The sequence below is a fragment of the Clostridium boliviensis genome, assembly GCF_033342255.1.
GTDB lineage: Bacteria > Bacillota > Clostridia > Lachnospirales > Lachnospiraceae > Lacrimispora > Lacrimispora boliviensis.
Genome location: NZ_JAWONS010000280.1, coordinates 173015 through 230685 on the forward strand (window position 1 = coordinate 173015; position 57671 = coordinate 230685).

Consider the following 57671-nt stretch of genomic DNA (forward strand, 5'->3'; position numbering starts at 1 on the left):
TCTATCACCGAAAGCTCCCGGTCAAATTCTTCTGCTATCCCGCATAAGCGGTCTTTTGTTTCCTCTGACAACCCCATGGATAAAACCCAGATATCCAGTGTTTCAATCTTTTTATTATGATCCAGAAGAGAATAAAGAGAAACTGCCAGGTGTCTGGCATACTTATCGTTGGATGCATAAACTACATTCATCATAACCTCCCCGGCCTGCCGATTTTTCCGTTGTATTGTACTATAGCTGACTGGAAAGAGCAAGCTGAGCTTTAGCCATTCTCATAGCAGACTCGATGACCTTGTCCATATCATAATATTTATATTCTCCCAGTCTTCCTCCAAAGATCACATGATCTTCCTTTTGGGCCAGTGCTGCATAGGTCTGATACAATTCCTGATTCTTTTCATCATTCACCGGATAATAAGGTTCCATACCCTCACTCCAGTCACTTGGATATTCTCTGGTTATAACTGTCTTCTCCTGCGTGCCAAATTCAAAATGCTTATGTTCAATAATTCTTGTAAAAGGCGTCTCGCGGTCTGTGTAATTGACAACTGCAACTCCCTGATAATTGTCTGTAGGAAGTGTCTCTGTTTCAAATTTCAGGCTGCGGTATTCCAGTTTTCCAAACCTGTATCCGTAAAAGGCATCAATCATACCTGTATAGATAACCGTTTCCCCAAGACTGTCATATTTCTCTTTGTCGTTCAGATAATCAACAGAAAGCTCCACATCACAGCCCTCAAAAAGCTTGTCTGTAATCACGTTATAACCGCCGATTGGAATGCCCTGATATAAATCATTGAAATAATTATTATCATAGGTAAAACGGACCGGAAGCCGCTTGATAATAAAAGCCGGAAGATCCTTACAATCTCTTCCCCACTGCTTTTCCGTATACCCCTTCACCAGTTTCTCATAGATATCTGTTCCCACAAGACTGATTGCCTGCTCTTCTAAGTTTTTGGGCTCGCCTGTAATCACCTGTCTCTGCTGACTGATCTTCTCTTTCGCCTGTTCCGGAGTGGACACTCCCCACATCTTGCTGAAGGTATTCATATTAAAGGGGAGATTGTACATCTGCCCTAAGTAATTGGCAACCGGACTATTGGTATAGCGGTTAAATTCGGCCAGTTCGTTTACAAACTGCCATACCTTGCGGTTACTCGTATGGAAAATATGGGCACCATACCGGTGTACATGGATTCCTTCTGTCTCTTCACAATACAGATTGCCCCCCAGATGATCCCTTTTTTCAAGAACCAGGCACTTCTTACCCTGCTTTCCGGCCAGATAGGCAAATACGCCGGAGTAAAGGCCGCCTCCGACAAGCACATAATCATATTTCTTCATTTTTACTCTCCCGTCGTTTATAAACTGCATTTATTATACTAAAGTCTGCCAGAAAAGTAAACGCCAGGTCCGCTTTGAAAAGAGAATAAAAAGACAAAAAGGGATCCTGCCTCAAAGACAGGATCCCTTTCATTATATGATCTTAGTAAAACAAACGGTTTACCGCACTGAAGATACCCCGGATAGACGCTCTGGTGATATTGGAACTGATTCCCACACCATAAGTTGCTTTACCGGTCTTTACATCAAGCAGATGGATATAGGAAGCAGCCTGTGCTCCTGATCCGGAGGTAAGAGCGTGCTCGTAGTAATCCAGCACCCGGATCTCGATACCAAGCTCCTTCTCCAGACCCTTCTGGACCGCATCGATCGGACCGTTGCCGACTCCCTCGAATACTTTTTCCACACCATGGTCTGTGTAACGGACTTTGGCAAGAGTTGAGAACTCCACATCTTCCTCTGCCTCTGTAATCTGGCTCTTTCTGAAATGGATCGGTTCCTTTCTCTCGGTATAACAGCTTTTAAACTCTTCCAGAATCTGCTCAGGTGCAACTTCACCCTGCTTCTCAGAGATAGCCTGAATGACATCAGCAAACTCCTTGTGCATTCCCTTTGGAAGCTTAAAGCCATAGAACGTATCCATAACAAATGCTACGCCGCCTTTTCCAGACTGGCTGTTGATCCGGACAATTGGCTCATACTGCCTGCCGATATCGGAAGGATCAATCGGAAGATATGGCACCTCCCAGTACGGATTCTTCCTCTCATGCATCATCTGCATGCCTTTGTTGATGGCATCCTGATGAGAGCCTGAGAATGCAGTGAAAACAAGTTTTCCAGCATATGGATGTCTTGGTTCCACCTCCATCTTGGTACAGCGTTCGTAAACATCTACGATCTCACGGATATTCTCAAGATGAAGTTCCGGATTAATGCCCTGGGAAAACATATTATAGGCTACAGTTAAAATATCCACGTTGCCTGTACGTTCCCCGTTCCCCAGCAGAGTTCCTTCCACACGGTCGGCTCCGGCAAGAAGTGCCAGCTCCGTAGCCGCAATTCCGGTTCCCCTGTCATTGTGAGGGTGAACGCTTAAAATGATGCTGTCACGGTTTTTTAACCGGGAATTCATCCACTCTATCTGGTCTGCATATACGTTGGGAGTAGTCATCTCCACAGTTGAGGGAAGGTTAAAGATAATCTTTTTCTCCGGAGTGGCTTCCCAGGTATCCTGCACTGCCGTACAGATATCAAGGGCAAATTCCAGTTCTGTTCCGGTAAAGCTTTCAGGAGAATACTCAAGCATAACCTCTCCCTTAAAATCCTGCATATACTGCTTCACCCAACGGGTTCCCTGCACTGCAATCTCCTTAATCTCATCCATCTCTTTGCGGAAGACTACATCACGCTGTAATGTAGATGTGGAATTGTAAATATGAACGATTGATTTTTTAACTCCCTCTAATGCTTCAAAGGTTCTCTTAATCAGATGCTCCCTGCACTGAACCAGGACCTGAATCACCACATCGTCCGGAATCAGCTTCCGTTCCACAAGCTGCCTTAAGAAATCAAACTCAATCTGGGAAGCAGCAGGAAAACCCACTTCAATCTCCTTAAAACCAAGCTTAGTCAGAAGGTTAAACATCTCAATCTTCTCTTCCACCACCATAGGCTCAATCAGAGCCTGGTTTCCATCTCTCAAATCCACACTGCACCAGATCGGCGCTTTCATAATCTCCCTGCAAGGCCATTGTCTTTCCGGATAGCTTACTACCGGTACCCGCTTATATCTTTCATAATTCAACATGTCTGATCTCCTCTATATTCCCTTATTGTCTGCTTTTACCTGAGTTACAAAAAATCATTCAGGGCTTTGGAGTCGATAAATCACGCTGTATTTTTTGACAATGAACAACGTAGGCTTTAAAGGTCTAACCCCATCTATCATCATTCCTTTGCGTTAAAATCACATGCCGTGCTGTGTCAAACCACCACGGTAAAGTGTTATGCTATTATAGCATGAGAAAAAATGACTTACAAGAAAAACTTTTTAAAACTAAAAACTTTACCTGCTCATCTGCAAAAGTTTGGTCTTTAATTCCCCTTCCATACGGGCAAGTTCTGCTTCTGCTTCTCTTCGCTTCTCTCTGCCCTCAACCTGAATGCGAACCACTTCATCAAGGGTTGTAATCAGGGATTCATTGGTCTTTTTCAGGGTTTCCATATCCACAATTCCGCGTTCTGATTCCTTCGCGGTCTCAATGGTTGCCGTCTTTAACACTTCTGCATTCTTTCGCAGCAGCTCATTGGTCATATCTGTAACTTCTCTCTGCGCCTTTGCCGCCTGCTCCGAATGATTGATTCCAATGGCAAGCACCATCTGGCTTTTCCAGAGTGGTATGGTGTTGACCAGAGTGGACTGGATCTTCTCCGACATTAATGTATCGTTATTCTGAACCAGTCTGATCTGAGGTGCCATCTGAATGGAAATCATACGGGTCAGCTCTAAATCGTGAATCTTCTTTTCAAAACGACCGCACATTGCAGACAGATCATTTGCTGCCTGGGCATCTTCCGGAAGACCGCTTCTTGACGCGAGGTCCATTAAAAGAGGGAGTTCCTCCTGCCGGACCTTGGTTAGCTTTCTCTTTCCTGCCAGAATATACATGGTCAGTTCTTTAAAGTAAGTGGTATTTAACTCATACATTTTATCTAACAGAGCAACGTCCTTTAAAAGCTGAATCTGATGATTCTGAAGAAGCTTGCAGATCTGGTTAACATTGGTCTGTGCAGAGGCGTACTTCGCCTTTATGCTGTCAAGGCGGCTGGCACTCTTTTTAAAGAAACCGAAAAAGCCCTTTTCCTGTTCCTCATTCTCAAAGCTTTTCAGTTCAGTGACCACATTGGAAAGCATCTGTCCCACTTCTCCCAAATCCTTTGACTTTACATTATCAAGAGCCGTCTCTGAAAAATCAGCAATCTTTTTCTGTGCTCCTGCGCCGTACTGGAGAACCATATTGGAATCTTTTAAATTGATTTTTTCAGCAAAATCAGAAACGAGCCGCTCTTCTTCCGGGGTAAGCTCCGGATCCGGCACCGCCTGTGTAACCGTAGCTTCACGCTCTGAAAGTTCTGCACCCTCTTTCACACCCTCCGTCTGTTCAAATGGAGTAAGTGTAAGCTGGGGCGCTTCTTTTATCATATCTTCCATATCGTTGCTCATTCTTTCATTCCTCCTGTAAAATCGCTTTCCGCCCAGCCATCCTTTTTGAGCATGGTCTGCAGCACCGACGCATCTGTGGTGATGTCCATAACAGTATCCTGGTATAGATCATCCAGGAGCCGTTCAAACGCCTGATTAATGGTGTCAAGAGTACCTTCTATTTCTTTCTTTGCATTCAGGATATTATTGCCCTCGATTCCTGTGCTGTCAAAATCCCGGTAAGCATTCACCAGCTTTGCGGTGGTAGGAAGGTAATAATCCATGAACCGTTCTATCTCTCCCATCTGCTCCGGGTGCTTTAAAACCGTATCGAAAATTCTCTGTATCACGTCCTCCAGCATGGATATTTTCCGGGATATAACTTCGCCTGGAATGGCATCGTTGGCTTCTTTTAATACTCGTAAATAATTTCTGCCCTGGGCCATTATCTCCTGTAAAGCCTGATTCTCCTGCACAGCCTCCTCAGTGATCTGATTGAGTCTGGCTTCTTTTTCCCGTTCCTTTAATGCCTTCTGGCATTCCAGGTACTGGTTATAGGTAGCCTCACTTAATATCAGGCAGGTTTTCTGTTCATCTAAATAAGCATGGGGGAAAATCCCCAGCTTCATCATCTTCTCCACATCCTTCAGCACGTATTCACGGGATTTTCCAACACTGGCGGCTAATTCCTCCAGATTAGAATACATCCGCTTTTCTGAGTGCTTCGCATAGATTCTTGCCCTTTTTAATCTTCCGGTTATGGACAGTCCGGAAAAAAGAATGAAACCAGAAGCAGTTCCTATTGCAAGAAGGGATACAAGAGCAACGGCTGCCGCCCATGCAACAGGTTTTAAAATCAGCGAAATAAACAGAGCAGCAAGAAGCGCAATAAAATTAAAACCCAGAAAAAGGCTTCCAAAAACAGTTAAAAGTATCCCGGATACCCGTCCCTGCTGGTTAATCTTAATCTCCTGTCTGCCTGTCCCTGTCTTTACGGTGCTGCTGGTCTGAAACGCTCTGTAACCAGGTCCGTCATCCGTACGCCTTTTTTCTTCACCGGTTTCACCCGGATCAGTCCGCTTAAGCGTCTGGGTCCAGCCTTTCGATCCTTTTACCAGCTGATTTCTGGCTTCCTCAAGCGCTGAGTTTACAGAATCCGATATCATTCGGTTCAGCTGGTTAAAATCCCTGGAATCGATGGCGCTTTGTACTGTGCTGCGGATCTGTTCCCCTAAGTTCGATTTGTCTTTCTTATCCATATTTCCGATCTCCCAAAATAAGTTTGCAGATAAGTACATTCATAGCATAATTATCGGTACTTTATCAGGAAATAACATGACCCCTTGATTTCATAACATCAATTACCTGTTCCACGTACTGCTCGCAGGTTTCCAAATCGGCGGCTTCTACCATTACACGGACTACCGGCTCCGTACCTGACTGACGAAGAAGAATCCTTCCGCTGTCTCCAAGGCTTTGTGACACTTTTTCCACTTCAGCCTTTACCGCTTCATCATCCTGGGCTGCTGTCTTGTCGTGTACCCGGACATTCTTTAGAACCTGCGGATAGATCTCGAGCTCAGAGACCAGCTTACAAAGACTTTCTTTTTTCTCCAGAATCACTTCCATCACTTTTAATGATGTTAAAATTCCATCTCCGGTAGTTGCATGCTTACTGAATATGATATGACCGGATTGTTCACCGCCCAGGCAGTTTCCATTGGTAACCATATTCTCATATACATATTTATCGCCCACAGCGGTTTTCTCGTATTCAATACCTTCCCTGTCCAGAGCTTTATATAATCCGAAATTGGACATTACGGTTGTAACCACTTTGTTGTTTTTTAGGATGCCCTGTTCTTTCATGTATTTGCCACAGATATATAAAATGCCGTCTCCATCAACCACATTCCCGTTCTCATCCACTGCGAGACAGCGGTCTGCATCCCCATCATAGGCGAATCCTACGTCAGCGCCCACTTCTTTAACAAACTTCACCAGCTGTCCAATATGAGTGGAACCACAGCCTGTGTTAATATTTAATCCATTAGGCTCATTGCTGATTACATGGGTCTCTGCACCAAGCGCATCAAAGACATTCTTCGCAATTGCAGAGGCACTTCCATTGGCACAGTCTAACGCCACCTTTTTATTTTTAAAGGATCTGGTTGCCGTAGAAATGAGATATCCGATATAGCGGTTTCTGCCTGCTGCAAAATCCACGGTTCTGCCGATCTGGTCCTGGATGGCAAAAGGCAGTTCTTCCATCTCACCATCTAAATATTTCTCGATTTCCGTAATAACTGACTCTTCTAGCTTCTCTCCCTTTTCATTGATCACCTTGATCCCGTTATCGTAGTAAGGATTATGGCTTGCAGAGATCATAATTCCGCAGGAAAAACCTTCTGTACGGACAACATAGGATACGCTGGGAGTTGTGGTTACATGCAGAAGATACGCATCTGCTCCTGATGCTGTAAGACCTGCAACAAGAGAATATTCAAACATATAACTGCTGCGCCTTGTATCTTTTCCGATTACGATCCGGCATACCTCATCCGGTTTTTTCCGGCGATAGTACCAGCCTAAAAACCGGCCTGCCTTAAACGCATCTTCAACTGTCAGTGTTACATTTGCTTCTCCTCTAAAACCGTCTGTTCCAAAATATTTTCCCATTTTATTATTCTCCTTTTATACAACTGGGTGATACAAAGTGATATGTACTATATCATAAACATGCTTTTTTTTCAATTTAAGGGGCCAAAACTGCGTAAAGAATGGTTCTGGCATCATCAAACTCATAGCTGCAGGTGACAAACGACCACAGGGTATCCACTGGTTTTTGCGGCTCCTGATAGAACTGACCGTTTTTTGTCATTTCATTAACATAGGACTGAAAGCTGTCATCTGAATCAAATTTAGTTTTTCTGCGGATCCCTCCCGCATCAGTATAGAGCACTGTGACGGGCTGCAGATGAAACTCCTGCTGTGGTGTATAGATCACAATATTCTGATGGGTCTGGTAAAAAGATTCATCCTTGTATTTTATGATGTCCTTAAACATGGAACCGTTTTTCATATGGTGCCCATAAATTATGTTATGCCTGCCGGAAAAATCAGGTTCGCTGTCACAATCCAGAAAAATGGTTCCTGACGGATTCTTTTTTCCCTCAAAATCTGTATCTAAGTAAGTATCATTGTTATCAGTCCTGACGATGGGGTAATCGATGCTTGTCCCTGCAATGCGGATCCAGCCCACAACATCCGGATTGATCTTCTTAAGTTCATCAAAATCAATGGGGGAAACGTAAGGTTTTTCTTTTCCCTCTGTAACTGTTTCGGCAGTAGTGCTCTCCTGCGTTTTCTCTGCAAGCTCTGCCAGACTTTCATAAAGATGCTCAGAATCCTGCCTCTCCCGGAAATCCGAATAAAGTGCACCGGCTCCCGCTGCCAGAAGCAGGAATGCAAGCACAAGAATTCCTGCTGACAGTTTGTTTCTGTTCATAACTATCTCCTGCTTTCTTTTTTGTATTCTTATGCTTCAGTATAGCTTATTTTAATAAAAATCTCAATCTTTTATAAGCTGCGCTAGACTTTTATCATTTTTTTCTATATACTAAGGAAAGAAAATGTTACTTTGGAGATAACTTATGAAAAAACAAGAGACGATCATTTATGTGAACATGCTAGGCGGATTCTCCGTTGCCGTAGGAGACAAAATAATAGTTGATCAGAATAATCAGGCAAAAAAACCATGGAGTCTTTTGGAATATTTAATCACCTTTCGGGGAAGGGATATTCCAGTCGAGGAATTGATCGATCTATTCTGGAAAGATGAAGCAAGCAATAATCCCGCAGGAGCTCTAAAGACACTGATGTTCCGTGTCCGTAAACTTCTTGAGCCTCTTGGGTATCCAACTCAGGAACTGGTATTTCAAAACAGAAAAGCTTACGGCTGGACAAGGGATCTTGTTACCGTGTGTGACACGGACAAGTTTGAAGAACTTTGTCTTCAGGCTGAAAGCAAAGAATTTCCGGAAGAGACACGCCTGAAACTGTCGATGGAGGCTTTTCATCTTTATAAGGGGAATTTTCTTCCCAAATCCGAATGGGAATCCTGGGTAATTCCGATTAATACGTATTATCATACTCTTTATCAGAAATTAGTTAAAAAAATTCTTACCATGTTAGACAACCGGAAAGATTATCCCACCATGATTGATGTCTGCCAGCAGACAATTTCTATCGATCCTTACGGAGAAGATGCTCATTACTATCTGATTTATGCCCTGTACCAAAGCGGCAATCAGATGATGTCCCTGGAACATTACAAACGGGTAAATGACATGTTCTACAACGAATTTGCCATCACTCCTTCCATCCGTTTTAAAGAGCTGTATAAGATGATCAGCGACAAAAAGCATGGAATAACCATGGATTTAAGCACCATCCGTGAGATACTTCTGGAGGGCGGAACCAATAAGGGAGCGTTCTGCTGTGAGCCTTCTGTATTCCGGGATATCTACCAGCTGGAATCCAGAGCAATCGAACGAACCGGAGATTCCATCTTTTTATGCCTGCTTACCATCAGCAACTTAAAGGGGGAATTATTAAAGCCTGCAGTCCAGACCAGAGCCATGGATGAACTGGGCAGTTCCATCCGCAACTCCCTGCGAAGAGGAGACGTCTACAGCCGGTACAGCGTAAGCCAGTATTTAATGCTGCTGCCTACTGCGACCTATGAAAACGGGCAGATGGTTTTAAAAAGAATTATTCATAACTTTAAAAAAGAATATTCCAGAAAAGATCTGTCCATAACTTACTCTTTACAAAACGTTTTGCCATTCAATTAATAGTACACAGGAGGAACTTTATGTTAAAGGAAGACTTTATTACACTAACTCTTCAGAAGGAAAAAAACATCGCTCTAATCGCTCATGACAACGAAAAACACTCATTAATCGAATGGTGTTTAGAGCACCAGAATATATTAAAAAATCATGTTTTGTGTGGTACAGGAACAACAGCACGCATGATAACAGATCAAACAGGGCTTCCAGTTAAAGGCTATAACAGCGGTCCATTGGGCGGTGATCAGCAGATTGGGGCAAAAATTGTAGAGGGCCGTATTGATTTGGTTATTTTCTTCTCCGACCCACTAACTGCACAACCTCATGACCCTGACGTAAAAGCTTTACTGCGAATTGCTCAAGTATACGACATACCAATTGCCAATACCCGGGCTACAGCGGATTTTATTATTACATCTCCATTAATGGAAAGCCCCTACGAGCATCAGGTTATCAATTTTAACAAGAATGTTACAGACAGAGCAAGTACATTATAGTTTCTTAGACCTTGTAATATAAGAGGGGTGTTGCAATGCAACACCCCTCTTATATTACTTATTCAGTTATTATTCTCCATAATTTCCATAATATTTCCCATAATATTTTCCATAATAATTTCCATAATAAGAATCATTGTGCATATCTATTTTATTTAATACTACACCAAGTATGCGGCATTCTGCCTTTTCCATCTGCGCTTTTACCCTTTGCAGCATTTTATAGCTTATCACACCACTTTCAACTACCAGTATTGCTCCATCTACAAATTTTGCTATAATAGCAGCATCAATTACACTTCCCAGCGGTGGGGCATCAATGATAATATAGTCATAATTTTCTCTTTGAGATTCAATAAGTGCTTGGAACAATGCACCGCCAAGCAGCTCAGTTGGATTAGGAGATACAGGACCTGATAAAACAATATCCATATTTTTAATATCCGTCTGAGTAATCACATCTGCCATGCTTCTTTGTCCTGTCATATAATGGGTCAGACCAAATGAAACACCGTCAACCTTATAGCGGCCGGCAATCACTGATTTCCTTATATCTGCATCAATAAATAAAACTTTCTTGTCCGCCGCTGCAAAAGAACAGGCAAGTTGGAAAGAGACTGACGTTTTCCCCTCATTGGGTGTGGAACTGGTGAGAGTTATAACTTTGATATCTTTTCCAGAAAAAAGGATATTAGTCCGCAAAGTCTTAAATGCTTCATTTGCTTTAAAATCTAATTTATCTTTTCTACGGAACGCTATTTTTCCCATGATGCATTTCCTCCTGCCGACCGTTTCTTACGTCTCCTTTTTTCTTCGGTTGCATTACCCTCAAACAAAGGAATGGCTGCTAAAGTATTCAATCCAAGGTATTTTTCTACATCCTCTGGTGTCTTTACCGTATCATTTAAAACATACAATGCAATTATTATAGCGCAAGAAAGGAAAACTCCTGCTAATCCACCTAAAATTGTATTTTTAGTAACACTTGGTCTTGTTTTTCTGGTAGGGACATATCCTTCCTCTACTACATTCGGTGGAGCAGAATCCATAATTTTAGCCATTCTGGCTGAAGATACCTTAGCAACATCATCTGCAATGCTTTTAGCCATATATGGGTCTGAATCTTCCACAGAAATAGTCAGGATCCTGGTATCAACCGGATTCTCAACCTTAATCTTTTTAACAAGTTCCTCATGTGATAAATTCAAATCAAGATCAGCGATTACCTGAGTTGTTACTGGTCTGCTGGTAACTAAAACTTTATAATCCTTAGTCAACTGCGTCCCTAACTGTAAATCGGCAAGAGATGCCAAGGTTGTTGTCTTATTAACTATATATAACATCGTAGAAGAAGTATAGATCGGTTTTAATACAACTGAGGTAAACAGACCAACAGATATCGCTCCCAAAAGTCCAGTTAACATTATAATCCATATCTTCCTTTTCAGCACATAGAAAAGCTCTTTTAAGTCTATTTCAATTTCATCATCCTGATTGGTTCCCATTATTTTCTCCTCAGTCAAATTACTATATCATTTAATAAGTCCAGCCCATTTTGGCAAAGTATTCGTTCCGCCAATGGAGTGGCACAATGTCGCTGGACCCAGTCTGCACCTCTGTCCATCTCCGGTCTCCTTTTTATCATACCATGACTGTCTGTTCCAAGGAAATGTACCAGGCCTTCTTTACAGATTTTTTTAATAAATCTGGTTCTTTGATCAAATATGTTGCCGTGAAGACTGGAGGCATTCACCTGACAGTATGCTCCCATATCCTGAATGCTTCGTATTCTTGAAATCTGTTTGTAAAGACACTGATATCTTTCAATATGGGCTAAAACAGGTAAACATCCAACTGCTGTTAATCTTCTTACAGCATAGCTTAAGTCTTCAAAAGCAACAGACGGAAGAAATTCAATTAATACATAACTGCTTTCTGCCATTGTCCAGACAGTACCATTCATAAGGCATTCTGCAATGCTTTCCGAATACATAATTTCACAACCTAAATGTAGTTCCAAAAATTCCCCATAGGCAGTCTTGGCTACATGTTGTTTCAAATCAGAGAAAACGTTTTTTATATTTTCCACTTCCTGCAAAGTAATATCAGCGGTCACATGAGGGGTACATATTACATGTTTTACATTCTGATCATATTCTTCTTTCAGTGCCGATAAACTTTCTTTCATGCTCTCTGAACCATCATCAACCCCTGGAATCAAATGACAATGTATATCAACATAACTTAATGTATTCATATTATTTGCCTTCTTTCCATGCCCTGCCTGCAGCAATTTCCACCAGTCCAAGGAGAATTCCCACGCCGCTGACAATCATACCCGTTTTCCATATCAGATCAATATACTGTAGAAAAAATGAATTCATATAAGGCGGAGACAACGCATTCCACTTCCTTGACATCAGTAGATATCCTGCTGTAATTCCAAGCATACTTAAACCACTTCCAACAGCCATACCTTTCCCCGCCAGAATGATTCCATGATATTTGTAATGATGTAGTAATAAGAGCAATATATGAATTAATGCAATCAAAACAAATGAAAGTCCTAAAACAGCCAGTGAAAGACTGGAGTAAACAGCTTTTAACTGTATCCACCAACGTCCAAAAGGCCAGTTTAATAAGGCAGTATATTTTTCATCTAAGCGATTCATTAATAAATCAAGCCCTTTTTGAGCCTGATTCGTCATTTTTATAGAATGTTCATCAAAATAAACCTTCATATCGCGTTTCAAGGGTTCTATTAAAATTGATGTATTCGCTTTATAATTGCCTTGTTCTAAATCATTTTCAACCTGTTGTCTGGCAGCTATCACCACTTTTTCATAAGTGATTGAATGATCCATTACCTCAGATGGAATATTTAGTAGCGCAAATGAAACGGAGGTATCTCTTTTCAGTTCATCATAAATAAAAGAGTAATACCCTGTGTTTGGTAAATTACTTAATATCTGGTTTTTCTGAAAAGCTCCAGACAAAATCCCTATTCCTGTGCAAACAAGAAATGTTAAGTCTATTAGAGCCAACGTTAATACACCTTTTACACTGCCCCGTAACTTTCGATTCTGATGTTTTGTCAGCAGTTGTTTATATAATACAATTCCTAATGAAACAAAGATCAGACAAACCGCTACAAATAAACACCCCCATATGATTCGATATGGAATCTGAATGGTACTCATGAGAGTATTTGTGTCTTTATATAAGTATTCATAATTTTGCTGAGGTGCTTTATCTACAAGTTCAAGGATGGAGATTGCCGGAGAAGTCTCTGCTACTGTTTCTTTCTTAATATCCGTACTTTCCTGGGGTAATGGCTTCTCTTCCTCTTTTTTATTAGGCTGAGTTTCCTTTACTTCTTCTTTTTTCTCCGTTATCTTGTCCTTTGGATCCCCCGCTTCCACACTCTGGTGTTTGGTTTCCGATTTGATTTCCGATTCAGAAACTCTTCCCACCTCTACCAGATATCCGCTCTCTATCCCAGTCTTCACATTCGCATAAATCTCAGCAATTGCTGCCTGAGCCTGTTCGGCTGTCAAATCAACATCATCCTGAGATAAATAGCTTCTCAGAGAATTTATGTATTCTGGCTTCACTGCATATATTATACCATCTTTTTCAAACTGTCCGCTTGCAGTACTTAAAACTGACTGCTCATTTCCATTAACAGAACCCGCATATGCAGTCTGACTTATGCCAAGACATATTATTAATACCAGACTTAATACCGCCCATTGTCTGATTATCCTTTTCATGTCGCTCTCCATACTTAAAATAGGGCGGTTCCAATGGGAGCCACCCTAAATAATTTCTGTTACGAATTATTGAAATGTATAATTTAATGTACCATCGCTTGTTACAATCTCAACAGACTTAGAATAATCTTTTTTTACCATTTTGATTAAATCTTCTACTGACTTATCTTCAAAGCCTAACCTTACAATGGCAGCATTTAAATCAATGTTATCTACAGTGTCGCGGTTATAAGTCTTACCTGCAACTGTTACCTCTTGTACATCTTCATTTGAATTAAACAATTTTTTAATTGCATTTTCTGCTTCAGATACTAAGCCAGAATCTTTAACAGCAACCTTAGCAGATTCAGCAGTAGTATTAAATTTGATACTATTACCAGTAACTGCAACGGTTACGGTTTCACTAACGCTGTCTTTTACTCCAGATATAATCTCATCTACTTTGTTCTTTACTTCGTCTTTTACTGTAGGCTCGTTACTTCCAGAAAAGCTGGAATAACCGCCTCCTCCTTTAACTACATTCGTCTGATTGCCATTACCAGCCCATGTTTGAGAAGGTACTACTTGTGGCTGACCATTGGTCGTTCCATATTCAGTAAAATTATAATCTGCTTTACCGATTTTTTTAGTACCTATAAATAAGGAACCATCATCATTCATAAAGTAAACCTTATCATCAACTTTAATCAGACCGGTCTGCATTACGCCATTATATCCGAAGAAATACCATTTACCATCAGTTTCTTTAAACCAACCTTTTTGTGCATTTCCATTCATATCAAAGTGATATTTCTTACCAGCTTCCTCAAACCAGGTTGAAGCCTTCCAACTGCCATCATCATTCTGATATCTCCATTCAGCACCTGATTCTACCCATGCTGCATAAGATGACATTGTGCTTCCAATTGTAAGAGCCACAGCAAGTGCAGCAACCATCAGCCTTTTCTTCTTCATAACTTACTCCTTTCAAAATCCCTTGAAAATTTTTATTAAAAATCAATTATGTAATCTATACTAGCGCATTTTGTATGAAAATGCAAGCTTAATACGCTTAAAACATGATAAAAAGGTGTGTTTTTAGCACGATTACTATTTTTATTAATAATATTAAATACGTGCATTTTTTTGTAATGGACGAATTATGAAATCTAATAGCAAAAACACCACATATCCGATCGATGTCCCAATTACATTCATTACAACATCATCTGTCTGCATATACCCTCTTTTTGATAGAAACTGCGAATATTCCAAACATACAGAAAACATAAAGCCTAAAGGAATACAGCAAAAAAAATTCCTTGATGGCTTAAAAAAAGCAGGTAAAAGAAGTCCAAATGGTATCATCATAATAATATTTTCTACCACATAAGCTCGAGATTGAGCACTGTTTCTCCAAGTCTCCAAAAAGATTAAATTCACATCATTTCTTGAACCGGCAGGTCGTGAAAAATATGATATCATTAAAACAATATAAATATAAGAAATAAAAGTTCCAACAGCCACAATCTGATAAGTGGACATAAAAGTCCACTTTTTAAGATAATAGAATAAACTTTTTAATATCATTAACAATACAATCACCATGAATCCTAACAAAGCCGCCTTAGGTACATAAAGAAACGTCTCTGTAAGATCTTTTAATACTAATCTAATAATGGAATTATATATCATTTTTTGTCCTATCTATGCATTTTACTTAAGCTAATATGTTAATAAAATATCAGCAATTCTTTTACTGGCATTACCGTCCCCATATGGATTACTTGCTTTACTCATTTTTGCATATGCTTCTTTATTATTTAATAAGTTTACGATAGAATCATAGATATCTTCTTCTTCGGTTCCGACCAGTAACAAAGTTCCGCTTTCAATCCCCTCTGACCGTTCTGTAGAATTCCGCATAACAAGTACTGGTTTACCTAAACTTGGAGCTTCCTCCTGTATCCCTCCGCTGTCCGTTAAGATCAATACAGCTCTGGCCATAAAGTTATGAAAGTCTACTACGTCTAATGGTTCAATTAATCTAATTCTGTCCTCATCCATAAATATAGAATTAGCAATCTCTCTTACTAAAGGATTTAAATGTATTGGATATATTACTTTTATATCCGAATAATCATCTATAATTCGTTTAATAGCACGAAACATCTGCCGCATCGGTTCACCCAGATTCTCTCTTCTATGTGCTGTCAATATGATCAGCCTGCTGCCTGACGCCCATTTTAACAACTCATGATCATAATCATTCTTAACCGTGGTTTTCAGTGCATCAATACTTGTATTCCCTGTGACGAATATACAGGAAGGATTTTTACCTTCTTCTATTAAATTCTGCTTTGCTGTCTCCGTTGGAGCAAAGTGATATTTGGCAACTATTCCAACTGCCTGTCTGTTAAATTCCTCTGGATATGGGGAATAAATGTCATGCGTTCTAAGGCCCGCTTCAATATGTCCCACGGGTATCTGTAAATAAAAGCATGCCAGAGCTGAAGCAAATGCCGTTGTTGTATCTCCATGGACCAGCACCACATCTGGTTTCTCTTTTTCCAAAACAGGGCTCAACTTATCTAATATTTTTGTAGTGATTTGAAAAAGTGTCTGTCTCTCCTTCATAATAGAAAGGTCATAATCAGGAACAATCTGAAATGTCTCCAGAACCTGGGTCAGCATAGATTTATGTTGTCCTGTAACACAAACAATAACCCTGATCTGCTTTCTCTTTTTCAGTTCATTCACAAGGGGACACATTTTAATCGCTTCAGGTCTTGTGCCAAATACGAGCATAATGTTTTTCACTATTTAACTCTCCAATTCTATTACATTTATTTTGTATATTCATAAGCAAGCATCGCTAATACCTGATCAAATGAGTTTATACCAGTTCCATCTTCCATACCAAAAGCTCCGAAGTATGGGTAAGATGTATCAATTATTCTCATTTTTTCCATTCTTCTCAAAGCCATTCCCTGTAATTGTTGATCCCCTGCTTCCTTAGCAATCAGTGCTATCAGTGCATAAACAGCAGTAGAATCATAATTATAGCCTTCCACAACTTCTCCTTTTACATTATAACGTGCTTTCACACCTCCTCTTTTCATCTGCTCCTCCAGCCAGTCCAGGGAATCATCAGGCAACAGATCTGCTTTTGCTAAATGAAGAAGGGTCAGCATAGCTTCTGCAGAATTCAGATTATCTGTGGAGTACGAATTTGTTTTATAATTATACCAACTGTAATACAATGGAAATTTACTGCTTATCTTTCCGCCTAACACCAGCTTTTTTGTGTACTCATATGGTTTTGTAAATCTGTCGTCCTGATTTGATAATTCTCTCATTGTCTGCAGATCTCCATAACAAAGCGTAAAACGGGTGGCATATTGTTTCAGATGAGAGTCATAGAAATCCACATACTGTCCACCTTTTTTTCCGTATTTAGCTAAACTCTCAGTAAAACTATTAATTTGCTTGTCATAACCTCCCCATTGACGATGTGCGGAAATGAGTGCATTCAAAATCCGGAGATCATCAAGAAGAGCATTCACACCAGACGGTTTATCTCCCTTTACTTTCCATGCAATTAAACCATTTGTCCACATGTTTTCCGTTATATATGAAAGTGTCCTATTAAACAGCTGTTGGTCATTACATAAAACAGCGTATTCCATCACTATTCCCTGTGTTTCACTTAACACTTCGCTGGTTTGTTTTCCAGCGCCCTTAGGATCGTACTTCGCATGTACTCCTCCATTACTATCCATGAGACAGCCAGTTACAAAATCTCCTGTTACTTTTCCGTTCCCTTCTGTCATGCATCTTAAATAACCCTCAAAAACGGAATCTTTTGTTATAGGTTTTGTACTCCAGGCTCTGATAATACCTTTTTCATCCAGAAACAATGTTGTTGGTATGCTATGAAGTCCCAATTTCTTATAAGCCGACAGCCCGTAATCATAATACGTACTAATATTAATTTTATTATTGATTAGATACTGCTTAGCTTTCTCACTCGTTTCTTTATTTCCATCTAACCGGTTTATAAGAATATAGTTTATGTTTCCATAATTTTTCATAATATCCCTGAAGCCATTAAAATGGGACAACTCTTCCTGGCAATCCGGACACCAACTTCCCCAAAATGTTATTACTGTTTGTTTTCCTTCAAAACTCCGTATGGATTCCTTTTTCCCAGCTTCATCAGTAATCGTTATATCTGGTATTTTCTCATTCAGATTGCAAAACTCCGGAAGCATTGATGTAATATCATCAAGTGACGTTTCCTTTGAATCCAGCTCACTTTTTCTGCTTTCTTCTATGCCCTCCTTTTCTCTATTTTTCAGTTCCTCATCAACATTGAAATAATGAGATAATAGAAGCAGCCCTCCTGCAATTAAGAATAGCAGTATACAAAAGATGATTATCAAAAACTTTTCCATTCTATTTTGCGGAGGAACCCTATTCATACATTATCCTCCTTTTCTCTTTGGTCCAAATCCGCTGCAATCCGCTTTACATGTTCTATATCATGCTTAATTATAGTGAACCCTTCCAGCATATTATCCTGTCTCTTTTCAATTTCTCTGATTTTATCTAATATTTCTTCCAAACCACCATCACTATTTTTGTGTTGTATTTTATCCTTCGGTTTTTTTACTATTTTACCAGTTTCTGCAATCTCCTCTAATTCCAAAATCAGCGATAACAGACTTTCATCAGCCATCTTATTTTCAGACTCCTTTTTATCAGCGACTTTATCTAAATTATTTGATTTCTGTTCCTCCTGATCAATTATTCCAACATTTTGCTCAACATCAGGAGGTTCTATGGCTTTATTTCCTGTTGCTGCTGGCGCTGGTTCTGGTGTTGCTGGTGCTGGCATTGCTGGCGCTACATATACAATATCATTACTGTTCTCTTCGTTATTAGACTTTGCATAGATTTCAGATACTGTAACTGTCACATTCCCATTTGTAATGGCTGACTTCATATCAAATGAGTTAGTCATATTTTTATACCGCTCTTCAATTGCTTTATGCTCTTCCATCTCAAATTTTTTTAATACTGCCTCCTGACGAATCATCTGTTTTTCTTTTCTTTGCCGTTCCACATCAGATGATTCTACAAAAATTATGGCATTATCAAATATAAATGCTACTCCCACTGATCCCAAAATGATCAGTACTGGTATTGCATGAAAATGATATCGATTCTGACTTTCCACCATAAGATGCATTGCTGCAGTTCCAAGATATATTAAAATTAAAACATAAACACCATTCGCCTGTTTTTTTAACAGATAAATCAGAGTCAGAAAAGAGAAAAGAATAAAAACCAAATAAACGATTTGATTTTCACTTTTTACCTTGTAAAGAAAATCGGCCCGTGTCTGAGTCAGTTCATTTTGTTCTTTTAAAAATGCCAGGTTCCAATCACTGCCATAATTGTCATTCCCCCACAGCAGCTCATATTTCTTAATAAACAGATTAAAAAGCATGTTTGGATTGGAAACTAATCGCTGGAATGCCTCATCCCGGCATGCTGTCTGAGCTTCTATGGGAGAACCAGTACGTTCCAGATTGTCATAAAGGAACTTGGAATCTTCCTCATTCCATCCTCCACTTGCATCGTTATTTAAACCCACCAGTAAATTATAGCCAAAAGACTGGCTGAAAGAAGGCACAGACTTGTTAATAAGAAGCTCTATATCTGTTGTAATAATACCGGAAACTACCATATATGAAGCTAATATCAGCAATCCTCTAAGCCATCCTTTTGCCAGGAACCTTACCCATATGGATATACTGTTTATTGGAATACCTGGTAGACTCATCTTTTGTGGAATTAAAAACAGAAGAATAGCAATCAGCAGAATCAGAGCCATCGGACGTATCGCTGCCGTAATTGCTATCAAACAGCCAAGAAGAATATGAAGAAGAATTCCACTGATACCATTTTTTGTAGTGCTGTCATAATCCATTACCAAATGAAGAAATAATAGAACAGACAAAAACAAAAAAAAGCTAAAAGAATACTCAGCTGCCAGCATATTTATATATAAGATTTGTGATGGCCAGAATGCAGAACCCGTCAAGGCAACAATCCCAGCAATCTTCCCTCCTAGTTTTCTTGCAATCCGATAAACAAAAAATACCGTCCCTAAAGAAAAGAAAACATTTGCCATCTGACCGTTCCAGACACTTGTTCCAAATAAAACAAATATATTCTTAAGTATATAGCAGTACCCCGCTATATGGGGAAACATGGCTATATAGTTACAGTAACCTTCTCCTTTTTCCTGAAGGATTCCCTTTTTCATCATCACCGCAATCTCATAATAAGTTTTATAATCAGAAGCTGGTTTCATAGGTAATTCTATTATGACAGCTACACGCATAATAAATGCAAAGATCAGAATCAGTAAGACATAAACAGTCTCCAGACCAAAGATTAATTTACTCTTTTTAGACAATTTTTCTTTTATTCCCAGCCTTGCAGAAAGCAATGCAAGAAAATGAACTCCTACCCAGGCAAGGAAGAAGATAAGAATGAGCATTCCTTTCATTGCATAAGGATACTCCTGATTACCCTGCATTTCAGAAACTCCGGTAATCAGAATATAGGCAATACCCACAACCGATAATGCAATACAAAAACTATAAAACCAGTTTTTCTCTAATTTCAATCCTTTCTTCATTCCTTTCCAGAAGTATCTCTATTTATTCTTCATTCTTCTTTCTGTACATACGTATCCGCAGCAATATTATAATTACGGCAATCAGCATTAAAAACATTGCCGTTGTAGCAACAGCTGTAAAAATCAGAGATTTTTTATTACGAATCATCTTCTCTGCAAGAGTCGGACCACCCTTTGTTTCCTCCGTTCGGATAAACTGGAGTGTAGTAACCGTCTTATCCGGATCTATAATTGCGCAATCCTTTGTTAATTCCTCTCGTTTGCTGGAATCTCTCAAACAATTCTGTAGATTTGTCAGTATATTTTCACTGTTTCCAGTCAGTACCAGCAAGCCCCGGTTTAGAGAATAAGGAGATTTCAAAAGCTGGATAATACCAATTTTTCCAGCATAATCCCTGGATAAAATTAATTGCTCATTACTCTCAAATGATGTACCATCTGGTGAAAATTTAAAAGCCAGAGAATCATTGATCCTGGATATGAATGCATTGCTCTGGAGTGTTCCAGCCGCAATGATATTATAATCCGCATCCTCCTCATTAAAATCTGAGGCTCTTCGCACAATAATTGATCCGTATGGCTTTGCTTCATTTCCATACATGGCTATTGCCTGTCCCAAAAGATTCAGTTCATTGGTATTCGGCGTATCGCTGAGTACCAGCATAACATCATTAAACGCTCCGTTCCGGTTAAAAGGGGAGACCTTAGAATCAAAAGACAGCGTTATATCAGTTGTATTGGGTAAAAATATCGTGGAATCCTTTGATATATAGGCCCATGGCATATCACTCTGTCTGGGGCTGCAAATCAAATCAGGTATTTCTAAATCAAATGATACTTTCAGATTGGTGGCCGATGTTCCTATAACGTCACTTGGCATTTCAAATGTCAATTCATCTCCAGATGCGTTCTCCTTATTCAGCCGTTTACTGGCAACCGGAACCTCACCCCAGTATATTGTAATAAGTGAACGATTAAAATCTAAATTTTCACTATAACGGAATTTTAAAACAATTTTTCCTCCTTCCGCTAGTTTAAATCCTTTTGAAACAGGAAGATAAATATTCTTCTCCTGGTGAAATGGGCCTACATACAACATTCCATTACCAGATATATCTTCAAGTGTATAACTTAAAGCCGCCATGTCGCTTTGCTTTACTGCATCAGCAGCCAACTGTGCACTGCCTTTTTCAACTTCTGCAACACTCCCCACTTCCTGTATGCGGCGGCTTTGATCCATAAGCATAAAAGCTCCTTCTGACAGACTGACATCTTCCAGAGAGGTAATGATTAAAAGCGGATTCCCATTCATATCATCAGAAAAAGTTACAATGGTATTTCCTGATGTATCAGGAGCATTTGTTATCTTATTTTTATATTCAGAAGGTAAACTGTTATAATCCGCAATCAGTATCGTTCTGGACGGATTAAAATTCCGTAAATCTGAAAGTCGGCATACCTGGATATCATTTTTTTCTTTGGTATCAGAGCTTAAATCAGCCATTATATTCATGGCTGCAGCCACTTCCCCTGGAGCCATATCGTCAGAGACGGCTATTACCAATCCTTTTCCAGTTGTATTGTAAGTTGACATGAACGGATAAGGATAGTATGAAATCCTATGCTCCGGGTCCTTGCTTTCATATCCACATCTGACATATGAGGCATCAGAAATACTTAACCAATTGGCATCCGAGTAATCATCTACACAACCCTGCTCATCATATAGTCTGGCATAAGCCGATATTGCAAAGGTATTAAAACCAGCATGCACCTGCTCCAATGGTATCTTTACATATAGAATCTGCGAATTTCCATCTTTATATTCCAACTTGTAAGACTGAATTGGAACATCATTAATTGAGAAAGTAACAGAAGAAGATGAACTTTCTATCAGCTGACTAACATCATATTGTATACAGGCATAAACATACTTTGTATCCCAGTAATCCTGTGCATAAAAATAAAGTTCTGTAGAAGAATAGATTCCTTTCAGCGTCTTTCTGTAAAAGAAAGTATCCTGGGTATGACTTACTGGTTGGTATTCCGGCTCACTCTGATCAGGAACCGATGCTGATTCCGGGTCTACAACAGGTAGAAAATCAACACCTTCAGCTGCTGCCTCCTGACTGATGTTTTGGTCAGCCTGATTCTCTGCAGTTGTCTCCTGCGTATCCGGTATTTCAGTTGATTCACCTGTCACAGGGGCAACGGTATTTGAACCATATGCACCTAAAGGAAATATTGTTATAATCAACAGCATTACCATACAGCCAACAGATATCTTTACACTCAAAGATATTTTTTTGTTATGCTTCTTCGTCAATGTTGCCATAATCGCTCCTTACTTCCATTACTGTCTTGTATTCTTCCTTCTTTTATCCAATATTTCCTCAAAACGTTCCGTCTTATCCCAAACGACTTCTTTATGATATATTGCATCCTGGATTCCCTGTATAAGACCGTTAAATACTACCAGCACCCACATCTTTGCATAGGTAAACAGCATGAAAAAGGTAAGCAGTATATTACTGAAATTGAATTCATTTCTTTCAACAGACAGTGTAATCGATACGTTTAATATAAACAGCAATATTGCCATCTCCCATAGTAAAGATGAAAATCCGCCTAAAGTTACATAACCCAATCCCAAAATACCAATTATAAATATCATATCCGAAAATATCAAAGAAGTAAACATAGTTAGATAAACCAGCGCGTAATAAATAACATCAAGTCTCATCCTTCCCGCTTTTGGATCAAACGCATATTTAAAGTTGTTCTTCAGAACATACAGGTTTCCCTTTACCCAACGGGTTCTCTGCTTAAACCATTGTTTCAGCTTCTGAGGTTCCTGCTCCCATGTAACAGCAAGTGGCATGAATTTAATATAGTATCCCATGCGGTAAAGCCGGAAGCTGATTTCTGTATCCTCAGCAAGGGCATTCACATCCCAGCCACCCATACGGTCAATCAACTCCCGTCGGATCACATAGTTGGTTCCAGGTATGGTGCAAAGTTTAAAGAAAAAATATCTTCCAGCCTGGGTCATACACTGATAAGCCAGAGTCTCAATATTTACAAATCTCGTGAGCAGGGATGCGTATTTATTTCTTGTTCTGAACTTTCCTATGACTGCACCCAGTTTTTCATCCGACATTAGATTTTCAACCAGTATCTTCAGAGCCTGCTTCTCCGGAGTATTATCCGCGTCATAAATCGCTATTACGGAACCCGAAGCCACGGAAAGTGCAATATTCAACGCATTGGATTTGCCCTTTCCTCCTACTATATTATCCGTATTTATAACAATAATCCTTGCCTGTGGATTATCTACCTGAATATTTTTCAGAACCTGGGCAGAATCATCTGAGGAATTATCATTAATGACTATGATTTCGTACTTATCCCCAGGATAATCAAACTTTAATAATGCCTCCATGGTTTTGCGTATTACAATACTCTCATTATGGGCAGGAACTATTACCGTAACCATGGGATATTCATTAATCGATTTGTGCCCGTCTGTACGATACGTACGCATAATATAAACAAATCCGCCCATAGAGAGTACGATATTCATAAACAGCAATCCCCATATAGCAAAGATTGAATATAATGCCAAAACATCTAAAAATGTCATAGCCCCTCCCTGTTCCAAAATTCAGTTCTTTAATCAGTATATTTTTCGTCTGGCTGCGATCCACTTTCAGGTGATAAGAAATATCTTTTTCTATTCGTATATCTGGCCCAAAGGATCAAAAATAAAAAAATAACAGAAGTGATTGTTACTATCAAAATCAATTTGCGGTTTTGAGAAGTTAAGTCCTTAGAAAACCGCTGAAGAATATTACGATGATAATCATATTGCTTAGTATAAACGGATGGCGTAAAATCTAAATCTATTTTTTTATCATTTAGAATCAGATTTCCACTCTTATAATTCAGCAGTTCCTTATCCATCCATAAAGTGTGATCCATATCCCAGAGACTTTTTAATGGCACAAATGAATTTCTGCATGTCTGAATTTTTTTACTGATTTTACTATAATCCTCTTTCATAGAAATAGATACAGCCGTAGAATAAATGGTCGAATTGCTAACCCCTGTATCATCTAGAGAAATGGAATTTCCCACCCATTGGTGGCCATCCTGATAGACCTCATTGCGATTCATCTCATCCGGTTTTAAATAGGGATCCATCTCATCCGAAGTAAAGACAGTCCTGAAATGACTCATGATTTCAATTGTATCTTTATCAAACATCCAGTTGTGGGGCACTTGTAATGCCAGTGGATAGACTCCCTGCTTGTTATATATGACCATTGCCCTGGCTAGATAGTCCAAAACCACCTCCGTCTTAAAGTCAACCATCTGGTTAATCGGAGCATGTATGATAACTGCTCCGCCATTGGCTTGAGCATAGCGCAGGATCTCACAAAAGTGGGTCATAGAAGGGTAATCGCCATTTGTATACATGGGCATTACTGAGATAACGAAAGGAGTTTTTTTACTAATCAGCAAGTTCACCACCTTAAGCAGCTTTTCCTGATCTTCATAAGGATAGACTCTATCAATTAAAATGTATTGGGCAAATACATGAGGAATCCCTTTATACGGCCACTTCCACTGGGCAACCTCTCTGTTAAAAGCAGCCTTAATCATATTATCATTTATATTAGCAATTGGTATATGAGTTATAGCGCCAGCAGTTGCACAAAAGTATCCCTTTTTATCATCTACATTTAACTCTCCGCTTTTATACTGAAACTGTTTCAGGAATATGAAATAATCTTCTTTCACTAAACTCGTTCTGCTGTCCAGCCCGTTGAATGAATATTGAACCTGACCAATGGAGCTGTTAATTAACTGATATCTCCCCGACCTTCCCGTATAATCCAGATAATCTTTCAGATAACGACTACCTACAAATAAAATATGGGGAGAAATCAGCTTACTGTTTTCATATTCCTCCAGTTTTTTTGAGAACTCCATTGGATATGTGTTTAAATCATAACAAATAATATGTGAAAACCGATCCAGATACTCCATACTCCAGGAAGCTGGACCATAGCTTACTTCGAAACTTTGATACGTCAACTGCTCAACCAGGTCATTTACAGCTGCAACAGCTTGCTTATCGGCGTTATCGCTAAAGATGATTAGAATATCTCCCTTTGGAAATTCCTGTGCCAAAACTGTATTCGGAATTCCAAAAGAAACAAAAAGAAGCAAGAGCAGTGCAGTAAAATAAGTAAGAAACGATTTAAACGTCATATTGCAATTCATTTTCCACCTTCTGTTTAAATAATATCATATTATTCTCAAACTTGTCTTTCTTATATTCTAAACATGCAATCCTCACTTCAACTTTAATGGCCGCATCCGCTATTCCTGCAAATGCATCCCGCTGTGATACCTGGCTCTTTATTCTTCTCATTGCTATATCGCTTCCAGATTTGTCACAAGTCAAAATAACTGCCAATGAACCCTTATTATCAATAGAGTACGTTTTATCTTCAACACGAACCGTATCCACCACCAGTTGGGCCAGCCTCTGTATAATCATCTCATAATTATGCCGTGATAAAATACTTCTAAGTTCTGATTCATATTTGAGTACAACTATCATAAGAGAAAGAGGTACCTTATTTCTCTCCGCATATGATACCTGAACATTAAGATCATTATATAAGCTTCTTAAATTATACAGTTTTGTCAGCGGATTAACCACAACTAATTCCTCTACCTGTTTCTTCAATATATCATTTTCAATCTCCAACCGGTGATTTCCATAGACAAACAAGTACATAGAAGCAGCAGAAACTAATGGTAATAAAATCCATATATAACAATATACTGAAATCTCTGTATCGTAAGAGAGGAACAAATACAGCCGGTAGGCGGTATAAAGCGTGACCTGTATTCCTGCCATTGTGATACCCAGTCCAAACAGCTTAAAACCTGAAAGCAGTATCACAAAAAATGTCCCTGATAACATAACCACCGCTTCGAATATCATAGATTTGTCCGTATAGCTCACTGTCATGGAACCGGCAAATAAACAGACCAGTAAAATCACCAAACCAACATCCTGTATTATATAGCCAAACGAATTTTTATTCATATTCAATCTGTTCCCTTTCATTAAACAATCCTAAGCTTATGAAGCAATTCTGCAAAAACGCAGTATGTCATGATGTCGATAGAAAGACCAACCAGAAAAAGCCGCTGTACCATCTCTGCATCCCCGCTATTGACAATTACCTCCATTGACTGTAATAGCAAAAGACCCAAAATCACTAACAGGATATCAAGAAAAATGGTATTTCTTCTATCCTCCATGGGACGCATGGAATACCCTTTAAAAAACAATAGAATAATGGCAACGGTTAATAAAAGTAAATATCCCACCGTTTTTGGTGCTGATAACTCTTTAAAACTGCTCCAGCCCGACCAAAACAAACTTTTTGCTCTCTTAGGAAAGCCTGCATTTTTCTCATAATTACTGCAGTCGTTCCTACGCATGTCCATCCCTACTTTAATTGAAACATCCAGCATACTCAACAAGCTCCCCGGATGCTGTAAATAATAGACACCAATGTCTGAAATGGTATATTGGTCTATAAAGCCATTATAAAGCGAACTGTCTTCCGCTTTGACAAACGGCAGATAATCATAAGCAGAAGCATCAGCCAGCAGCTCATAAGATGGATCGATACCAAATTCCGCTAATGAATCAGCCGGGTCAGAAGAGCTGAACAGCACCCCTCTGGTCATTGCATGTAATTTACTGGTTTTGCTAAAATCAGTGGGATACTCCAATATACAAAAAAACGAAAAGAAACTAATAGCCAATGCAGCAAGGAGGCAGCTGCCTCCCCAAATCCAACTTCTACGCACTGAAATCAGGCGGATCATATAAAAAGTCAATAAAAATCCAATAACTGCGCATTGACGTCTGGAGCTTATCAGAACACTTCCAGATAAAAACAGCAAAAACAATGAGAATAAATCTTTGTGTTCAGAACGTTTATTTTGAAATGACATAGCTGCGCCAATGCAATAAAGCAATGAGATAAACCAAACTGCCTCGGGATAAAAAGAATTGAAATAAGTCACATATCCTACATCCGAAAAAATAATCAATCCTGCTCCTGCTATAAACGCACCTTCTGAAAAATTCTTTACACGCTGACAAACTTGCTGAATAACCAAATATAATGCAGGAAGATATAAGATAAAATAAAGAAAGCCTAAAAAACGAATATCAAATATTCTATCATTAGTAATAACATCATCAAGGAATTTTGCCGCCTTTATAATCACCAACTGACTATTCCATATATTCCCCGGTCCTTCTGTCCCAGTTGCAACTTCGGTATATGTTTTATTGAAATAATTAGCATATATATCACCTGGCTCTTTTGATATATAATAGATCCCGGCGGTCCGCATAAGCTCATCCGTTGTTCCATCATTCGCCACCCCCAGATAGTTTGGAAGAAACAAAATAGCCGAAACAGCCAATGCAGCAATTCCAGTAGCTGCAAGTGCCAGAAGATCAGGAGAGTATTTCCCTTCCATGCGGGAATCGATCTTTTTTATATTTCTTTTCAAGCGTTCCAGAATCTTTATGAAAAAGGTAATGTATCTAACAGTACTTTTCTCCTCACTGTTCTTCATGATCTATCTCCGTCAAATCGTTTATTTCAACAACATACCGGGGCCGTCCTTTTACCTCCACATAGATCTTACCAATATATATTCCTATCAGACCTACCGATAAAAGCTGTACTCCTCCAATGAACCAAATAGATAATATAGTAGAAGTCCATCCTGCTACCACTTTACCCGAAATATAGGAATATAATGCATAGATTGCTGCGCAAAGACTACATAGTACAATAATTAATCCTAAGACTGTTATCATACGTATGGGCTGTATACTAAAAGAAGTGATTCCATCAAAAGCCATAGCAAACATCTTGCCCAGTGGGTATTTGGACTTTCCGGCAACTCGTGATTTTCTATCGTATTTTACGATAGCAGACCGAAAGCCAATGGAAGGAATAATTCCTCTTAAAAAAAGGTTCCGTTCCGGATACAGAGCAAATTGTTCCAATACTTTTTTTGATAGGAGCCGGTAATCGGCATGATTATAGACAATATCGATATTCATTAATTTCATCAGCTTATAGAAGCCAATTGCTGTAGACCGTTTAAACAGCGTATCCGTATCACGTCTGTTACGGACCCCATATACAATTTCACACCCCTCCCGGTATCGGTCCACCATCTCTTCCATTACTGAAACGTCGTCCTGTAAATCTGCATCAATGGATATTACCATATCCGCATATTCCATGGCTGCAAGAAGACCGGCTGTGAGCGCATTCTGATGCCCTACATTCCTTGCAAGCTTTAAGCCGAAAACAAAGGGATATTGCTTTCGAAAACCTTCAATCATATTCCAGGTGCTGTCCTTACTTCCGTCATCCACATAAAGAATAAAGCTGGCCTTATGGATTTTCCCCGATTCAACCAGCTTGTTTATGATTTGAGTCAGTTCTGCATTGGTATATCCCAATGCCTGCTCTTCATTGTAGCATGGTACAACAATACTTAGTTTGTTCATACGCTGTGCTCCTTTAAATCATATTGATTTATGCCTCTGATTGCACAGGGTCAGTCTCCGTATTAGATCGCCACTATCTATCAAGTAAAGAGTCTGATAAGTATCCCGGAAAATGCCCATAATACCAACAATACTGCGCGTCATATCAATTCTGCCAGTAATAATATAAATCTTGGCGACTCCAAAAATTTCACTTAACATCATCGTTCCAAACCCATACTCAATCGGCATCAACCTCCAATGCCTTTTTTGTTTCTACATTAAACTTATGTCAAATCCTTTCTGTCAGAATTATGCAATATCTTACCTGCCCCCCCCGGATTATTTTCATCTTATATAGGATTGTTTTAACAAGATTTTTAATATATCGCTTTGGATAACATGTAAGAACAACCTGCCTAAATTTTTTTCCTTCATTGATTGCATTTAAAAATTTCTCACGTTGCTTAGATTTAACTGATGGATGATGGAGCTGATGATTCCACGTTATAGCCCGTTCTAAATCAACATCTAAAAGCTGAAGATCAGTTTGTTCTAAAAGGTATTTACCATTATCAGTTTGACAAAATACTAACGAAACGCCCTTACTTTGAATGTCTTCCGGTAATTCACTTCCCCAAGAATCGCCTAACGTAATGTCTCCAATACGTTCCTGCTTCGCATATTTGCATTCATAGCAATTTTCAGTATAGGAAGTTGAATTTAAAAATATCATAAGATAATTATCAATAACAGTTGGAACCGTAAACCGTTTTTGGTCACTCTCTAAATAGAACTTAGTTTTTACACGGAATCTTATATCTTGAGTACTATATAGATCTAGCTTATAATCATTTAAAAATCGTTCCAGAATCTTTGGCGATGGAGTACCATGACAAATCAAATCTATTGTATAAAGATTTTCTTTATTCCCCACAAAGTTTTTTACAGCAGCTACCTGACAAGGCAATCCTACAAACAATACTTTTTCGCCTTTCTTTAACTTTTCTAATATTTTCTTATAAACGCCTTTGGGGTTACTTTTTACATACTTTGAACCAGTAAACTTTGCTACATCTTTTTCAGTATATGCAAAAGAGAAGAGAAAATCCCCCTCTTTCAAAGAACAGCTACAAACTGTTCCCCCATTTTTTATAAAAGCTAATTCAATTGCAGTCGCTAACCCTCCACTTGAAGATTTTTCTCTGATTACCTGATTATTGGCCCAGCCTTCCTTCCAAACAATAGGTTTCATTTGAACAGGTGGATTATTTTCCTGACATACTTTTTGGCAAGCTCCACAATTTATGCAATTATTTTCATCTATAACGGCATTATATGCTACTATTGAATCTACTAACTGTATGGCTTTTTTTGAACAAATATCAATACATGCCATACAGCCAGCACATTGATTTTCTTTACAAACAGTTTTCATAACCCCATTACTTCCTTCTTTTTACATTAACTAACTTTCTTAGCATCAGTACCCAAGGCTTTCCAAAAAAACAGACTGCAATTCCGAAAAGCAAAATCTGTATTGTAAATCCTATTTGGCTATTTAAATAGATAGCAAATGAGGAAATAAACAAAATAACACTCCCTAAAATAAACTCGACATTCACTATCCTATATTTCATATATTTTCTTGTATGTATTAATCTAAATAAAAACACTAAGAAATAACTCATACCTGTGGTGATAGCCGCACCATACACATTAATTAAGGGAATGAAAATAAAATTTAAAGCTATATTAAAAACCGCACCAAACATTCCAGAAAATAAATACCCAAAGCTATCTTTGTGTACTGTATAACTGGTTGCCATAAATGATCCCAATGTCAAATAAACATATCCAATTATGAGAAACGGCGTATATTTCCATGCAGGAAAAAACTCTTCTGAAACATATATACTCAAAAAAGGCTTAACAAATGTTAATATACCAATTCCAATTAACATTACTATTCCAATTAATAATTTAAAAACACGATTATTATATTCAGTTTCATCACAAGCACCGTCTTCTCTTATTGCAGAATAGCTCCATGCTTGATTAAAAATAGATGTTAACGTTGAAACAAGCGCGGGTAATTTATATGAAACAGCATAGATGCCATTAGCTGCAATTCCTACCATACTTGTTACCATAATTCGATCAGATGCATTCATAATCCACCACATAAACGAATTTGGTATTAATACTATTGAATATTTTGACATACTAATTAAAAGCTTCTTATTAATTCTTTTGGGTTTTAAACTTTTATATCCTTTTCCTACTATAAAAGCATAAGCTGCAGTCATTAAACTTCCAATAATAAATGCAAGCAAATATCCCTCTATTTCCATTCTGAGAACAAGTAGGAAAACAATATTAAACACAGTTATAAGAAACGTGTGAAGCACATTACCTATCGAGTAATAAAGCAACAGTTCTTTTCCTCTTAAATCACATAAGTAGAGCTGACTTGCTGCTAATGAAATTACATAGAAATATATCAATATCGCATACGGTGCAGTTTGGTCAAAAAGCGAACAAATCGGTATAATCAAAAATCCAAACAAACATGCAAATATAAAAATGTATGTACCTATGTGTGTAATTTGCCTTTGATCCGCATCTTTATCTAACGCAAAGCGCATAACTGATTCACAAATGTTTATAGTAAGAATAGGAGCAACAACCGTACTTACCGTTGCCACTAAATCAATCATACCATACTGAGACGTACTTAGTGTGTTGGTATATAAAGGAATCAAAAAAAATGTAATCAATTTTGATCCTAAGTTTCCCAAAGTAAATATTAGCGTATTCTTAATTAAATATTTATTTCTGTTACTTTTCATTCATTATCACTTCCGCTTCCACACATTCTATTGCAGACTATTTTCCAAATATTTAAATGTATCTTTCCTTGCATTATTAAGTACACTATCAATTGCATTTCTTTCAAGTTCAATACCTAATACTGTTTCAAGTTCACTAATATCAGTAAGGATATGATCTTCGATTCCCAACCTTTTAGTTAAATCTTCCAATTTGTTTCTATTACTATCTCTGATAATAACACACATTTTTTTACCAAATTTAGCACCAAATAATGTTCCATGAAATGTGTCTGTTATTATACATTCCGCATTTTCAAATGCCCTTAGCAATTCAAATGGTGTAAGAGTTTTTTTCCTCTTTATCCATTTCTGACTTCCAAAAGGTGCAATCGGCACTAAGCCATGGTTTTTACAATAGTTGTTAATTGCATTAATTGTTTTTTCATCAGCTATTCTGTCTTTATAAGAATAAACAATACAATAACTTTTAGGTAATTTGCCGCTTAAATTAATATTCCGAATCTTTGTCGAAAAATCTTCAACTGCAACGGGATCTAAGTTATAAACGCATTCTCTTCCAGTCAATGCTTGTACAAATTTTGCAGTATTCTCGTCTCGTACAGATATAGAATCCAAATTAGTCATTGCTGCAACAATTGCTTTTTTTAGTTCTTCTGAAAGAGCTTTTTCCTTTGTGGAACCGCAGCATGCCGCGTAAGTAATTACTTTCTTTGCATTTTTTACATTTCCAAATAACTGTGAAGAGAACATCCATTTGGACCTCTGTAAACAATTAAAAACCTCGTCACTTCCTATAACGCATACATCATAATTTCTTTCATCTTTTTTCTCAATGATTCCTAATTCATTTACTCGAAATTCACCGAAAATCTTCTTTGCTTTTTTATTTGAGAATTTATTTTTGACCCTTTGTACTTGATACAATAGCCTATTTCTATTATTATTCTCATTAATAGAAGATAATTTATTACACTGTATGTTTAGCAGCTCATCTTCCCCCTTTTTAATATCAATAAATTCGACTTGATGTCCAAGTTCTTCAATTATTTTTTTTAGTGAGTACGCTTGTAAAAGAGAGCCATAGTTATTTACTCCCTGCATAGACAATATACATATCCTCACAATATTTTCCTCCGTATTTTCCGCTCAGCCAGTTTAATTATATATTGATTGTTTTTCGCGTTATAATTTATTCGTGCTACAATTCCACCTAATCAAACACAATCCTAATAAAAAAAACCAGTTTAGTGCTATCTCGAAAATGGCTGCTATTATCATTCCATAAACAACCAAAGATAAATAAAAAGTCTTATTTCCTTTCCAACCTTGTTTATAACAATAATATACTGTAAATATTAGCGCAATAACACCTAAAAAGCCGAAACTTATAAACATATCAAGCAAACCATTTTGTGCGTTAGCATATACGCCTGTAAGATCCTTCATAATTGTGTTACTATATCCGTGTCCAACCCAAAAGCTATCCAAAATGACGTTCACTAAATACTTGCTATAAATTTCTAATCGTCCCATGACTGTGTAGGACTTTCCAAAATAATCAAACACTATTCTATGAACAAAATTAATTTTTAAAACTTCCTTAATCCACATTACAATTAATGCGGATAAAATCAATGCTATAATGACATATTTACCATTAATCAACTGTTGCTTCATTTTATCTGGCAACAAATACACTGCAAATAATACCACCAAGGTAACTACCGCCGTTGAACAACCAATATACAGTGAAAAGAGTATCGAAAAAATAAATATCACACTCAAAATTACACCGTTTATCTTTTTTCTCATTTCGTGTGATGCACCATACAAAGCAATCAAAAGAATAAATAAATATGCAGATATAAACTTATTTCCAAAAAGATAAGCAGCATCATTACTATTATTCTCAACACCTACTAATGCGACCGAAACCACCGTTAATATGCAGTATATAGAATTCATTCTGTACATACACTTTATTAATTTATCGGAATTGCCTTTGTAATTACAAAGACCAGCAAAAGTATACAAGTCATAAAAAGTAAGCGCATATAAAATTGAGTCAAAAACATCTCTTATATTATAGTTTCCATTAATACTTGCCGCAACTGCTGACAGCAACACGCAGAAACCGAAGATCAATGTACAGTTAAGCAATCTTTTTTGCTCAGAGTTAAACATTATAAACAACAACGTTCCAACTAAGATTGCTATCTTCAATACCTGTCTCAGTGTAGTAGGCAAAAAATATGGTTTAAACACTGCAAAAAACAATGCATATGAAATTATGCTATAAATACTTATTTTATATCTACTCATTTCGTCTCCCTATTTTATATTACTTGCAAAGCAATAAAGTCTCAAACTGAAAGCGAATAAAATAGATTTCATCTTGTCTTTAAAATAGCAAGTCTTTTTTAGTGGATAAGACCGGTTAATTAACCCTACATATTTTTTTTGATATAGTTTCCCCTCACTCATTGCCTTCATATAAAGCATGGCGATATGATTGTTCATTAGTTTATATAATTCACGATCATCTATCTGAACTAATAAACAATCAAGTTCTTTACAGCTGTTAATTAGATCAATTCCGTTTTGTGACTTATCTCCTTTTCTGGTAATAGAATTTTTTCGTCTTACATAATGATAATAAGCATAATCTGATGTATAGACTTTATTAGCCTTCATAACGACCCGAGGTGTCCAAAGTTCATCCTCATGAAATATACCAACTTTAAAAAACAAATTATTTGCAATTAAAAATTCTCTTTTGTAAACGCCAAAGCAAGCAGCTGCGTATAAATTTCTCTGAGCTAATTCCCATTTTGTAAACTCAGTACCACTGTATAGATGATTTTTCATACTTTTATATCCGTATTTTTTTTTTGCTGTACCTTCATTTTCCTCATAAAAGCCAAAATAAATTACCTCCGGACCGTTTTGAGCACAGATAATACTCTGAATTGTCCCCAGTGCCCCCCGCTCAACATAATCATCGGAATCCAGAAATAAAATATATTCTCCTTTTGCTTCTTTCAATCCTATATTCCTTGTCTCCGACAACCCCGAGTTTTTCTTCTTTTCAATAATCCTAACGTTGTTCATATTTTCATATTGTTTTGCAATCGACAACGAATAATCTGTTGAACAATCATCAATCAACATTAATTCATAATTACTAATATCCTGCTCTAATACGCTCTCTATGCACTTCTTCAAATAATCTTCAACATTATATATTGGAACTATAATAGACAGTAACATTTCTATCCTCCATTCACCCAATAACATCCCATTGTAATGCTAAAACACCTGCTTCTTCAAATAATATTTCTGAATCATATTTGCAGTCGCATCTATATCAAATCCAGCTTCTACTACATACTTCTGCATATTTCTGTGTCCTGCTAGATTTTGAGCAGCCTTTATTGCCTCATCTGCCCATTTCTCTGTACCATCGCTCAGCTGTAGCCTTTTATATAAAGGTGTAATCTCCGTTTCCGGTGGCAATCCTTCTGAACACACAACAGGAACCCCTGCGGCCTGAGCTTCGACCGCAACAATTCCCAACCCTTCAAACAATGAAGGGAACACAAAAATATCCATTGCCTGGTAAATTTGGTTCATGTTTTTTCTATTTTTTAAAAAAAATACATATTCTGTCAACCCTGAGTTTTCCACTTTTTTCTTAATTTCCTGCTCAAGAGGTCCTGTTCCAATAAGGAGCAAAACGGCGCTCTCTTTTTTCTTCCTGATTTCTACAAAGACATCAAGTAAAAATGCATGGTTCTTCTCTGGATGAAGCCGTCCAACATGCCCTACAACAAACTTGTTTTCAACACCAAGCTCACTCCTGACAATCCTACGTGTATTCTCATCTGCAATAAATTTTTCCGAATCAATAGCGTTATTGAGCACGCTAAATTTTCTATCTTTAAATAGATATTTTCCAGCTTCTTCAGAGCAAGCAAAAAAATCTGTTGCATGTTTAAGATACACTTTTTGCATAAAAAGCTTCAAATAATATTTCTTATCATGTACAATTCCATTACTGTGAGAATGTATAATTCTTACCGTAACACCATTTTTTTTCGCAGCTCTCAAACAAAAATAGCCTATCGTATAGGCATGGCAATGTATAATTCCATACTCATTATGTTCTTTAAAAAAACGGTTTAGTTCTCTCCTGAACTTAACCAAATTAAAATCTTCACGAAATGACAACTTATATAGTCTGCCACCAAGCTGTTCAATTTCATCGTCGTAAAACTGTTTTTCTTTATAAACAACAAGAAAATCAAACTGCACTTTTGATCGATCAATTTTCTTGTATATATTCATCAGCAGTGCTTGTGTGCCGCCTGCTTCCATCCTTTGTAAAATATGTAAAACTCGAATTGGCTCAGCCATCTGCTCTTTCTCCTACCCTAAATATCGTTTTAACTTTGTCACAATTTTTTTTGGAACCATGCTCTTTATGCGTTCTTTTGCATTTAAACCCACCTGGATTTTTTCAATAAAGTGCACCTCATCAATCTCTTTATAGATTTTGTCTCGAATACTTCGTCTTGCTGTAGGTTGTATTAAGTTATGTTGCTTAACTAACACATCAGCCACTGCAACCGATATAATATCCGAGTCTAGTTTCATCCAATCAATCAGCTCATATCCCTTATCAGAATTTACAATCACTGATGATACTCCTAACGGAGATGAAAAATCCGGTTTGCACCTATCAATTCCCCAAAAATCTCCTACTGTCAAGTCTCCTGGTCTATTCATATTTGCATATCTGCACCGATAACAGCTTTCACGATAACAGTCTCCATCCATAAAGTATTTTCCATACTTGTCAAGTACTAATGTCTTTGTTCTTGTCTTAGTCTTTGTCTTTGTCTTTAACATGTATTGTGTTCCCCATCCACGCTTATCCTTTGCTCGAAAGTTGAAGGACTCTATGCGCTCTCCTAATTGTCTTTCTTGATATTCAAAATATTTTTTTAAGAATTTAGGAGATGGAACACCATGACAAATCAAATCAATGGTATAAAGATTTTTGTGATTTTTCCCAAGGAAAGCGTAAAGTCCTGCTATTTGACATGGTGTACCTGTAAAGAGAACTATCTTCCCCTCTTGTAATCTTTCCTTTGCTTTTGAAAATGCATCTTTCATATCGGACTGTACATACTTTGAGGATTGAAGCTTCTTTCGTCCTTCTTCATTCGTTATCTCAATGTGCTGTACTGCCAAATCCTCATTATATGCAGCACCATATACAACACCACCACGGCTCAACACTGCCCCAACTGCTGCATCGGATGCTCCACCAGAAGATGAACAAAAAATTCTATCCGTATCTAATTCTTTAAGAGCATAGGCTGCCAAAGGATCACGCACATCAGACCATGTTTGACTGACCGGACACTTTTTTAGGCAGATACCGCATTGGACGCACATACTGTCATTGACAACGGGATACAAAAATCCTTCTGCATTTTCTTCAATTGTAATACAATTCGGGGGGCAGGATTGCTCGCAGCTTCGACAACCAACACAATCCTGCCCAATCATAGTAATTGTAGACATTATTCATTTCCTCTTGGTATTTGTAATTCTAAATACTCTTGTGTTCTCTTCCGTTCTGCTTCAAGAATAAAATCGATCTTCGCATAATCGATTGGCCTATTCTGAATATTTGACAACTCTCTTATATCATAAATCAAACGACAGGAAAGATTTAATCGCATTAACAAATCTGTTAATTTTTCTTCATTACCATAGGATATCCCCACACTTTTGCGCACAAGAGTTGTAAACTGCCGTTTGGCAATAATAGAAAAAATTGTTCCGTGGAAAGTATCGGTGATGACTTCTTCTGCATTTATAAAATATGCCAGCACCTCAAATGGGGAGCAATCAATAAACCGGTCGGAACATTTCTGTACACCGCCGATTGCATATATTTTTAATTTTTTCTCTTTCGCATATTTCGAAATTAAATTTGCCTCTTCTGCTGAGATGCGTAGAGAATAGGCGTACAGAATAAGATATTTTTCCTTCGACGGGATTATCGGAATCAATTTACACTTTCCAATATAGTCGTATGCCAGAACTGGATCTAAATGATACTTAGGAGATTGTCCTATAAGTTGTCGAACCACTTTTGCTGAATTTTCATCTCTTACAGAAAGTGCCTCGAAATCTCTAAGCAAATTACCAATCTCATCCGTTTTTTTATACTGCTGGAGTTTCGCTTTTGTTGTATTACCAAAAGAAGCAGCGTATGAGATTACCTTCTTTGCGCGATTATCTTTTCCAAACAACTCTAACGAATAACCCACTTTAGGATTATGCTGGACACAGTTAAATACTTCATCACTCCCAACAATAAGAACATCCAGCTCTGGTGTGTAATTTGGAGTTGTAGTTAAATTCAAAATTGCGTGATATTTCTTTGCAAACTGTTTCTTATATAGAATAAACTGAATTTTTTGATTGAATGGTGCTTCGTAATTTATTGCTTCAAATGCCTTATATATTTTCCTTTTAAATCCAGTTCTTTGTTTGTTTTTTACTTCTACCAACGGAGCGCCAACCCGGTAATCTACGAATTGAACTTCATGTCCTAAATCCTCAAGCATTGCCTTTAAACCAAATGCTTGAAGAAAAGAGCCATAATTGACTATACGTTGCATTGAAAGAATACCTACTTTGGCCATTATGTTTTCTCCCTATTCCTTTTTAAAACATTTCTTTTACCATTTCTGCAAGTTGTATATTAAACTTATCATTATTGCTCTTTATTCCTGAAGGCATATCTGCAACAATTTTATCATAGTCTAAAATAATATTTTGTAGATCGTCTATCTCAATTATCGGAATAATCGTTCCCATGCTTTCTGCCACAGCTTTCGAAAAAGTCACCTGATGATCATTTACATGCTCGTCAAAAACTTTCTGTCTTGGCACTACTATTGGTGTCTTTCCGATCTGCAAAGGCATGATAAAGCTTGCTGGACCACCATGCGTAATAACAATCCTAGCATTAGCCACATTTTTAACCATGTCGTTATATGGGAGTAATTTACTCCACTTGCAGTACTTCGGCTCGTATGTACTGAAACCTGTCTGCATAATTACCTCTTCGGTAATCACACCAGCCCTTTTTAAATTATCTACATACATGATCAGTCGATTAAACGGCTGTTCATGTGTACCTACCGTAACAAATATCATCTCATTACTCCCATTCTCTTATCAATGTTCAGAATATGCTTCCCAGGTTTACGGCCTTCGGATACACCTTTTTCTCTTCTTCCCACTGGACGATAAACTTATCTACGATCGGATAAACCATCTTTCCAGACAACGTCGGTTTATCAATACGGTCAAAGACTTCAATGTAAATCAACTTTGCTCCGAGCAGCTTTCCAAGATAAAAAAAAGGAACCGAAACTGCAGCGCCAGAAGAAATAATCAAATCCGGTTTTTCCTTTCGAAGCACTTTCCATGCAACAAATGTGTTTCGAATTAAATTCTTAATATTACGGTTCGTTGGAAAATAGCAAGGGTACATTTTTTCACCCTCAAGCAGACTTCGGGCATCCTCTTTTTCGAAGGTCACCCAAAATCTATCTTTTTCTTTCCAAAATGGTTTTAACATATAGAGATGAGTAAGATGCCCACCGCTTGAACCAACTAAACATACCTTCACTTTTATCCCTCTTTCTAACTTTAATTTTCCAAGGTGACTTTGATATCCATATTCACACAGGTCTATCCGATACTTTCAGTGGCTATCTCTTTTTCGAAATCCGCATTCTCATAGCACCGTAAAATGTCTTCTGTGTCTATCAACTCTTCCATCGCTATATTTCCACAACCATATTTCTATACCCGTTTTCTTCACTAAACCAGTTGGGATAAACGCCTAAACTTCTTGCCTTTTTTTCGATAATAAAGTATTTGGGATAAAGCACCTTCTAAAAGCTTCGTCTTTTCTCTACCTCATTCATTCTTGCCTAAATCCTATAAAATCTTTGATTTTTACGCAGTTTTTTTAACCTGTTGACTTTATCACTATATTCAACCCTCTATCCAAATTGCAAAAAAGGATTGTCAACTTTTCTAGACAACTTTTTGTAATCATTCTATACTTCACTGAAGCCAGAGTGAATAATGAATCCTGTGGTTATTGGACCAGTTTACATAATCAATTAGTTCGATTAAGATAATGTAAGCTGAATGGAAGAAGTTCGTAAGCTCCGTCAGGAAAAGTTTGAACTTGAAAAGGAAAACGGCCTCTAAAAAACAGCGGCATTCTTTGCGGAGGAACTCGATTAGAGGCATATCAATTAATTGACGAATTAAGGATATCTATGGACTGAGATGGCTTCTGGGCCATATGAATATTCTTCCGAACGCTATTATAACTATCTAAAGACAGCTAAAGAAGAATACCGTCAGGAGAAAAAGAAAACATGTGATAAGATTCGTGAAATCTATCATAATTATAAACATAGGCAATCGTTTTATAAAGGCCTTCCTCGAAAGGGAACACATTTCTTACTCGAAGACTACTATTCATAAATATATGAATGGGGAAATGCACCTTTATTACATTCCTCGTTGTCGAAAGCCGAACTATAAAAAAGGAACTCCCAATAAGCTTTTCCCTAATCTTCTGAATCAGAATTCCGTCGTCAATGAGCCAATCGCGTCTGGTGCACAGACTTTACATATCTTTATCTTACAAATGGAAATTTCCGCTATAACTGCACAATCCTCGACCTTTATAACAGAAATGTTGTTGCGAGTTAAAATGGTAAATTCGTAACCATCGACCTTGCAATGAGAACGATTGATAAGGCTATCCATGCTCAGCACCGCGATGCTTCACAAATGATCCTTCACTCAGATCAGAGTGTCCAATTCACATCCATTGATTTCACAAGTTTCTGTGAGATGCGGGGAATTACGCAAAGTATGAGTCGTGCCGGAAAAATGAAATCATCAATACCCCAATTTTAATATCATAAAAGTCATTTCAAACAAGAGCCAAAAACCTATTATAATTATACATTTATAATAGGTGGTGTCAACATATTATAATAAAAATTAAGCCAATCATTCAGTGTTACAAATTTTCAAGAATTAATATCATATATTTATTAAATATAACTTCAATTTCATTGTAATAATTAAAAAGATTCAAAATTAAAATAAATACAACATATTTCCCTCACATTTTTTACAAATACAATTGACATTCCCCTCAATTAAAGTATAATATTATTACGTTTAAAATATATTTTATCGACATGTTTTAAACGTAAATTAAGTTTTTTTTAATAAGTTTTATTTAGGGGAGGTATTGAGATGTACAAGAAAATAAATAAAGGCTGGATAAAACATCTGGATTTCATTATTATCGATGCATTTTGTCTCCAGATAGCCTTCATAATATCATACATTTTTCGACAAAAAGTGAATGGACCATATATGGACCCCTTATATAGAAACATGATGTTATTCCTTCTTATGATACAATTTACTGTAACCTTTTTTCTTGAAAGTTTTAAGAACGTATTAAAACGAGGAATATACCAGGAATTTGTTGAATCAATAAAACATTGCCTGCTGGTAATCCTGGTAACATCATTCTTCTTCTTTCTTACTCAGACTGGGGAGCAATACTCCCGTATAATCTTACTTCTAACAGGATTACTATATTTTGTTCTTACATACTTCTCGAGACTTCTTTGGAAAAGACACCTTAAGTTATTAGGAATAAGCGGAAAAGGAAAGCGTTCCCTTCTAGTTGTAACATATTTTGAAATCGCGTCAGCCGTATTGGAAAATGTTATTTCCAATAATTATGGAGACTATCAGGTCTCTGGAATAGTAGTTATAGATAAAGATATGACTGGTCAGATGATAGATGGAATTCCCGTTGTTTCCAGTGAGTCTAAACTACTAGATTATGTATGCAGAGAATGGGTAGATCAGGTATTTATCAATCTCCCGCCCGGTGTTTTTCTACCCAAAAATGTTATGACTGGGTTCAATGAAATGGGTATTGCTGTTCATCAAAAATTAATTGACATAGCCATAACCAATACTCAAAAATGCAGAATAGAACGTTTAGGCGGATATGCAGTTCTTACCTCCAGTATCAATATGGCAAGTTCAAGACAACTGTTCTTAAAACGGGTAATGGATATCTCAGGCGGTTTGTTGGGCTGCATTATTACAATCTTTTTATTTTTAATTTTTGCACCCATGATATTTATCAAATCTCCTGGTCCGGTATTATTTTCTCAATACAGGGTCGGAAAGAATGGAAAGAAATTTAAGATCTATAAGTTCCGAAGCATGTACATGGACGCAGAGAAGCGAAAAGCAGAATTGCTTTGCCAGAACCGAATGAAAGACGGTATGATGTTTAAACTGGATAACGACCCTCGCATCATCGGAGGTGAACATGGCTTAGGTGGATTTATGAGGAAGTTTTCTATTGATGAATGGCCTCAGATGTGGAACGTTCTGAAGGGTGAAATGAGCCTTGTAGGGACAAGACCCCCCACATTAGACGAATGGGAAAAATACGAGTTACATCATAGAGCAAGATTATCAATCAAGCCTGGTTTAACTGGATTATGGCAAATCAGCGGACGCAGCAGTATAACCGATTTCGAAGAGGTCGTTAAATTAGACAAACAGTATATAACTGAATGGTGCTTTAAAAAAGATGTTGAAATCCTGCTTAAGACAATCGGTGTTGTCGTATATAGAGTTGGCGCTTTATAATTTTTAAAGTTTTATTCAATCAGATACGCTGGAATGACGGTAATATAACCGCTGTTATTCCAGCTTTTTTGTATGTTTATATTTCTAAAAATGATGAATGTATCATTTTGGTTACATTTTACACCTCTTTTCAATATACTTTCTCAGCAGGTGTTACCATTTTTTATGTTATATATAATAATTCTATGTTATAATATGGAATATTTTGGAAAGTATGGTGACAACAATGGCTAAGTACAACAGAATCGAAGTTGGTCAGCGAATCCGCAATCGCCGCATAAACATCGGGTTAACTCAGGAAGAGTTAGCCGAAAAAATAGGTCGTGCTTATAAATATTGCCAGGACATCGAACGCGGAACTTGCGGGATGTCCATTGATACGATGTTAAGTATTGCTTCAAGTCTTAATATATCTCTGGATTATTTGATTTATGGTAACGATGAGACAAAAAAAGAAACGGATACACTGCTGGAACAGCAGAAAGCCGTTATTGATATTCTGGGTCAATGCAGCAATAAAAAGAGACGTTATGCACTCGATCTATTGAAATTATTTATAAAGTTCAATGATAACAGGTAATACATGACTAAGATACCTCTTTATAGCTCTCCACCGACTTGGATTCTGGTACATAATGGCTCTTACATTCTAACCATTCACTCCCCTGCTCCAAATACTTGATCGCATAATGCCTTATATTCTTTATATGCAGTAAAGCTATCAAGCTCACTTAATCTTGCTGCAATAGTTGTATAATACCATGCATGCTGTAATTTATCTTTTTCATTAAAGCGCTGCCAGATTTCATCGCCCATAAGAAGATAATCCCTTGCTGTTGTCCGGAGATTACTGAGTTTGTCCGCCAAAACAAGAATCTTTACCTCTTTTGAAGCATGCTCCAAGTGCTTTAATGTAGCTCTTTTACGCTCTTTCCAACTTTTAGTTTTGTCTTCTGTTTCTTCCATGACCAGGTGTGCTACCCGGTACCCAAATTCTTCTTCCAACTGGTTTTCCGTCACACCAGCATCCTCTATTACATCATGAAGCAAAGCTGCACAGATCAATTCCTCATCATCAGTCATTAATGAAACAATAACAGCAGTTTCCAACGGATGTACGATATAGGGGATTTGACTTCCTTTACGATAAGTCCCCTCATGGCACTTAGTTGCAAATGAAACAGCTTTCTCCACCATATCTAATCTCCTCTCTTCTATCCTTAGATATATTAACACATAATGAGTTGATTTAATAGGCAGTATATCAAAAAAAGAGACAGGAGTGTCTCTTATTTTTATTAAGCGTTTCATCCAGGCTATAATTCAATACTTTTTAGATATAATTGCTGCAGGATAAAATCATTAATACGATTATTAATTTCCGACTTATTATTCAGACCAGCACAGATATCATAAAACGTATGTATGCTAACTTCAAAAATAACCTCTGTGTTCTCCTTCTTCTGCTCAAATCGAAATACTCCATCATCATATAACACGGTATAATCTTTATTCGTTTCCAACCTTCTTAAGCAATTTACAATGCTTTTCCTTCTTTGTAAACCAGAAAATAAATACCAGCTTTTGCTCATATTAACGTTTCACCTCCATACTTATATTATATGCCAAGTTTTTTTGAAAGATTGCATATATCGACCATCAAATTTCGATATTTTTTTCATGAATACCAATACTACTAAATTCCCCTTAAACACGACGTTTCGTAAGAATAAATTAAATTATTACGATTTATCAGATAAACTTGTAAGATCCCCCATTTTCTGCTATGCTATGTAACGGAATAATTATCAGGAGGAATTTGAATTCATATGAATCAGTATAACAATCAAACCAGACCGGAACGCCGCAGGACAAGCTCCGGATACCGGCGTAACAATGGAAAAAGCGGGTTTCTTTCGGTCCTTCTGTTTTATGTGCTTCCTTTCATCGTATTTAACGGACTCATTTTTTTACTGGTCACCTCCCGCCCCAAAGCAGAGGTCACTATTGATGAAAGCAGCGATTATATTACAACAACTATGGAATTAAAGGTTAAATCCCTTCTTCCCATAAAAACTATGGAAGTATCCTTAGACAGTACTCCCATAGAATTAATCAAAGCAGGCGGAAAAACGTACACAGCGAAGTTAACCAACAATGGTATGCTGGAAGTGAAACTGATTGGGCTTAACAAGATGAAAACGGTCATGTATGAACAGGTCAATATCCTGGACGATACCCCTCCTGCTATCAAAGATAAAGTTGTGGAGAACAGTATTCTTTCCTTCCGGCTGGAGGACACCCAGTCTGGTGTGGATTATTCTTCTATCTCTGCATCAGATGAGGATAAAACAGATATTCTTCCTCTTTCGATTGACCGCAGTACCGGACTTGTGACTTTTGAGATTGAAAAAGAAAACATTACCATAACTGCTAAGGATAAGATCGGCAATGAACTTCATGTTACCTTTACACCTGAGGGAGAAAGTTTCGAAGAGGCGGAAATGGAAAGTGAAGAATCGCAGGAAACTGCAGAATCAGAAGAAATAAAAGAATCAGAAAAAACAAAAGAAACAAAAGAATCAGTTAAAAATACAGATACCACAAAATCAACAACAAAAGTAAATACATCAAAAACAAATACAACAAAGAAAAAATAAGTTATATTAGAACGGCTAAAGCCGGATCCGTGTTATTCCTGGACATACACGGATCCGGCTTTTTATTTTCTTCCATATAACAATGCCAATTCTCTGCATCGATCCATAAGATCAGAAGTTATCTCCCCCTGCTTCAAACGCCACTTCCAGTTGTTTCCCAGCGTAGACGGCTCATTAATTCTACCGTTTCTGCCTGTTCCCAGATAGTCCTGAACCGGAATAACGGCTAGATCTGCCACACTCGCCAGAGCAAGCCGGATAAAGTCCCAGTGGATCTCTTCCGCAGGAGTGTTCCAGTTATTTAAATACCTCCGGCTGAAATCCCGGTCTGCTTCAGAGATATCCTCATACCAGCTTCTTAAGGTCTGGTTATCGTGGGTACCAGTATATACCACGCAGTTATTCGTATAATTGTGGGGCAGATAAATACTCTCTCCATTGGCATCAAAGGCAAACTCTAAAACCTTCATACCGGGAAAACCGGTTTCTGAAAGCAGATTCAGCACCGACGGTGTCAGAAAACCAAGATCTTCTGCAATGATATCAAGGTCTTTAAACCGCTCCCTGAAACTTTTAAACAAATCAATACCAGGACCCTTCTCCCATGTACCGACCATGGCATCTTCTCTGCCTGCAGGCACACGGTAATATTCGTCAAATCCCCTGAAATGATCTATCCGGACCGTATCATATAACCGGAAGCTGTATTCCAGACGTTTCAGCCACCACTCATACCCTGTCTCCTTATGATAATCCCAGCGGTATAGGGGATTTCCCCACAGCTGTCCGGTGGCTGAGAATGCATCAGGAGGGCAGCCGGCCACTGCCTCCGGATATCCGCTTTCATCGAACTGAAAAAGTTCCGGATGGCTCCAGGCATCGGCGCTGTCAAATGCCACATAAATGGGCAGATCTCCGATAATCCGGATCCCCTGTCCGGCTGCATAGGACTTTAATTTTTCCCACTGTTCCCAGAACTTTATCTGCAGGAAGATATAAAAGCCAGTTTCATCAGCAAGCGCAGCCTTATAATGTTCTACAGCAGTGTCTTTTTTCAGGCGGATATCCTCATCCCATTCGATCCAGCTCTTACCTTGAAAATGATCCTTTAATGCCATATAAAAACAATACCATACTGTTTCCTCATTAAGGTCTGCCTGAACATCTTTTACAGAATCCCCCTTCGCTTTCCAGGCACCATAGGCCTGTTTTAATAAAGGGTAACGGCATTCATACAATTTTTCATAATTAACCGAAGAAGCATCGTCTCCGAAATCTGCTAAGTCACACTGCTCCCTGGTAAGCAGTTCTTCCCTGACCAGTTCTTCCAGATCAATAAAATAGGGATTTCCTGCAAAAGAGGAAAAGGACTGGTAAGGGGAATCCCCATAACCTGTGGGCCCAAGCGGCAGAATCTGCCAGTAATGCTGTCCTGCTTTTTTTAGCAAATCAATCCATTCATAAGCCTCTTTAGAAAACGCTCCGATCCCGTACTTAGACGGCAGGCTCGAAACCGGAAGCAACATCCCGCATTTGCGCATAACCCAGTCTCCTTTATCCATAAAATCTACTGTTATTTCCACAATTGTATGAATTAACAATAGCATAAAGCCACAGGATTGACAACCATTGCCTTTCCAGGATTATTTTGTAAACAAATCCTAGGAATTTTGACCCGGAATGTTAAGAGAAAAGAAATACTAATTTTTCCATTTTCCTGTAGAATAAAGAGGTGACAACAAATGCAGCAACTACTGCAATAATAGGAGGATTCAATTATGAGAAAAATAAATAAACCACTGGCTGCCGCTGCTGCCGCTGCCGCAGTTCTCGGCTTAACCGCCTGCACCCAGACCACCGGTGCTTCTGCCCCTGCTCCTCAGGCGGTTGTAAACACACAGAATCAATCGAACATAGAGGTACAAAGTGAGGAGGAAGTAAAAGTTGTTCCGGACAAAGCAGAAGTCAGCTTTGCAGTTCTTTCCCAGGCTGCAGATCCTAAATCAGTTCAGGATTTAAACAGCACTGATGTTGATAAAGTAATCAGCTTTTTAAAAAGCACCGGCATTGATGAAAAATCCATCCAGACCTCTAATTTGGGTCTTCAGCCCATTTATGACTGGGATGACGGACAAAAGATAACCGGATATGAGATGCGTACTGGTATCATTGTGTCAGATATTCCCATGGATCAGGTAGGCACTCTTATTTCTTCTTCCATTGATGCAGGGATCAACAATATTAACCAGATATCTTACATGTCCAGTAAATATGATGAATCCTATCAGGAGGCATTAAAAAAGGCTGTTGAGACCTCAAAAGTGAAAGCGGAGGCGATAGCCGCTGCAAGCGGAAGATCTCTTGGTGAAGTTACCAATGTGCAGGAGATCAGTTCTTACAATGAGAACCGTTATACCACTTATGATGCAGACTCTTCCAGAGGTTCCCTTGAGGCAGGCGCAAAACAAATTGCTATTGAGCCTGGTCAGATCAGCGTAACAGCACAGGTTACCGTAACTTACAGTCTCAAATAAATAAAGGCTGCTGTAGAATGCCACTGAAACATATCAGGAAGCATTTTACAGCAGCTTTCTTTTTATTTCCCACCGTCTTTAATATGAACATCCAGCTGGCTGTATGGGATTTCGATGCCCGCTTCTTCAAACTCCAGCTTAATTCTTTCTAAAATTTCCCACCTGGCTGTCCAGTAATCCTCCACGGCTGTCCAGCCTCTTCCTCCCAGAGTTACCGAACTGTCAGCCAAATCACTGACAAAGATATCAACCGGCTCATCCTTTTTCACCTGTGGCTGGCTGTCAAAGATGGACTGCAAAAGCATCTTTGCCTTCTTTAAATCGGCATCATAACTGATCCCAACCAGAATATCCAGCCTGCGCTTGTCCATGGCTGTTACATTGGTAAGCGGGGAATTGGCAAGTGTTCCATTGGGAATTACCACCTGCTTATTATCCGGAGTGGTAAGAACCGTATAGACCAGACCGATGGTATGGACCGTACCTTCACCTGACTGTGAAACAATATAGTCTCCCACACGGAAGGGGTTCATGAGAAGTATCAGTACTCCGCCTGCAAAATTAGCCAGGCTTCCCTGAACAGCCAGACCAATGGCAATACTGGCCGAACCGAGAAGTGCCACGATGGATGCGGAATTTACTCCAATCTGACCTGCAATTATAAATGCCAGAAGGCAGTACATTACTGCATTGGTAACAGAAAGCAGAAATTTTCTTACGCTGACCTCCATATCCACCCGCCTGAAGGAACGGTTCAGCATACTATAAAACAGCTTAATTATTCTGGAACCAATGAAAAAAATCATAAGTGCCAGTAAGAGTTTAATGCCAAATGCAAGGATGGATGGCATCCACCCCCTCATTGTCTCCATTAATACATTGGGTTTTAACTGTTCTAAATTATCCTGTACCTCCTGCAGAGCTGCCAGCGATTCCTGAGGTACAGAGGCTGTACTAGTATTTAAGTAAAATATCATACCGGATTCTCCTGTTTTATATTCTTAACTTTTTTTATTTTCACTCGTTTTGTAGTTTTTACTTTTACGGGCGTACAGGAAAAAACTGCTGTACTGAGGGGAGCTACCGTGATTTCGATGGAATTTTCCCGTTCGTCTGCTTCTTTCTTTTTGGATATCTTTACCCTCTTATTCTGGTATCCTTCTCCTCCAAACGCTATATCGCTGCTGTTAATCAACTCCTTGTATTTTCCCTCAAAGGGGACACCTACCGAATATTTCTCATGAAGTACTGTATCAAAATTACAGATGAAAAGAAGTGTTTCTCTCTTCTTCTTAGTCTTTCTTAAAAATACAAGAATGCTGTCTGAGGAGTTGGAGCATTCAATCCATTCAAATCCATCGGGGTCGTAATCAGACACATAGAGAGCCGGCTGGTTTAAGTAAAGATGATTCAGAGCTTTCACATAATCCCGCAGCTGACTGTGTATTGACTCATCCAAAAGTTCCCAGTCCAGGCTTCTGTTCTCATCCCATTCCCGAAGCTGACCGAACTCCTGTCCCATAAACAACAGCTTTTTCCCCGGATGACCTGCCATAAAACCATACGCAGCCCTTAGATTCGCAGCCTTCTTCTCTATCGTATCTCCCGGCATCTTATTAATCATAGATCCTTTTAAATGAACCACCTCATCATGAGAGAATACAAGAATAAAGTCTTCACTGTAAGCATACAGAAGGCTGAAGGTCAGTTCCCCATAATGGTGCTTTCTGAAATAAGGATCGCACTGCATATAGCCGGTAAAATCATTCATCCAGCCCATATTCCATTTAAAATCAAAACCAAGCCCGCCTTCTTTTACGCTTTCTGTAACTCTGGGCCAGGCGGTAGACTCCTCCGCAATGAGTACTGCACCATCTTTCCTGCTCTTAAAAACGGAATTTAAATGTTTTAAAAATTCCACTGCTTCCAGACTCTCATTCCCTCCATATAGATTGGGAATCCATTCCCCCGGATCTTTCCCGTAATCCAGATACAGCATGGAAGCCACCGCATCCATGCGGATGCCGTCTGCATGGTATTTCTCCACCCAGTACAGAGCATTGGCGATTAGGAAATTGGTCACCTGAGGACGACCATAATTGTATATCAGCGTGCCCCAGTGGGGATGAGCTCCCTGTCTTGGGTCCTTGTGTTCATAAACACAGGTGCCGTCAAAGCAGGCCAAACCAAAGCTGTCTCTTGGAAAATGAGCCGGAACCCAGTCTAAAATAACACCAATACCTTCCTGGTGTAAAAGATCTACAAAAAACTTAAAATCATCAGGAGTTCCAAAGCGGCTGGTAGGTGCATAGTAGCCAGTTACCTGATATCCCCAGGAAGCATCCAGAGGGTGCTCCATCACCGGAAGCAGTTCTACATGGGTATAGCCCATTTCTTTTACATAAGGAACCAGTTTCTTTCCAATCTCCCGGTAATTGAGGAATTCCGAGCCATTCATAAGTGTCCCTTCCTCATCATAATCCGGCTCTTTGCGAAGCCATGATCCCAAATGAACCTCATAGATGGAAAATGGTTCCCTGTCAAGATGAACAGAGGCTCTTTTTTTCATCCACGCGTCATCGCTCCATCTATACTGATTGATATCCCATATGACGGAAGCATTGCCCGGCCGCAGCTCACTAAACCCACCATAAGGGTCACTTTTCAGCTGAACTGCTCCGCCCCTTGCCTTTATCTCATATTTATAAATCATTCCTGGATGTAAACCTGGTATAAATAATTCAAAAATTCCGGAATCCCCCAGCCTTCTCATCGGGTGCCGCCTGCCATCCCACAGGTTAAAATCACCCACAACACTGACTCTCATGGCACAAGGTGCCCAGACAGAGAAGGTAACGCCTTCCGTGTCCCTGATTGTCATAGAGTGTGCTCCCATTTTATCGAATATGCTGTAATGAATTCCGGAACTGAACTTCTTAATGTCTGTATCTGTATAACAGGATTCAAAACTGTAAGGATCGAAAAGTTCCTCTGTGGTATCGTTATCATAGGTAACCTGATAAACATAGGCAACTTTCGTTTTCTCCGGCAAAAGCACCGCAAAAAATCCGGCATCATCTGCCCGCTCCATGGGATAGAGTCTGCCGTCGTTGATTACCTTTACCGTAATCGCTGCAGCCGTAGGTATAAATGCCTGAATCAGCAGCCCTGCTCCTGTTACATGGGGCCCCAACAGCCGGTGCGGTTTTGCCGCTTCCGAATAAACAATTTCTTCAATACCTGCCCAATCCATTAACCCGTATAAAGTTTTATCCATATCTGGCTCCTCCCGCTTTTTTGATTCTGTATTATAATTTTATCAAAGCAGAGAGTATTTTTCAATAGATTCCAAAGCCTTAACGTTCCTTTGTTCTGTCATAAGCAAGCATTAAGTCCACCATTCTGCCATAGCTTTTTACTCCGTCGGACTGGCTGTTCATTTTTAAATAGGTATTATTCATCTGATTTGCAACCTCAGCGGCTTTGCCCTCATACCGCCTCCAGAATTCGTTATTATGTCTTAAATCCTCCCATGCCCTCTGATCCAGAAGATGACAGATCTCCTGATATGCAATGGCATCGGTCTTCGCCAATGCGTTAGTCGCATAAACCCAGCCGGTTAAATATCCGCTGTAACGAAACGCTTCATTATCTGAACCAATACATGCTAAATATCCAATAAAATTCGCCTCATCTTCTCGCATAAACCCTCTTAAATGAGAAAGTTCATGGCAGACAGTATGGGGAATATTGTAATCCGGCATAAATCGGTTATAAGTCGCCTCTACGGTAAAAGGCATATACTGACCGCAGAGCTGCTGAATGCTGAAATACTGAGATATTAAAAACGGTTTGGGCTGAGGATAATATCCGGATAAGGCCTGATAAGTTTCTCCCAGCTTCTGCATCGCTTTCACGCTTTCTGATTTCACAAGACCGGCGTCCAGATGTTCATTAACCCCAGCTTCACTCAAACCATTCACAATCAAGGTCAGCTGCAGACAAAGACTCTTCAGCTCCTCTGAAGAAGATTTCTTTACTTCCAGACCGGAAGTTTTTGAAAATGGTGTTCTGTAATAATTAATTCCACAGTGAAAGGTGAAAAGGAAAAACAGACATGCAATCAGAAACAATCCCCTGATCAGAAGACGTTTTCCCTCTCTGATGTGTCTGATTCCATATAAAACACAGTAAAAAAGCAGCACATAGGCTGAAAACTCTACAACTGCAAAGGGAAATAATCCGGAAAATCTGCCGATGCTTCCCACAATCAGCGGATAAACAAATTTCGCATACAAATTACCAAATCCCGGAACTGTCCGGGCTAGAGTCTGAGCTCCAAGTGACAGGATAAGTAAAACTGCAGAACCAGTAATGTACCTTCTTTCTGTATTTTGTCCATTTTTTCCCATATCTAGTACCCCTTAGATGTGATTGTTTATATATTAAGAATTTTATCATAATATTATGGACAAACCGTGAATCTTTGTGAATATTTTCTTACCATTTTGTGAAACCCCTTGCACATTTTACCAAACTCATTTAAAATTTGATTCAGAACTAAGAAGAAAGCAAAGAAGAGAAGCATATGAAAAGAGAAGAAAACATGCCACAGGAACCATTTAACTGGAAGGAAGAGATCATCAGCTGGATCAAGATTATTATTACAGCTGCCGTTATTGCTTTTCTGCTGAATAATTTTATAATTGCAAACAGCAGAGTACCCAGCGGTTCAATGGAGAAGACCATTATGACCGGCGACCGGGTGATCGGTTCAAGATTATCTTATTATTTTGAGGATCCTGAACGGGGCGATATTGTTATTTTCCATTTTCCTGACGATACTACAGGAAAAACATACTATGTAAAGCGTATCATAGGACTTCCAGGTGATACCGTCGATATCAGAAACGGAAAGGTTTATATTAACAATTCCGAAACTCCTCTTGAGGAGCCGTATCTGCCGGAACCCATGGAGCCTGAGCCGGACGCTCATTTCGAGGTGCCTGATGATTCTTACTTCATGCTGGGCGACAACCGTAATTATTCTGCTGACGCAAGAAGATGGAAGAATAAGTATGTGAAAAAGAAAAAGATTATTGCAAAAGTGCTGTTCCGCTACTTCCCGTCAATTAAGAAACTTCATTAGACAGCGGGCTGAACGAATCCGGGTATAATCCCGTTTTCCTTCAGCCCGTTTACTATTATTAAGAAAAATACTACAGAAAAGGGAATTTATATGGATATTGAAAAAATAATTCCAACCGGCTTTAGCGGTTGTGTTTCCATTTGCCAAAAAGAAAGAATCCTGTATCAGAAAGCATATGGATATGCCGATCTTCCCAATAAAGTCTTAAATCATATGGATACCAGATTTGCAACAGCCTCTGCCGGAAAGGTATTTGTGGCGGTGGGTATCCTGGAGCTGGTGGAACAGGGAAAGCTTCATCTGGAAGACACCATCGGAGCATTATTGGATCTTGACTGGGAGCAGATTGACACTGAAATCACAGTCGAAGAGCTCCTCACCCATACCTCCGGGATACCTGACTATTTTGATGAATCAGTCATGACAGAGTATGAAGACTTGTGGGTTGATTTCCCAAATTATAGAATCCGCTCCAATAAAGATCTGCTTCCCCTCTTTATTCACAAAATGATGATGTATCCAAAAGGAAGCAGATTTCAATACAATAATACTGGTTTTGTTGTGTTAGCAATGATTCTTGAGCAGATAACAGGAATGGAATTTGACAAGTATTTGGAGAACTCTATATTTGTCCCATGCAATATGGCAGATACTGGATATTATGAGCTGGACAGACTGCCTGCCAGGTGCGCTGCTAATTACATATTTGGCAGGGAAAGAAATGACTTCCGCACGAATATATATAGTGTAGATGCCAAAGGCACCGGTGCAGGAGGCGCTTTTACAACAATCGGAGATATCCGTTTATTCTGGAAAAATCTTCTGTCTTATAAGCTGATCTCTCCTGCCATGACGGAAAACATGCTGTCCAGACACAGCGGTAAAAGCCAGTGTTATGGCTATGGAATCTGGCTGAAAAAGGCAGGAAATAATTACAATCCTTATTTCCAGGGCTGTGATCCGGGCGTGAGCTTCATTTCTTCTTTTGACAGGGAAAAACAGATTCTGATAACGTTAGTAAGCAATTATGGAGACAATGTATGGAAGCTGAAAAGAGAAATTGAGGGGGTACAAAATGAAAATTGAACATATTGCCATGTATGTGAATGATTTAGAAAAGGTGAAAGAATTTTTTATTATCTATTTTAATGGAAAAGCTAATGACGGTTATTATAATTCCAAAACTGGCTTCCGTTCTTATTTTCTAACCTTTGAAGACGGCTGCAGGTTGGAAATCATGAACAAAACTGCTATGGAAGATCCACAAAAAACACTCAACCGCACTGGTTTTATCCACATTGCCTTCAGTGTTGGAACCAGAGAAAACGTTGACCTGCTCACCAGCAGGCTGAGACAGGATGGCTACGAAGTGATCAGCGGCCCGCGGACAACCGGTGACGGATATTACGAAAGCTGTATCATTGGTCTGGAAGGGAATCAGATTGAAATAACCATCTGATTCCCTGCCAGAAACCTGTTCAGTCCGCTATTCGTTTCTTTTTTCGATATCCATAATCAAATCTACACGGCGCTGATGTCTTCCACCTTCGTATTTCGCATCCAGCCACTCCTCCGTAATCATCTTTGCCAGCTCCACGCCTACGACTCTGGCGCCAAAGCAAAGGACATTGGAATCGTTATGCATTCTGGAAAGCTTCGCTGTATATGGTTCACTGCAGACACAGGCACGGATTCCCTTAACTTTATTGCAGGCAAGAGAGATACCAACTCCGGTTCCGCAGATTGCAATACCTAAATCTGCCTTTCCATCTGCAACTGCACGGCCTACCTTCTCACCATATTCCGGATAATCGCAGCTTTCTGTGGAATTGGTTCCAAAGTCAATCACTTCATAACCTTTGCTTTCCACAAATTCTTTAATCGCTTCTTTCATCTCTATCGCTGTATGATCATTTCCCATTGCAATCTTCATTGTCGTTCTCCTGTTTCTATTCAAATAAGTCAGTAATATATCCGGCATTTAACATAGCATAAATACCGGATATAATCAAGTTATTCTGTCTCTTTGCCATAAAAGGATACAATCCGGTCCATTCTGGCAGATAAATTGGCAAGCAGTAAATCAACGGTTGTAAGGGCAGCCATTGCTTCTACCACCACCACTGCGCGGGGCACCACAATCGGATCGTGGCGTCCTTTGATTTCGATCTGCGTTTCTTCGCCATGTCTGGTAACTGTCTTCTGAGGCTGAGCAATGGAGGGCGTCGGTTTAAAAGCAGCACGGAATACCACGGAGGACCCATCGCTGATCCCTCCCAGAACACCTCCGGCATGGTTGGTCACCTTCTCAGCCCTGCCATCTGCACCTATGCAAAATCCGTCATTATTCTCAGATCCCAAGGTGCGGGAAGCGAAAAAACCATCACCGATTTCAAAACCTTTGACTGCCCCGATTGACATAACCGCTTTTGCAAGTGACGCATCGTATTTATCAAAAACAGGATTACCGATTCCAGCAGGCACACCATCGATGACACACTCCACCACGCCCCCTGCAGAATCTTTTCTACCCATCATCTCTTCCAGATACTGCTCTGCCAGATGACATGTCTCCGGGTCAGGCATATAAAGGCGGTTTTTATCCCGTTCATTTAAATCAAAATTCTCTTTTTTTACTTCATACGGTCCCACAGATCTGGTATAAGCCGTCACCGTGATCCCCAGACTCTTTAAAAAACAGGCAGCTATGGCACCTGCCGCAACTCTTCCAATGGTTTCTCTGCCTGAGGAACGCCCGCCTCCCCGGTAATCCCGGAAACCATATTTTTCATCAAAGGTATAATCTGCATGACCTGGCCGGTATACTTCCATAATATTACCGTAATCCTTAGAGCGCTGGTCCGTATTCCAGACAACCATTGAGATTGGTGTTCCGGTAGTCTTTCCTTCAAAAACACCGGACAAGATCTCCACCTGATCCCCTTCGTTTCGCTTTGTGGTAAATTTACTCTGTCCGGGTTTTCTCCTGTCAAGAAAACACTGAATATCCTTTTCTTCCAGCGGAAGACCGGCAGGGCAGCCATCCACTACCACACCGATTCCTTTTCCGTGAGATTCTCCCCATGTTGTAATTTTAAATATTGTGCCAAGTGTGGATCCCGCCATAGTTGTCTCTCCTTTTATTTGCTGACCTGTACGATTACACAGCTGTTGGGTTCATTAACTTTTAATTCTTTTCCGTTCATAATTAAAAGTCCTTTCTCGTAATCCACCGCAAAGAAAGTGATGCTTCCAGTCTCATGGTTAATGGAAGCGATATGCCTGTCATCCGGGAATACACAGAGGTCTTTTGGATAGCTTCCGCTGATTGGAAGACAGCACAAATAGCTCAGCAGACCCGTCTTCGGATCACGGTCATATACCGTAACCGTATTATCTCCTGCATTGGAGCAAAACATGTGCTTTTCATCGTTGGAAAGACGCATGGCACTTGCTGAGGTCAGTTGTGTCAAAGGTTTAGGTCCTGTGGTTTGAATGGTCTGAATCTTTTCAGTTCTGGGCTGGCGCTCCCCTGTCTCATAGGTAAATACTTCGATTACATTCTTAAGTTCATGAATCAGATAGAAGAACTTACCGTCAGAACTGAACCGGAAGCATCTGGGGGCGGACTCCAATTCACTTCTAATGGCATCAACCAGCTGCAGTTCTTCGTCCTTTTCATCAAAATGATAGATCTTAACCTGATCGATTCCCAGGTCAGCAACCATAATGAATTTTCCATCCGGTGTACGTCTGGAACAGCTTACATGAGGGCGGAAATTTCTCTCTGCAACGCTGCCCAGTCCTTTATGGAACACTCCGGTTACGATCTCACCTACGGAACCGTCGTCATTTAAACGCAGTATGGTACATTTTCCATCATGATAGCCGGATACAAAAATATATTTATCATCTTTATCCGCAGATAAATGGCAGCCTCTCATCCCTTTAATATTAGCAGTATTCATTCTTGTTATGGAACCATTCTCATGTATTCTAAAGGACACAACACCTTCATCCGCTATGGAATAAAGTGTCTTTCCATCATTGGAGGCAACAACATAGGAAGAATTGTCAACTTCAACCTCACATCTGGGAATAAATCGACCCTTTTTAACGTCAACATCATACACAGTGATACCCTTGGCCTGTCCATTGTAGGAATAGGAACCTACATATGCCATATATTTACCTGTCATAACAATTTTCCTCCTCGAATCATCCTTGTATAAACTAGAAATATCATATCATAAGTTTCCCTGTTTGTTAAGGAAAAACTTCCCTAAAAACTATTGACATACATGGAAAATCCAGTATAATGAATCTTGCTGCATGTTTATTATTACTAAACTTTATAGTTATATTTATCGTCAGTTAGTATAAGTAAACTTTCGGCTTAACATAATAAGGAGGAGGAGCACATGGATATCGGTACAAAATTAAAGGAGCTGCGTATTTTAAAAGGACTGACTCAGGAAGAACTGGCTGACCGCGCGGAGCTCTCAAAGGGATTTATATCTCAGCTGGAAAGGGATTTAACCTCCCCATCCATTGCGACTCTTATGGATATTTTGCAGTGCCTTGGGACCTCCATCGGAGAATTTTTCAATGAAACCATAGAGGAGCAGATTGTCTTCGGAAACTCTGATTATTTTGAAAAACACGATGCTGATTT

53 protein-coding genes (2 of these 53 running past the window's edge) are annotated in these 57671 nt (G+C 38.8%); 11 read left to right on the top strand and 42 right to left on the bottom strand.

The features are described from left to right. The 7 genes from RZO55_RS19470 to srtB all read right to left on the bottom strand — a co-directional run. Positions 1–194, bottom strand: partial view of a glycosyltransferase family 8 protein gene (locus RZO55_RS19470; RefSeq protein ID WP_336624338.1) — the beginning only. The gene continues 787 nt to the left of window position 1, outside the view; the window shows 194 of its 981 coding nt (coding positions 1–194); it begins with the start codon at positions 192–194; the stop codon falls past the left edge of the window. Positions 195–231: 37 nt separating this feature from the next. Next, positions 232–1347: a UDP-galactopyranose mutase gene (gene glf, locus RZO55_RS19475; protein ID WP_318065923.1), complete on the bottom strand. Its 1116-nt coding sequence runs from the start codon at positions 1345–1347 to the stop codon at positions 232–234. 142 nt (positions 1348–1489) lie between these two features. Beyond that, a complete protein-coding gene (leuA, locus tag RZO55_RS19480) occupies positions 1490–3154 on the bottom strand; it encodes a 2-isopropylmalate synthase (RefSeq protein ID WP_318065924.1) in 1665 nt (554 codons plus the stop codon). 258 nt (positions 3155–3412) lie between these two features. After that, on the bottom strand, positions 3413–4570 hold the full coding sequence (locus RZO55_RS19485) for a toxic anion resistance protein (RefSeq protein ID WP_318065925.1): 1158 nt from the start codon (positions 4568–4570) through the stop codon (positions 3413–3415). Continuing rightward, entirely contained in the window at positions 4567–5808 is a 1242-nt protein-coding gene (locus RZO55_RS19490) for a 5-bromo-4-chloroindolyl phosphate hydrolysis family protein (RefSeq protein ID WP_318065926.1), read from the bottom strand. The genes RZO55_RS19485 and RZO55_RS19490 overlap by 4 nt, the downstream gene beginning before the upstream one ends. A gap of 64 nt (positions 5809–5872) precedes the next feature. Next, positions 5873–7228, bottom strand: coding sequence for a phosphoglucosamine mutase (gene glmM / locus RZO55_RS19495; RefSeq protein ID WP_318065927.1), 1356 nt, complete (start codon positions 7226–7228; stop codon positions 5873–5875). 76 nt (positions 7229–7304) lie between these two features. Further along, the gene (gene srtB / locus RZO55_RS19500; RefSeq protein WP_318065928.1) at positions 7305–8057 is read right to left on the bottom strand and encodes a class B sortase; all 753 of its coding nucleotides are present in this window, start codon (positions 8055–8057) and stop codon (positions 7305–7307) included. 145 nt (positions 8058–8202) lie between these two features. Between srtB and RZO55_RS19505 the strand changes: the two genes are divergently transcribed. After that, positions 8203–9405: an AfsR/SARP family transcriptional regulator gene (locus RZO55_RS19505; RefSeq protein WP_318065929.1), complete on the top strand. Its 1203-nt coding sequence runs from the start codon at positions 8203–8205 to the stop codon at positions 9403–9405. Positions 9406–9425: 20 nt separating this feature from the next. After that, the gene (locus RZO55_RS19510; protein WP_318065930.1) at positions 9426–9899 is read left to right on the top strand and encodes a methylglyoxal synthase; all 474 of its coding nucleotides are present in this window, start codon (positions 9426–9428) and stop codon (positions 9897–9899) included. Positions 9900–9968: 69 nt separating this feature from the next. Here the strand turns inward: RZO55_RS19510 and RZO55_RS19515 are convergent, their stop codons facing one another. From RZO55_RS19515 to pssD, 26 genes are all read right to left on the bottom strand, one after another. Next, complete coding sequence (locus RZO55_RS19515; RefSeq protein WP_318065931.1) at positions 9969–10667, bottom strand: polysaccharide biosynthesis tyrosine autokinase; 699 nt, start codon at positions 10665–10667, stop codon at positions 9969–9971. Continuing rightward, positions 10655–11404 carry a YveK family protein gene (locus RZO55_RS19520; RefSeq protein WP_318065932.1) on the bottom strand — a complete coding sequence of 250 codons (750 nt, stop codon included), beginning with the start codon at positions 11402–11404 and terminating at the stop codon, positions 10655–10657. The genes RZO55_RS19515 and RZO55_RS19520 overlap by 13 nt, the downstream gene beginning before the upstream one ends. A 14-nt stretch (positions 11405–11418) precedes the next feature. Continuing rightward, on the bottom strand, positions 11419–12156 hold the full coding sequence (locus RZO55_RS19525; RefSeq protein ID WP_318065933.1) for a CpsB/CapC family capsule biosynthesis tyrosine phosphatase: 738 nt from the start codon (positions 12154–12156) through the stop codon (positions 11419–11421). Position 12157: 1 nt separating this feature from the next. Further along, on the bottom strand, positions 12158–13672 hold the full coding sequence (locus RZO55_RS19530; RefSeq protein ID WP_318065934.1) for a hypothetical protein: 1515 nt from the start codon (positions 13670–13672) through the stop codon (positions 12158–12160). 66 nt (positions 13673–13738) lie between these two features. Then, positions 13739–14626 (bottom strand): N-acetylmuramoyl-L-alanine amidase family protein, encoded by an 888-nt coding sequence (locus tag RZO55_RS19535; protein ID WP_318065935.1) that lies wholly within the window; start codon positions 14624–14626, stop codon positions 13739–13741. 153 nt (positions 14627–14779) lie between these two features. Next, positions 14780–15259, bottom strand: a complete 480-nt coding sequence (locus RZO55_RS19540; RefSeq protein ID WP_318065936.1) for a VanZ family protein — start codon at positions 15257–15259, stop codon at positions 14780–14782. A 117-nt stretch (positions 15260–15376) separates the two neighbouring features. After that, positions 15377–16471 carry a non-hydrolyzing UDP-N-acetylglucosamine 2-epimerase gene (gene wecB / locus RZO55_RS19545; protein WP_318065937.1) on the bottom strand — a complete coding sequence of 365 codons (1095 nt, stop codon included), beginning with the start codon at positions 16469–16471 and terminating at the stop codon, positions 15377–15379. Positions 16472–16497: 26 nt separating this feature from the next. Next, positions 16498–18135, bottom strand: a complete 1638-nt coding sequence (locus RZO55_RS19550; RefSeq protein WP_318065938.1) for a glycosyl hydrolase family 8 — start codon at positions 18133–18135, stop codon at positions 16498–16500. Continuing rightward, on the bottom strand, positions 18132–20366 hold the full coding sequence (locus tag RZO55_RS19555; RefSeq protein ID WP_318065939.1) for a glycosyltransferase family protein: 2235 nt from the start codon (positions 20364–20366) through the stop codon (positions 18132–18134). Before RZO55_RS19555 ends, RZO55_RS19550 begins: the two co-directional genes overlap by 4 nt. A gap of 22 nt (positions 20367–20388) precedes the next feature. Next, positions 20389–22701: a cellulose biosynthesis cyclic di-GMP-binding regulatory protein BcsB gene (locus tag RZO55_RS19560; RefSeq protein WP_318065940.1), complete on the bottom strand. Its 2313-nt coding sequence runs from the start codon at positions 22699–22701 to the stop codon at positions 20389–20391. An 18-nt stretch (positions 22702–22719) separates the two neighbouring features. After that, the gene (locus RZO55_RS19565; protein ID WP_318065941.1) at positions 22720–24009 is read right to left on the bottom strand and encodes a glycosyltransferase family 2 protein; all 1290 of its coding nucleotides are present in this window, start codon (positions 24007–24009) and stop codon (positions 22720–22722) included. A 29-nt stretch (positions 24010–24038) separates the two neighbouring features. After that, complete coding sequence (locus RZO55_RS19570; protein WP_318065942.1) at positions 24039–25655, bottom strand: DUF2334 domain-containing protein; 1617 nt, start codon at positions 25653–25655, stop codon at positions 24039–24041. After that, positions 25633–26493: a diguanylate cyclase domain-containing protein gene (locus RZO55_RS19575; RefSeq protein ID WP_318065943.1), complete on the bottom strand. Its 861-nt coding sequence runs from the start codon at positions 26491–26493 to the stop codon at positions 25633–25635. The genes RZO55_RS19570 and RZO55_RS19575 overlap by 23 nt, the downstream gene beginning before the upstream one ends. 20 nt (positions 26494–26513) lie before the next feature. Next, positions 26514–28052, bottom strand: coding sequence for a glycan biosynthesis hexose transferase WsfD (gene wsfD, locus RZO55_RS19580; protein ID WP_318065944.1), 1539 nt, complete (start codon positions 28050–28052; stop codon positions 26514–26516). Then, complete coding sequence (locus RZO55_RS19585; RefSeq protein WP_318065945.1) at positions 28039–29004, bottom strand: glycosyltransferase family 2 protein; 966 nt, start codon at positions 29002–29004, stop codon at positions 28039–28041. The genes wsfD and RZO55_RS19585 overlap by 14 nt, the downstream gene beginning before the upstream one ends. 18 nt (positions 29005–29022) lie before the next feature. After that, entirely contained in the window at positions 29023–29235 is a 213-nt protein-coding gene (locus RZO55_RS19590) for a hypothetical protein (RefSeq protein ID WP_318065946.1), read from the bottom strand. 40 nt (positions 29236–29275) lie between these two features. Continuing rightward, complete coding sequence (locus RZO55_RS19595) at positions 29276–30421, bottom strand: Coenzyme F420 hydrogenase/dehydrogenase, beta subunit C-terminal domain (RefSeq protein WP_318065947.1); 1146 nt, start codon at positions 30419–30421, stop codon at positions 29276–29278. 7 nt (positions 30422–30428) lie between these two features. Continuing rightward, entirely contained in the window at positions 30429–31835 is a 1407-nt protein-coding gene (locus tag RZO55_RS19600) for an oligosaccharide flippase family protein (protein WP_318065949.1), read from the bottom strand. A 27-nt stretch (positions 31836–31862) separates the two neighbouring features. Further along, positions 31863–32939, bottom strand: a complete 1077-nt coding sequence (locus tag RZO55_RS19605) for a polysaccharide pyruvyl transferase family protein (RefSeq protein ID WP_318065950.1) — start codon at positions 32937–32939, stop codon at positions 31863–31865. Between the two features lie 81 nt (positions 32940–33020). Next, positions 33021–34160, bottom strand: coding sequence for an O-antigen ligase family protein (locus RZO55_RS19610; protein WP_318065951.1), 1140 nt, complete (start codon positions 34158–34160; stop codon positions 33021–33023). Positions 34161–34169: 9 nt separating this feature from the next. Next, entirely contained in the window at positions 34170–35108 is a 939-nt protein-coding gene (locus tag RZO55_RS19615; protein WP_318065952.1) for a glycosyltransferase family 2 protein, read from the bottom strand. Between the two features lie 39 nt (positions 35109–35147). Beyond that, the gene (locus tag RZO55_RS19620; RefSeq protein WP_318065953.1) at positions 35148–36254 is read right to left on the bottom strand and encodes a glycosyltransferase family 1 protein; all 1107 of its coding nucleotides are present in this window, start codon (positions 36252–36254) and stop codon (positions 35148–35150) included. A 12-nt stretch (positions 36255–36266) separates the two neighbouring features. Next, on the bottom strand, positions 36267–37430 hold the full coding sequence (locus RZO55_RS19625; RefSeq protein ID WP_318065954.1) for a Coenzyme F420 hydrogenase/dehydrogenase, beta subunit C-terminal domain: 1164 nt from the start codon (positions 37428–37430) through the stop codon (positions 36267–36269). Next, positions 37430–38563: a polysaccharide pyruvyl transferase family protein gene (locus RZO55_RS19630; protein ID WP_318065955.1), complete on the bottom strand. Its 1134-nt coding sequence runs from the start codon at positions 38561–38563 to the stop codon at positions 37430–37432. The genes RZO55_RS19625 and RZO55_RS19630 overlap by 1 nt, the downstream gene beginning before the upstream one ends. A 22-nt stretch (positions 38564–38585) precedes the next feature. Continuing rightward, positions 38586–39080, bottom strand: coding sequence for a glycosyltransferase (locus RZO55_RS19635; RefSeq protein WP_318065956.1), 495 nt, complete (start codon positions 39078–39080; stop codon positions 38586–38588). 28 nt (positions 39081–39108) lie between these two features. Beyond that, positions 39109–39558, bottom strand: a complete 450-nt coding sequence (gene pssD, locus RZO55_RS19640) for a PssD/Cps14F family polysaccharide biosynthesis glycosyltransferase (RefSeq protein ID WP_318065957.1) — start codon at positions 39556–39558, stop codon at positions 39109–39111. Positions 39559–40694: 1136 nt separating this feature from the next. Here pssD and RZO55_RS25960 point away from each other — a divergent pair. From RZO55_RS25960 to RZO55_RS19650, 3 genes are all read left to right on the top strand, one after another. Continuing rightward, positions 40695–40874 carry a DDE-type integrase/transposase/recombinase gene (locus tag RZO55_RS25960; protein ID WP_369293237.1) on the top strand — a complete coding sequence of 60 codons (180 nt, stop codon included), beginning with the start codon at positions 40695–40697 and terminating at the stop codon, positions 40872–40874. A 348-nt stretch (positions 40875–41222) separates the two neighbouring features. Then, on the top strand, positions 41223–42653 hold the full coding sequence (locus RZO55_RS19645; RefSeq protein WP_318065958.1) for a sugar transferase: 1431 nt from the start codon (positions 41223–41225) through the stop codon (positions 42651–42653). Positions 42654–42879: 226 nt separating this feature from the next. After that, positions 42880–43233: a helix-turn-helix domain-containing protein gene (locus RZO55_RS19650; protein ID WP_318065959.1), complete on the top strand. Its 354-nt coding sequence runs from the start codon at positions 42880–42882 to the stop codon at positions 43231–43233. A gap of 77 nt (positions 43234–43310) precedes the next feature. On the opposite strand, the gene RZO55_RS19655 is transcribed toward RZO55_RS19650, so the two are convergent. Then, positions 43311–43850: an HD domain-containing protein gene (locus tag RZO55_RS19655; RefSeq protein WP_318065960.1), complete on the bottom strand. Its 540-nt coding sequence runs from the start codon at positions 43848–43850 to the stop codon at positions 43311–43313. Positions 43851–43969: 119 nt separating this feature from the next. Further along, positions 43970–44176 (bottom strand): hypothetical protein, encoded by a 207-nt coding sequence (locus RZO55_RS19660; protein ID WP_318065961.1) that lies wholly within the window; start codon positions 44174–44176, stop codon positions 43970–43972. Between the two features lie 306 nt (positions 44177–44482). Between RZO55_RS19660 and RZO55_RS19665 the strand changes: the two genes are divergently transcribed. Beyond that, complete coding sequence (locus RZO55_RS19665) at positions 44483–45313, top strand: hypothetical protein (protein ID WP_318065962.1); 831 nt, start codon at positions 44483–44485, stop codon at positions 45311–45313. 62 nt (positions 45314–45375) lie between these two features. Here RZO55_RS19665 and malQ read toward each other — a convergent pair whose 3' ends face one another. Further along, the gene (malQ, locus tag RZO55_RS19670; protein ID WP_318065987.1) at positions 45376–46854 is read right to left on the bottom strand and encodes a 4-alpha-glucanotransferase; all 1479 of its coding nucleotides are present in this window, start codon (positions 46852–46854) and stop codon (positions 45376–45378) included. A gap of 237 nt (positions 46855–47091) precedes the next feature. On the opposite strand from malQ, the gene RZO55_RS19675 reads away from it, so the two are divergent. After that, positions 47092–47847, top strand: a complete 756-nt coding sequence (locus RZO55_RS19675; RefSeq protein WP_318065963.1) for an SIMPL domain-containing protein — start codon at positions 47092–47094, stop codon at positions 47845–47847. A 62-nt stretch (positions 47848–47909) separates the two neighbouring features. On the opposite strand, the gene RZO55_RS19680 is transcribed toward RZO55_RS19675, so the two are convergent. The 3 genes from RZO55_RS19680 to RZO55_RS19690 form a co-directional block, all read right to left on the bottom strand. Further along, positions 47910–48824 (bottom strand): mechanosensitive ion channel family protein, encoded by a 915-nt coding sequence (locus RZO55_RS19680; RefSeq protein WP_318065964.1) that lies wholly within the window; start codon positions 48822–48824, stop codon positions 47910–47912. Beyond that, positions 48821–51124, bottom strand: a complete 2304-nt coding sequence (gene glgB / locus RZO55_RS19685) for a 1,4-alpha-glucan branching protein GlgB (RefSeq protein WP_318065965.1) — start codon at positions 51122–51124, stop codon at positions 48821–48823. Before glgB ends, RZO55_RS19680 begins: the two co-directional genes overlap by 4 nt. A gap of 79 nt (positions 51125–51203) precedes the next feature. Beyond that, positions 51204–52259, bottom strand: a complete 1056-nt coding sequence (locus RZO55_RS19690) for a DUF3810 domain-containing protein (protein ID WP_318065966.1) — start codon at positions 52257–52259, stop codon at positions 51204–51206. A gap of 176 nt (positions 52260–52435) precedes the next feature. Here RZO55_RS19690 and lepB point away from each other — a divergent pair, with 176 nt between their 5' ends. The 3 genes from lepB to RZO55_RS19705 all read left to right on the top strand — a co-directional run bounded on the left by lepB (position 52436) and on the right by RZO55_RS19705 (position 54455). Further along, entirely contained in the window at positions 52436–52996 is a 561-nt protein-coding gene (gene lepB / locus RZO55_RS19695) for a signal peptidase I (RefSeq protein WP_318065967.1), read from the top strand. A 90-nt stretch (positions 52997–53086) separates the two neighbouring features. Then, positions 53087–54082: a serine hydrolase domain-containing protein gene (locus tag RZO55_RS19700; RefSeq protein WP_318065968.1), complete on the top strand. Its 996-nt coding sequence runs from the start codon at positions 53087–53089 to the stop codon at positions 54080–54082. Further along, the gene (locus RZO55_RS19705; protein WP_318065969.1) at positions 54072–54455 is read left to right on the top strand and encodes a VOC family protein; all 384 of its coding nucleotides are present in this window, start codon (positions 54072–54074) and stop codon (positions 54453–54455) included. Before RZO55_RS19700 ends, RZO55_RS19705 begins: the two co-directional genes overlap by 11 nt. Before the next feature lie 27 nt (positions 54456–54482). Here the strand turns inward: RZO55_RS19705 and rpiB are convergent, their stop codons facing one another. The 3 genes from rpiB to RZO55_RS19720 form a co-directional block, all read right to left on the bottom strand. Further along, a complete protein-coding gene (gene rpiB / locus RZO55_RS19710) occupies positions 54483–54929 on the bottom strand; it encodes a ribose 5-phosphate isomerase B (protein WP_318065970.1) in 447 nt (148 codons plus the stop codon). Positions 54930–55009: 80 nt separating this feature from the next. Beyond that, positions 55010–56122: a chorismate synthase gene (aroC, locus tag RZO55_RS19715; RefSeq protein ID WP_318065971.1), complete on the bottom strand. Its 1113-nt coding sequence runs from the start codon at positions 56120–56122 to the stop codon at positions 55010–55012. A 14-nt stretch (positions 56123–56136) separates the two neighbouring features. Then, positions 56137–57195 carry a lactonase family protein gene (locus RZO55_RS19720; RefSeq protein ID WP_318065972.1) on the bottom strand — a complete coding sequence of 353 codons (1059 nt, stop codon included), beginning with the start codon at positions 57193–57195 and terminating at the stop codon, positions 56137–56139. Positions 57196–57417: 222 nt separating this feature from the next. Here RZO55_RS19720 and RZO55_RS19725 point away from each other — a divergent pair, with 222 nt between their 5' ends. Further along, on the top strand, positions 57418–57671 hold the 5' end (the start) of the coding sequence (locus tag RZO55_RS19725; protein ID WP_318065973.1) for a helix-turn-helix domain-containing protein. 280 nt of this gene lie beyond the right edge of the window; the window shows 254 of its 534 coding nt (coding positions 1–254); it begins with the start codon at positions 57418–57420; the stop codon falls past the right edge of the window.

Excerpts from the sequence above, each read along its gene's own strand:
- glf (WP_318065923.1), bottom strand. The coding sequence starts at position 1,347 with ATGAAGAAATATGATTATGTGCTTGTCGGAGGCGGCCTTTACTCCGGC.
- leuA (WP_318065924.1), bottom strand. The coding sequence starts at position 3,154 with ATGTTGAATTATGAAAGATATAAGCGGGTACCGGTAGTAAGCTATCCG.
- RZO55_RS19485 (WP_318065925.1), bottom strand. The coding sequence starts at position 4,570 with ATGAGCAACGATATGGAAGATATGATAAAAGAAGCGCCCCAGCTTACA.
- RZO55_RS19490 (WP_318065926.1), bottom strand. The coding sequence starts at position 5,808 with ATGGATAAGAAAGACAAATCGAACTTAGGGGAACAGATCCGCAGCACA.
- glmM (WP_318065927.1), bottom strand. The coding sequence starts at position 7,228 with ATGGGAAAATATTTTGGAACAGACGGTTTTAGAGGAGAAGCAAATGTA.
- srtB (WP_318065928.1), bottom strand. The coding sequence starts at position 8,057 with ATGAACAGAAACAAACTGTCAGCAGGAATTCTTGTGCTTGCATTCCTG.
- RZO55_RS19505 (WP_318065929.1), top strand. The coding sequence starts at position 8,203 with ATGAAAAAACAAGAGACGATCATTTATGTGAACATGCTAGGCGGATTC.
- RZO55_RS19510 (WP_318065930.1), top strand. The coding sequence starts at position 9,426 with ATGTTAAAGGAAGACTTTATTACACTAACTCTTCAGAAGGAAAAAAAC.
- RZO55_RS19515 (WP_318065931.1), bottom strand. The coding sequence starts at position 10,667 with ATGGGAAAAATAGCGTTCCGTAGAAAAGATAAATTAGATTTTAAAGCA.
- RZO55_RS19520 (WP_318065932.1), bottom strand. The coding sequence starts at position 11,404 with ATGGGAACCAATCAGGATGATGAAATTGAAATAGACTTAAAAGAGCTT.
- RZO55_RS19525 (WP_318065933.1), bottom strand. The coding sequence starts at position 12,156 with ATGAATACATTAAGTTATGTTGATATACATTGTCATTTGATTCCAGGG.
- RZO55_RS19530 (WP_318065934.1), bottom strand. The coding sequence starts at position 13,672 with ATGAAAAGGATAATCAGACAATGGGCGGTATTAAGTCTGGTATTAATA.
- RZO55_RS19535 (WP_318065935.1), bottom strand. The coding sequence starts at position 14,626 with ATGAAGAAGAAAAGGCTGATGGTTGCTGCACTTGCTGTGGCTCTTACA.
- RZO55_RS19540 (WP_318065936.1), bottom strand. The coding sequence starts at position 15,259 with ATGGTGATTGTATTGTTAATGATATTAAAAAGTTTATTCTATTATCTT.
- RZO55_RS19550 (WP_318065938.1), bottom strand. The coding sequence starts at position 18,135 with ATGAATAGGGTTCCTCCGCAAAATAGAATGGAAAAGTTTTTGATAATC.
- RZO55_RS19555 (WP_318065939.1), bottom strand. The coding sequence starts at position 20,366 with ATGAAGAAAGGATTGAAATTAGAGAAAAACTGGTTTTATAGTTTTTGT.
- RZO55_RS19560 (WP_318065940.1), bottom strand. The coding sequence starts at position 22,701 with ATGGCAACATTGACGAAGAAGCATAACAAAAAAATATCTTTGAGTGTA.
- RZO55_RS19565 (WP_318065941.1), bottom strand. The coding sequence starts at position 24,009 with ATGACATTTTTAGATGTTTTGGCATTATATTCAATCTTTGCTATATGG.
- RZO55_RS19570 (WP_318065942.1), bottom strand. The coding sequence starts at position 25,655 with ATGAATTGCAATATGACGTTTAAATCGTTTCTTACTTATTTTACTGCA.
- RZO55_RS19575 (WP_318065943.1), bottom strand. The coding sequence starts at position 26,493 with ATGAATAAAAATTCGTTTGGCTATATAATACAGGATGTTGGTTTGGTG.
- wsfD (WP_318065944.1), bottom strand. The coding sequence starts at position 28,052 with ATGAAGAACAGTGAGGAGAAAAGTACTGTTAGATACATTACCTTTTTC.
- RZO55_RS19585 (WP_318065945.1), bottom strand. The coding sequence starts at position 29,004 with ATGAACAAACTAAGTATTGTTGTACCATGCTACAATGAAGAGCAGGCA.
- RZO55_RS19590 (WP_318065946.1), bottom strand. The coding sequence starts at position 29,235 with ATGCCGATTGAGTATGGGTTTGGAACGATGATGTTAAGTGAAATTTTT.
- RZO55_RS19595 (WP_318065947.1), bottom strand. The coding sequence starts at position 30,421 with ATGAAAACTGTTTGTAAAGAAAATCAATGTGCTGGCTGTATGGCATGT.
- RZO55_RS19600 (WP_318065949.1), bottom strand. The coding sequence starts at position 31,835 with ATGAAAAGTAACAGAAATAAATATTTAATTAAGAATACGCTAATATTT.
- RZO55_RS19605 (WP_318065950.1), bottom strand. The coding sequence starts at position 32,939 with ATGCAGGGAGTAAATAACTATGGCTCTCTTTTACAAGCGTACTCACTA.
- RZO55_RS19610 (WP_318065951.1), bottom strand. The coding sequence starts at position 34,160 with ATGAGTAGATATAAAATAAGTATTTATAGCATAATTTCATATGCATTG.
- RZO55_RS19615 (WP_318065952.1), bottom strand. The coding sequence starts at position 35,108 with ATGTTACTGTCTATTATAGTTCCAATATATAATGTTGAAGATTATTTG.
- RZO55_RS19620 (WP_318065953.1), bottom strand. The coding sequence starts at position 36,254 with ATGGCTGAGCCAATTCGAGTTTTACATATTTTACAAAGGATGGAAGCA.
- RZO55_RS19625 (WP_318065954.1), bottom strand. The coding sequence starts at position 37,430 with ATGTCTACAATTACTATGATTGGGCAGGATTGTGTTGGTTGTCGAAGC.
- RZO55_RS19630 (WP_318065955.1), bottom strand. The coding sequence starts at position 38,563 with ATGGCCAAAGTAGGTATTCTTTCAATGCAACGTATAGTCAATTATGGC.
- RZO55_RS19635 (WP_318065956.1), bottom strand. The coding sequence starts at position 39,080 with ATGATATTTGTTACGGTAGGTACACATGAACAGCCGTTTAATCGACTG.
- RZO55_RS25960 (WP_369293237.1), top strand. The coding sequence starts at position 40,695 with ATGAGAACGATTGATAAGGCTATCCATGCTCAGCACCGCGATGCTTCA.
- RZO55_RS19645 (WP_318065958.1), top strand. The coding sequence starts at position 41,223 with ATGTACAAGAAAATAAATAAAGGCTGGATAAAACATCTGGATTTCATT.
- RZO55_RS19650 (WP_318065959.1), top strand. The coding sequence starts at position 42,880 with ATGGCTAAGTACAACAGAATCGAAGTTGGTCAGCGAATCCGCAATCGC.
- RZO55_RS19655 (WP_318065960.1), bottom strand. The coding sequence starts at position 43,850 with ATGGTGGAGAAAGCTGTTTCATTTGCAACTAAGTGCCATGAGGGGACT.
- RZO55_RS19665 (WP_318065962.1), top strand. The coding sequence starts at position 44,483 with ATGAATCAGTATAACAATCAAACCAGACCGGAACGCCGCAGGACAAGC.
- malQ (WP_318065987.1), bottom strand. The coding sequence starts at position 46,854 with ATGCGCAAATGCGGGATGTTGCTTCCGGTTTCGAGCCTGCCGTCTAAG.
- RZO55_RS19675 (WP_318065963.1), top strand. The coding sequence starts at position 47,092 with ATGAGAAAAATAAATAAACCACTGGCTGCCGCTGCTGCCGCTGCCGCA.
- RZO55_RS19680 (WP_318065964.1), bottom strand. The coding sequence starts at position 48,824 with ATGATATTTTACTTAAATACTAGTACAGCCTCTGTACCTCAGGAATCG.
- glgB (WP_318065965.1), bottom strand. The coding sequence starts at position 51,124 with ATGGATAAAACTTTATACGGGTTAATGGATTGGGCAGGTATTGAAGAA.
- RZO55_RS19690 (WP_318065966.1), bottom strand. The coding sequence starts at position 52,259 with ATGGGAAAAAATGGACAAAATACAGAAAGAAGGTACATTACTGGTTCT.
- lepB (WP_318065967.1), top strand. The coding sequence starts at position 52,436 with ATGAAAAGAGAAGAAAACATGCCACAGGAACCATTTAACTGGAAGGAA.
- RZO55_RS19700 (WP_318065968.1), top strand. The coding sequence starts at position 53,087 with ATGGATATTGAAAAAATAATTCCAACCGGCTTTAGCGGTTGTGTTTCC.
- RZO55_RS19705 (WP_318065969.1), top strand. The coding sequence starts at position 54,072 with ATGAAAATTGAACATATTGCCATGTATGTGAATGATTTAGAAAAGGTG.
- rpiB (WP_318065970.1), bottom strand. The coding sequence starts at position 54,929 with ATGAAGATTGCAATGGGAAATGATCATACAGCGATAGAGATGAAAGAA.
- aroC (WP_318065971.1), bottom strand. The coding sequence starts at position 56,122 with ATGGCGGGATCCACACTTGGCACAATATTTAAAATTACAACATGGGGA.
- RZO55_RS19720 (WP_318065972.1), bottom strand. The coding sequence starts at position 57,195 with ATGACAGGTAAATATATGGCATATGTAGGTTCCTATTCCTACAATGGA.